Origin of the sequence: Antrihabitans cavernicola, assembly GCF_008297975.1 — a bacterium.
Classification (GTDB): domain Bacteria; phylum Actinomycetota; class Actinomycetes; order Mycobacteriales; family Mycobacteriaceae; genus Antrihabitans; species Antrihabitans cavernicola.
Genome location: NZ_VLNY01000026.1, coordinates 1 through 42,290 on the forward strand (window position 1 = coordinate 1; position 42,290 = coordinate 42,290).

General features: G+C 64.0%; 43 protein-coding genes and 3 pseudogenes. 20 read left to right on the forward strand and 26 right to left on the reverse strand.

Annotation, left to right across the window (positions count from 1 at the left end; translation table 11 throughout):
- Positions 1–406: 406 nt before the first annotated feature.
- Positions 407–796 (reverse strand): PE family protein, encoded by a 390-nt coding sequence (locus FOY51_RS25955; protein ID WP_149433167.1) that lies wholly within the window; start codon positions 794–796, stop codon positions 407–409.
- Positions 797–1,143: 347 nt separating this feature from the next.
- Between FOY51_RS25955 and FOY51_RS25960 the strand changes: the two genes are divergently transcribed.
- Positions 1,144–1,827, forward strand: coding sequence for a type 1 glutamine amidotransferase domain-containing protein (locus FOY51_RS25960; protein WP_149433168.1), 684 nt, complete (start codon positions 1,144–1,146; stop codon positions 1,825–1,827).
- A 64-nt stretch (positions 1,828–1,891) separates the two neighbouring features.
- Here the strand turns inward: FOY51_RS25960 and FOY51_RS27885 are convergent, their stop codons facing one another.
- The 3 genes from FOY51_RS27885 to FOY51_RS25970 form a co-directional block, all read right to left on the reverse strand.
- Positions 1,892–2,014, reverse strand: coding sequence for a hypothetical protein (locus FOY51_RS27885; protein ID WP_290367925.1), 123 nt, complete (start codon positions 2,012–2,014; stop codon positions 1,892–1,894).
- A 1,015-nt stretch (positions 2,015–3,029) separates the two neighbouring features.
- Positions 3,030–3,251, reverse strand: coding sequence for an antibiotic biosynthesis monooxygenase (locus FOY51_RS25965; RefSeq protein WP_149433169.1), 222 nt, complete (start codon positions 3,249–3,251; stop codon positions 3,030–3,032).
- A 182-nt stretch (positions 3,252–3,433) separates the two neighbouring features.
- Positions 3,434–3,811, reverse strand: coding sequence for a globin family protein (locus FOY51_RS25970; RefSeq protein ID WP_214633158.1), 378 nt, complete (start codon positions 3,809–3,811; stop codon positions 3,434–3,436).
- A 115-nt stretch (positions 3,812–3,926) separates the two neighbouring features.
- Between FOY51_RS25970 and FOY51_RS25975 the strand changes: the two genes are divergently transcribed.
- A complete protein-coding gene (locus FOY51_RS25975) occupies positions 3,927–4,250 on the forward strand; it encodes an ArsR/SmtB family transcription factor (RefSeq protein ID WP_149433170.1) in 324 nt (107 codons plus the stop codon).
- Positions 4,247–4,729, forward strand: a complete 483-nt coding sequence (locus FOY51_RS25980; RefSeq protein ID WP_149433171.1) for an SRPBCC family protein — start codon at positions 4,247–4,249, stop codon at positions 4,727–4,729. Before FOY51_RS25975 ends, FOY51_RS25980 begins: the two co-directional genes overlap by 4 nt.
- Positions 4,730–4,778: 49 nt before the next feature.
- On the opposite strand, the gene FOY51_RS25985 is transcribed toward FOY51_RS25980, so the two are convergent.
- The 11 genes from FOY51_RS25985 to FOY51_RS26035 form a co-directional block, all read right to left on the reverse strand.
- Complete coding sequence (locus FOY51_RS25985; protein ID WP_149433172.1) at positions 4,779–4,982, reverse strand: hypothetical protein; 204 nt, start codon at positions 4,980–4,982, stop codon at positions 4,779–4,781.
- A 364-nt stretch (positions 4,983–5,346) separates the two neighbouring features.
- Complete coding sequence (locus FOY51_RS28065; protein ID WP_187776480.1) at positions 5,347–5,574, reverse strand: PAS domain-containing protein; 228 nt, start codon at positions 5,572–5,574, stop codon at positions 5,347–5,349.
- 678 nt (positions 5,575–6,252) lie between these two features.
- The gene (locus FOY51_RS25995; RefSeq protein WP_149433200.1) at positions 6,253–6,717 is read right to left on the reverse strand and encodes an FHA domain-containing protein; all 465 of its coding nucleotides are present in this window, start codon (positions 6,715–6,717) and stop codon (positions 6,253–6,255) included.
- A 170-nt stretch (positions 6,718–6,887) separates the two neighbouring features.
- Entirely contained in the window at positions 6,888–7,535 is a 648-nt protein-coding gene (locus FOY51_RS26000; RefSeq protein WP_371830492.1) for an ANTAR domain-containing protein, read from the reverse strand.
- A gap of 11 nt (positions 7,536–7,546) precedes the next feature.
- The gene (locus FOY51_RS26005; RefSeq protein ID WP_149433174.1) at positions 7,547–7,870 is read right to left on the reverse strand and encodes a hypothetical protein; all 324 of its coding nucleotides are present in this window, start codon (positions 7,868–7,870) and stop codon (positions 7,547–7,549) included.
- Between the two features lie 4 nt (positions 7,871–7,874).
- Positions 7,875–8,384, reverse strand: a complete 510-nt coding sequence (locus tag FOY51_RS26010) for a PAS domain S-box protein (protein ID WP_149433175.1) — start codon at positions 8,382–8,384, stop codon at positions 7,875–7,877.
- Positions 8,385–8,522: 138 nt separating this feature from the next.
- Positions 8,523–9,344, reverse strand: coding sequence for a BPL-N domain-containing protein (locus FOY51_RS26015; protein WP_235916773.1), 822 nt, complete (start codon positions 9,342–9,344; stop codon positions 8,523–8,525).
- Positions 9,341–10,207 carry a sensor domain-containing diguanylate cyclase gene (locus FOY51_RS26020; RefSeq protein ID WP_149433176.1) on the reverse strand — a complete coding sequence of 289 codons (867 nt, stop codon included), beginning with the start codon at positions 10,205–10,207 and terminating at the stop codon, positions 9,341–9,343. Before FOY51_RS26020 ends, FOY51_RS26015 begins: the two co-directional genes overlap by 4 nt.
- Positions 10,204–11,514 (reverse strand): heparan-alpha-glucosaminide N-acetyltransferase domain-containing protein, encoded by a 1,311-nt coding sequence (locus FOY51_RS26025; protein WP_149433177.1) that lies wholly within the window; start codon positions 11,512–11,514, stop codon positions 10,204–10,206. The genes FOY51_RS26020 and FOY51_RS26025 overlap by 4 nt, the downstream gene beginning before the upstream one ends.
- Positions 11,514–12,233, reverse strand: coding sequence for a BPL-N domain-containing protein (locus FOY51_RS26030; RefSeq protein WP_235916775.1), 720 nt, complete (start codon positions 12,231–12,233; stop codon positions 11,514–11,516). The genes FOY51_RS26025 and FOY51_RS26030 overlap by 1 nt, the downstream gene beginning before the upstream one ends.
- Positions 12,233–16,132, reverse strand: coding sequence for a Pls/PosA family non-ribosomal peptide synthetase (locus FOY51_RS26035; protein WP_290367927.1), 3,900 nt, complete (start codon positions 16,130–16,132; stop codon positions 12,233–12,235). The genes FOY51_RS26030 and FOY51_RS26035 overlap by 1 nt, the downstream gene beginning before the upstream one ends.
- Before the next feature lie 1,707 nt (positions 16,133–17,839).
- On the opposite strand from FOY51_RS26035, the pseudogene FOY51_RS28070 reads away from it, so the two are divergent.
- Positions 17,840–18,166, forward strand: a pseudogene (locus tag FOY51_RS28070) (globin domain-containing protein); the annotation flags it as partial.
- Between the two features lie 157 nt (positions 18,167–18,323).
- Positions 18,324–18,446 (forward strand): annotated as a pseudogene (locus tag FOY51_RS28075) (FAD-binding oxidoreductase); the annotation flags it as partial.
- Here FOY51_RS28075 and FOY51_RS26045 read toward each other — a convergent pair.
- Together FOY51_RS26045 and FOY51_RS26050 are read right to left on the reverse strand one after the other, a co-directional pair.
- Complete coding sequence (locus tag FOY51_RS26045; RefSeq protein WP_149433180.1) at positions 18,423–18,692, reverse strand: hypothetical protein; 270 nt, start codon at positions 18,690–18,692, stop codon at positions 18,423–18,425. The pseudogene FOY51_RS28075 and the gene FOY51_RS26045 overlap by 24 nt on opposite strands.
- Positions 18,683–18,934, reverse strand: coding sequence for a hypothetical protein (locus FOY51_RS26050; protein ID WP_353961392.1), 252 nt, complete (start codon positions 18,932–18,934; stop codon positions 18,683–18,685). Before FOY51_RS26050 ends, FOY51_RS26045 begins: the two co-directional genes overlap by 10 nt.
- 138 nt (positions 18,935–19,072) lie before the next feature.
- On the opposite strand from FOY51_RS26050, the gene FOY51_RS26055 reads away from it, so the two are divergent.
- Entirely contained in the window at positions 19,073–20,287 is a 1,215-nt protein-coding gene (locus FOY51_RS26055; protein WP_353961391.1) for an IS481 family transposase, read from the forward strand.
- Here the strand turns inward: FOY51_RS26055 and FOY51_RS26060 are convergent.
- The 6 genes from FOY51_RS26060 to FOY51_RS26085 form a co-directional block, all read right to left on the reverse strand.
- Positions 20,268–20,768 carry a helix-turn-helix domain-containing protein gene (locus FOY51_RS26060; protein ID WP_149433181.1) on the reverse strand — a complete coding sequence of 167 codons (501 nt, stop codon included), beginning with the start codon at positions 20,766–20,768 and terminating at the stop codon, positions 20,268–20,270. The two genes, FOY51_RS26055 and FOY51_RS26060, sit on opposite strands and share 20 nt — an antisense overlap.
- Before the next feature lie 807 nt (positions 20,769–21,575).
- On the reverse strand, positions 21,576–21,986 hold the full coding sequence (locus FOY51_RS26065) for a hypothetical protein (protein WP_149433182.1): 411 nt from the start codon (positions 21,984–21,986) through the stop codon (positions 21,576–21,578).
- Positions 21,987–22,055: 69 nt separating this feature from the next.
- Positions 22,056–23,435 (reverse strand): DUF4331 domain-containing protein, encoded by a 1,380-nt coding sequence (locus FOY51_RS26070; RefSeq protein ID WP_149433183.1) that lies wholly within the window; start codon positions 23,433–23,435, stop codon positions 22,056–22,058.
- A gap of 116 nt (positions 23,436–23,551) precedes the next feature.
- Positions 23,552–23,848, reverse strand: coding sequence for a hypothetical protein (locus tag FOY51_RS26075; RefSeq protein WP_149433184.1), 297 nt, complete (start codon positions 23,846–23,848; stop codon positions 23,552–23,554).
- A 382-nt stretch (positions 23,849–24,230) separates the two neighbouring features.
- A complete protein-coding gene (locus tag FOY51_RS26080) occupies positions 24,231–24,632 on the reverse strand; it encodes a hypothetical protein (RefSeq protein ID WP_149433185.1) in 402 nt (133 codons plus the stop codon).
- 440 nt (positions 24,633–25,072) lie between these two features.
- Positions 25,073–26,269, reverse strand: coding sequence for a phosphatidylserine decarboxylase (locus FOY51_RS26085; protein ID WP_235916780.1), 1,197 nt, complete (start codon positions 26,267–26,269; stop codon positions 25,073–25,075).
- 338 nt (positions 26,270–26,607) lie between these two features.
- Between FOY51_RS26085 and FOY51_RS26090 the strand changes: the two genes are divergently transcribed.
- The 3 genes and pseudogenes from FOY51_RS26090 to FOY51_RS26100 form a co-directional block, all read left to right on the forward strand.
- On the forward strand, positions 26,608–27,483 hold the full coding sequence (locus FOY51_RS26090; protein WP_149433186.1) for a cyclopropane mycolic acid synthase family methyltransferase: 876 nt from the start codon (positions 26,608–26,610) through the stop codon (positions 27,481–27,483).
- Positions 27,480–28,490, forward strand: coding sequence for a fused (3R)-hydroxyacyl-ACP dehydratase subunits HadA/HadB (locus FOY51_RS26095; protein WP_149433187.1), 1,011 nt, complete (start codon positions 27,480–27,482; stop codon positions 28,488–28,490). Before FOY51_RS26090 ends, FOY51_RS26095 begins: the two co-directional genes overlap by 4 nt.
- Positions 28,491–29,940: 1,450 nt before the next feature.
- Positions 29,941–30,150: pseudogene (locus FOY51_RS26100) on the forward strand (permease); the annotation flags it as partial.
- A gap of 553 nt (positions 30,151–30,703) precedes the next feature.
- Here FOY51_RS26100 and FOY51_RS26105 read toward each other — a convergent pair.
- Positions 30,704–31,162 carry an SRPBCC family protein gene (locus tag FOY51_RS26105; protein ID WP_149433188.1) on the reverse strand — a complete coding sequence of 153 codons (459 nt, stop codon included), beginning with the start codon at positions 31,160–31,162 and terminating at the stop codon, positions 30,704–30,706.
- A gap of 169 nt (positions 31,163–31,331) precedes the next feature.
- On the opposite strand from FOY51_RS26105, the gene FOY51_RS26110 reads away from it, so the two are divergent.
- Both FOY51_RS26110 and FOY51_RS26115 read left to right on the forward strand, forming a co-directional pair.
- Positions 31,332–32,540: an NAD(P)/FAD-dependent oxidoreductase gene (locus FOY51_RS26110; protein WP_235916782.1), complete on the forward strand. Its 1,209-nt coding sequence runs from the start codon at positions 31,332–31,334 to the stop codon at positions 32,538–32,540.
- 423 nt (positions 32,541–32,963) lie between these two features.
- Positions 32,964–33,203 carry a hypothetical protein gene (locus FOY51_RS26115; protein ID WP_149433190.1) on the forward strand — a complete coding sequence of 80 codons (240 nt, stop codon included), beginning with the start codon at positions 32,964–32,966 and terminating at the stop codon, positions 33,201–33,203.
- A 267-nt stretch (positions 33,204–33,470) separates the two neighbouring features.
- Here the strand turns inward: FOY51_RS26115 and FOY51_RS26120 are convergent, their stop codons facing one another.
- Positions 33,471–33,911, reverse strand: a complete 441-nt coding sequence (locus tag FOY51_RS26120; RefSeq protein ID WP_371830493.1) for an FHA domain-containing protein — start codon at positions 33,909–33,911, stop codon at positions 33,471–33,473.
- 364 nt (positions 33,912–34,275) lie between these two features.
- Between FOY51_RS26120 and FOY51_RS26125 the strand changes: the two genes are divergently transcribed.
- Positions 34,276–34,533: a hypothetical protein gene (locus FOY51_RS26125; protein ID WP_149433191.1), complete on the forward strand. Its 258-nt coding sequence runs from the start codon at positions 34,276–34,278 to the stop codon at positions 34,531–34,533.
- A 23-nt stretch (positions 34,534–34,556) separates the two neighbouring features.
- Here FOY51_RS26125 and FOY51_RS26130 read toward each other — a convergent pair whose 3' ends face one another.
- Positions 34,557–35,054: a MarR family winged helix-turn-helix transcriptional regulator gene (locus tag FOY51_RS26130; protein ID WP_149433192.1), complete on the reverse strand. Its 498-nt coding sequence runs from the start codon at positions 35,052–35,054 to the stop codon at positions 34,557–34,559.
- A 125-nt stretch (positions 35,055–35,179) separates the two neighbouring features.
- Here FOY51_RS26130 and FOY51_RS26135 point away from each other — a divergent pair, with 125 nt between their 5' ends.
- From FOY51_RS26135 to FOY51_RS26170, 8 genes are all read left to right on the forward strand, one after another.
- Complete coding sequence (locus tag FOY51_RS26135; RefSeq protein WP_149433193.1) at positions 35,180–36,985, forward strand: glycoside hydrolase family 15 protein; 1,806 nt, start codon at positions 35,180–35,182, stop codon at positions 36,983–36,985.
- A 44-nt stretch (positions 36,986–37,029) separates the two neighbouring features.
- On the forward strand, positions 37,030–38,046 hold the full coding sequence (locus FOY51_RS26140) for an SDR family oxidoreductase (RefSeq protein ID WP_187776482.1): 1,017 nt from the start codon (positions 37,030–37,032) through the stop codon (positions 38,044–38,046).
- Positions 38,043–38,429: a hypothetical protein gene (locus FOY51_RS26145; RefSeq protein ID WP_149433195.1), complete on the forward strand. Its 387-nt coding sequence runs from the start codon at positions 38,043–38,045 to the stop codon at positions 38,427–38,429. Before FOY51_RS26140 ends, FOY51_RS26145 begins: the two co-directional genes overlap by 4 nt.
- Positions 38,426–39,001, forward strand: coding sequence for a copper chaperone PCu(A)C domain-containing protein (locus FOY51_RS26150; protein WP_149433196.1), 576 nt, complete (start codon positions 38,426–38,428; stop codon positions 38,999–39,001). Before FOY51_RS26145 ends, FOY51_RS26150 begins: the two co-directional genes overlap by 4 nt.
- Positions 39,002–39,125: 124 nt before the next feature.
- Entirely contained in the window at positions 39,126–39,536 is a 411-nt protein-coding gene (locus tag FOY51_RS26155) for a hypothetical protein (protein ID WP_149433205.1), read from the forward strand.
- Positions 39,533–40,144, forward strand: coding sequence for a gluconate 2-dehydrogenase subunit 3 family protein (locus FOY51_RS26160; protein ID WP_149433197.1), 612 nt, complete (start codon positions 39,533–39,535; stop codon positions 40,142–40,144). Before FOY51_RS26155 ends, FOY51_RS26160 begins: the two co-directional genes overlap by 4 nt.
- Positions 40,141–41,775 carry a GMC family oxidoreductase gene (locus FOY51_RS26165; protein WP_149433198.1) on the forward strand — a complete coding sequence of 545 codons (1,635 nt, stop codon included), beginning with the start codon at positions 40,141–40,143 and terminating at the stop codon, positions 41,773–41,775. Before FOY51_RS26160 ends, FOY51_RS26165 begins: the two co-directional genes overlap by 4 nt.
- Positions 41,775–42,290, forward strand: a 516-nt coding sequence (locus tag FOY51_RS26170; RefSeq protein ID WP_253072998.1) for a thiamine pyrophosphate-binding protein, incomplete at its 3' end; no start/stop codon positions are given. The genes FOY51_RS26165 and FOY51_RS26170, both read left to right, overlap by 1 nt.

Here is a 42,290-nt window from a genome sequence, read left to right on the forward strand (position 1 = left end):
ACCAGTGAAGGTGCACTGAGAACCAGATCGAAGTCGCCGGCGAGTGCCGCGGTAACCACCGCTGAAGGGGCACTCTCTGCCACGAGAAGTGTCTGGGGTGTGGATCTAACCCTCGCACGGGGAATCATGCTCGGCGTAACCCGCCCGGGCCACACTCTAACCGCGACATCGACCGGAGCTTCCATACCGTGTGCCGTGACAGTCATCGGTCATGGCCACCGTGGACCACTCGCACGCCAGCCCGCCGGAGTTGGCCAAGTAAGTCGAGCTGAGGCTCGGCATCAACCGTTTCAGATCCTACCGCCCATACATAGATCTACTTGTCAAACAAGCGTGACCGTCAGAATACGTGTTCACTTCTGGGCCCGGGGTTCAGCCTTGCCACCGAACCGTGAGAGTCGTGGTCCTAATGGTTGTTGCCTTCCTCCGTGCCCGGGATATGCCGGCGGGGCTCATCTACGGCACCAATCCGGTCGATATGTGACGCGTGCCGACGAAACTGATGCATACCGGCTCTGAATTTCGTGAGAAAGTCCTCCGCAGTTGCGTTCATCTGCGCTGCGGCCCGCACACTTACTTCATCAGCACCGGCAGGAACGATGCCCGTAATAGCTGGTTGCGCATGATCGGCCATAGCATCGCCATCGTTTGCAACAAGGTAAAACAACCAAGACGCGATCGCCGACCTCAGTCTGACGAATTCTTCCTCCGGTAGCAGCCCCTCCACACGTAACTGCTCCAGACTGTCCTCGACACTCTTCAAAACCGAAAGCGATGTAGTTCCTGCCGCGTCCACTGCTAACCGATGAACCTGAGCCCTCGCGCGATCTCGGCGATTTCGTTCCCGTTCTCTGACAGCCTCTTGCCTGTCACGACGCCGTGTGAGTACCGGCCAAGCCACAGCCCATCCAAGCGCGACCGACGGCAGTCCTACTCCAAGAATGCTGCTGATCACGCTCACCTCGCGCACCACCTCGGTGCGCGCTCAACTGTCCGGTTCTCTGAACTTCTCGAACATATGCTCATGACAGGATCCTTCCCGGGTTTATCTGTAACGGATTGCGGGACGTGTCGAGACCGTGGTTGCGATCGACGCACTGAAGACGGCTCTGCAGTAGCCCACCTACGAGAAAGAGGCCAGGAATGAGCAAACGCATCCTGAACGTGGTCACCAATGTGGGGCACTACGACGATCCCGGACACCCCACGGGCCTGTGGCTGTCCGAACTCACTCATGCCTGGCACGTCTTCGACGAACACGGCTTCGAGCAGACACTCGTCAGCCCCGCCGGTGGCGCGGTGCCCTTGGAGCCGCGGGCACTGAAGTTCCCCAACTACGACAAGACGGCCAAGGCTTGGCGCAACGATCCCGCCAGGATGGCGCTCCTGGAGAGCACCCTCAGCCCCGAACAGGTCGACTCCGCCGACTACGACGCCATCTTCTTCACCGGTGGCCACGCCGTCATGTACGACTTCCCCGACAGCGCAGGCCTCCAGCGCATCACGCGCGAGATCTACGAGCGCGGCGACATCGTCTCCTCCGTATGTCACGGCTACTGCGGTCTTCTCAACACCAAGCTCTCCGACGGTTCCTACCTAATAGCCGGCAAGAAGATGACCGGGTTTGCGTGGCAGGAAGAGGTGCTCGCCAGAGTGGACAAGCTCGTGCCGTACAACGCCGAAAAGATGGCCAAGGAGCGCGGCGCCCTCTACGAGAAGGCCAAGCTCCCGTTCGTCTCCTACGCAGTCGTCGACGGCAACCTCGTCACCGGTCAAAACCCAGGATCAGCCAAGGAGACCGCCAGGAAGGTCGCCGCTCGCCTTTGACTCGGCTCGGCCCAGCAACAAAGTGACCGACCCGGCGTGCCGTCGTTGAGCGGGCAGGCCGGGTTCAGAAGGGTGGTTCGGCGGCCATGGCCGCCCATGGCCCGGAGATCTCCGGCAGAGCGGCGTCGGGTAGCGGCAGGTTCGTGACGAGGTAGAGGTTGAGGATGTCGTCCCGGTCGAGGAACATGATCTGGCTGTCGCCCAGTGGTCAGGACGGACTATGGGCATTTCGCCATAAGCGCCGATAGATTCCCATAGCGATCCAGCAAGATTGTGCTCTCGGATGAAGGTCTGATCGGCCTTCGGGACGCTCAGTCATGCGTCTTTCAAACATTGTTCAGTCACCAAATCGGACCGAAATGCGGGCCGGTGGGGAGCGAAATATCGGCCCTGTACTGGCAATATTCACTTGCTCCCCACGCTCCCCACTCCTTCGGCGCAATACCTTCATTTGAGCCTGCTAGGTCTGTGCGGTTGTCGAGGACCGGGATAGTCCAGTGGTCCGGTAGCAGCCGTTGACCCTGCATTACATGGTCGGTCCACGACGTTGGACAGTCGAATTGCGCATCCGGTCGGCATACGTGCAGTACGCGCCGAAGCATGTCCAATTCACACCTTCGATCCAGCGCCCATTCCCGCTCTACGCCGGCCGTGAAGTATCGATACAGGTCGGCGAGCGGGGCGCAGCGGGAGTTGCGCCGCATGTATTTGGGGATCTCGTCACGGCCGGCGAGCACTGTTTCGAGCCAGTCGCGGCTCTGTCGCATCGTCAGAGTCGGCGGAACGTGAAAGTTGAGCACTGCGTAGGTAACGACTTGTGTTGTGCCGGGATACGGAAATCGGCGCTTGGGACTGCCCCCGGTTTGGTTGACGTCTGATCTGTGAGGATTCGTTCCTCCAAAGTGGGGGCAGTCCCAACCTACAAGATCTGTAGGAATTCATCGAAGATGTCGGTAGAGCGATTGGTCGGCCTGCGGCTTCTCAGCTTCGTGTCGGCGACTGATTCTCAATATCTTGTCGGGATCCTCAGATCCCGTCGTAGACAGACTTGCGTTCACGCGCAGAATAAACGCAGAATAAAACAGCGGCGCGGTTTCAAGGGCAAGACGCCAACCAGCCGAGTGCCCTTGCGACCCTGGCACCAACCTCACGAGATAGCTCAACTTGCGCGACGCAAGGCCTGCCAGCAGGATTCGAGCCTCTCACGAGTCATCTTCTATCCGAGCGGCATTGGCCACATGGACGACCTCACACTGGCGCGGGTCGAACTCGATGAGGCCGGCGAAGCCGCGCGCGATCTGCTGGAATTCCGGCGATCGCTGCAACGCGGCGAGTTGTTCAGCCGATTCCCATCGCAGGCAGTTGATGACCCGCGTCCCATCGACGCTGCCATGCACCGTTGCCGAGACTAATCCCGGGAACATACAGCGACTCGCTCGACGATGTCGATGTTCAGGCGAACAATCTCGTCCTGGTCGGCCGGATCGCATCGGAAGTTGTTGACAAATGTCGCGTATGGCGCACCGAAAGCCAATCTGAGGCATTGGGATCGGTTCCTGCACACGCTGTATCGGGATCGTCGCCGGGCCAGGTCCAGCGTGGCACCTCATGCAACGGATGTAGCTCGTCGTCGGTGGTGGCGTTCGAGTTCTGCATCGCGACTCTGGTCCCGAACTCGACGTGCTCGCGGACCGACTCGCGAAATTGCGGGTAGGTCGCTGTCGTCCAATGCGGCCATGTAGAACTCGAGAACCGTCGTCGTTGCTGCTCGGTGATGCACACTCCACGATGCACGTCGATCAGGTGCGCGAAACCCAACTCGCGGGTGAACCGGTCGGGGCCGCCGAAGGACATCGACGTGCTCGGGTTTTCCCGCACCGAAGAGCGGTTGCAGCAACGGATCCTCCAGCACCCGGGCAAAGAAGGTGTCTTCGAGCCGGTGGATCGGTTCCTCACCGCCGGCGAACTCGAACAGAGTGGGCATAAGAACAACTCCTCATCAACGTCAGTGCACCGAGTCGTATCGGTCTGCAAGTAGCCCCGATGAGCCAAGCATCGTCTATTGACCTGAACGCAGCTTAAGCGATAACTTACCGTTCGTGGAGACTTACCAAACCGACGACGAGTGGAGCATCATCGGTGATCGCACCAGACGGGCGATCGTGATGGAGCTCGCGGCGGGGCCACTCGCCGTCAGCGAGTTGGCCGGCCGGCTTCCCGTGAGCCGGCCTGCCGTATCCCAGCACCTCAAGATGTTGAAGGACGCTGGAGTCGTCGTCGAGCGCGCCGCGGGAACGAAACGGATCTACCGACTCGACCCGGCGGGCGTGGCCGCGCTGCGCGATCAACTCGACACCTTCTGGCGCAGGACCCTGACCGGCTATGGCGAAGCAATCGATCGATCTACCGAGGAGAGCACATGACGAATCCAACCGCTACCGAGGTGCACCAGCAGATCGTGGTTCCGGCGTCCATCGAGAAAGCGTTCGCCGTCTTCACGCAACGATTCGGCGACTTCAAACCCGCCGAGCACAACCTGCTCCCGGTGGCGATCGCCGAGACACGCTTCGAACCGCGCGTCGGCGGCCACATCTACGATCGGGGCATCGACGGCAGCGAGTGCAGGTGGGCGAGGATCCTCGCGTACGAGCCGCCGACCCGTGTGGTGTTCAGCTGGGATATCGGCCCGACCTGGCAGATCGTCACCGACCCGGGCAACGCCAGCGAGGTCGAAGTGACCTTCGTGGCCGACGGCACCGAGCGCACTCGAGTCGACCTCGTCCACCGCAATATCGACCGACACGGTCCAGGATGGGAATCCGTCACCGACGGCATCGGCGGCGACGCCGGCTGGCCGCTCTACCTCGACCGATACGCGGCCCTGTTCGCAGAGAGCAGCTGAATACCCGCGATCAGCCCTCCATCGAAGCCGATCGCCGTGCTCCAGCGAGCTACACCGCCAAGCCGGAAGCCGCCGCGCGCTGACGTCGACGGCCTCGGCGAGCGTCCTCGATCGCTACCCCTGCTACCACAGGATCCGTGCCGACCTGCTGCGGACCTTGGACCGCGCGAATGACGCACGCGCAACTGACCGGCGTGCCCTTGACCTCACTGCCAAACCCGCCGAGCAAGCTGTGCTCAGCCAACGGATCCATCGGAACGACGATGCAACCTGAAGACAACAAGCGATCCATCCACCGAGATCTTGTGAATCGCATTCTGCGTGGACTCGGCAGTGTTCTGGAGGAGCAACGGGGCTAGGACTTCGACAACTCATAACTTCCCGAAGCGCTTCACCCGTTGCTCGACAAAGTGGCTAACCAACCCTGCGCAGGTGACGCGGACTTCGCGACGGCAAAGAAGGCTGGCATCACCGATGACCAACTCTTCGAACTGATCGTCTGCGCCGCAGTAGGGCAGTCGACAGCTCGAACGCCGTGTGGGCCCAGAGTTGTTCGGTCACATCGTGAACTGCGACCAACGCCACCGGGTAGTCGGCACGCACCAACGCTGACGTGCTCACCAGCGTGTGTACCGTCCATCCGTCGTGATGGCGGAGATCGACCACCGGCGCGGACTGTCCCCGCAAGCATGCACCCGGGAGTGTGCACTGACAGGACCCGGGTCAGTCAGGAGCCGATCGGCACAGATATCGGTCAGATCCACGCACCGGTATCCGAGCATGTCCGCGAATGCGGCGTTGGCGTAGACGACGAACCCCTCGCGGTGGATTGCGAGGACCGGCACCGGAACCGATCCAGAACCAACGTGGTCGGCAATCCGTCAAGGGAGACTGGGTGGAAACCCTTACGCCGCTGGCCATCAGTGCGGCGAAGTACTCCTCGAAACGGACATAGCTCGATTTGGGAACGTCCGATACCGTGTGAGCTGCAGTTTCCGTTCGCTGATGAGTGAGATCTGACGAAATCGGATGGCTACCGGGAACGTACAGGTGCTGATACATATTTCGGCACGTCACCCACCAGAGTTCAAGCATTGGTCGCGTTGGACAGCGGTGATCTGCGAACCGTCCGATGACATGGTCGAGAGCAGCCGTGGGGTGAGTCTTGTCAAGTTTGTCTGGGGCCATCGAGATCAGTGCACGGCGATCTGGCCGCCGTTGCGTGGTTTGATTCTCCGCAGGACACACGCCCAGTACAGTGCTCGATCGTGGACGAACCCAACTTTCTGCGCACCACTCGGGCGGCTTAGGACGCGACAGCCACCGACTACGCCGAATGGATCTCGGCGGAGAGGTCGAGTCCAAGCCGCTGGATCGGGCAAGTCGGCGGACCAGGTGTAGCGGATCGGGACGGGCGGATCTGTAAACGGCGAAGAGAACGTCGAAGGTCACGTGTAGTACGAGGGTGACCCACTCGGCAGGAGAGAGGCGATCGCTGGCAAACCGGTGCGATTGGCTACCGGCTATGCATTCGGTATTCCGGTGGTGATGCAGAAGGGGTGGCCGAGGAAGGTGAGCCGGAATTTCCCGATCAGGATCTCGTCGCCGTCCGTCAGGGGTGCGGTGTCGATGGATTCCCCGTTGCGGTAGGTGCCGTTGAGGCTGCCGACATCGGCGATGAGGAACTGGTGCCCGTCGCGGCGGAATTCGGCATGGCGGCGGCTGACGGTCACGTCGTCGAGGTAGATGTCGCTGTCGACATGCCTGCCGACGCTGGTGACCGGCCGGTCGAGCAGGAACTTCGCGCCGCGGTTCGGTCCGCGGTTGACGACAACGAGCCCCGCACCGCGCGGGAGCGAACCGGTCGCGATTGGTGACGCCTCTTCGGGGGCCGAGTCGGGATATTCGTCGGGGACGTCGGTGAGAAGCTGATCCGTGGCCTGTCTCGAGTCTTCGTGGTCGGGCAACGGCTCGTCTTTGTCGATCATATTCTTGTCGATCAAGATGGTCTCCTCCGGCGCGATGCCGGGTCGGGTAAAGACTGACGCCCCAGGCGTGCGCGTTGCGTGCAGCGTGTAATGACCAGCCGATCTCGGGTGGTGAAGTTGCCTATCGGCACAACGGGGCAGACGGGGCCCGCCAGAGCGTGTGCCGCGTTCTAGGGTGGCTCCGGGTTCCTGAGCAGGACGAGGTCCATCGCCGACCGTGCGTCGGCCGCGATGTCGACCTCAGTCATGTCGTGAAGGATTCGTTGTGCGAGGTCGCGGACCTTGAGGTTCGTCTGCTGCGAGCGCCATGCGAGGACATCGAATGCCCGGTCGGCAGAGATGTTGTAGGTCAGCATCAACGCACCCTTGGCCTGCTCGATTGCGGCGCGGGACTCGGTGATCTCTGCGATCGCCTCGTCGATGGCTACCTGCAGGTCGGCCTGGACCCCGTCGGTGATGTCGACGTAGAACCCGGCGGTGCCGAGCAGTTCCCCGGCCGCGGAGAGCATCCGGTCCGCGACCACGACCACAAGGTGCGTGTGGCCGGCGGTGTCGATGATGCGGTGCCGGCTACTGAACGGTGCACCGTCGCGCACCTTGTCGAGTAGGGCAGGGACCGCTGGCCTGTCGTCGGGATGTTTGTGCGAGAGCAACAGTTTTGGGCTCGGGTGCGCGGCACCGGGCCGGGAGCCGTGTTTGCCTGCCACGGCGTCGGACCACTCCCACCGCTGGCCGTCGAGGTAGAACCGGAAAACACCGACCCGCTGCGGGATTCCGGCGCCGATGATTCGGTCGAGCCCGGCTTCGTCTATGTTCACGTGCTCTGTCTTCATCTGCTCGGCCGACCGTATTCGGCGCGCACATGCCGCTCATCGACCGCGTCGTACCCGTCGTGCCGGGGGCCGGTGAACCGGCTGATCTGGTGCAGGGGTGCGGGCTGACGCAGCGGTTCACCACCGGAGAGCAGTTGTCGCTGACCGGTCAGGATGTCGTCGTAAAGCGTCTTGTAGGCCGCGTCGTCGCCCAGGACCCATGTCGTGTTACGACCGTTGGCGAGGAACGCGACGAGTTGCCGGTCCAGGGGCCAGTGGGCGTAATGGCCGCTCTGATAGGTGGAGCCGACGAACTCGGCTACAAGGTGCGCGGTACCCATGTGCTCACCCGTCCTCGCCCGGCCCGGCTGGTCGGCGACAGCCTTCCGACCAGCCGGGATGCAGTTCGAACGTCGTTCGCGCCCATAGTTGTTCGGTGACGTCGTGAACGGCGACCAATGCCACCGGGTCGTCGGCCCGTACCAGCGCCGAGCTGCTCACCAGAGCGTGGACCGTCCAGCCGTCGTGGTGGCGCAGATCGACGACCGCACTCGACGAGCGGCCTCGCAAGCCCGCGATGCCAGCATCCGCATGTGCGGGGTCGGCGAGAATCCGCCCGGCAGGGCGGTCGATCAACTCGACACACCGGTAGCCGAGCATGTCGGCGAACGCGGCGTTGACGTAGACGACGAGTCCGTCCTTCTGTACCGCGAGAATCGGCACCGGGAACCGATCGAGAATCAAGGTGGTCGGTAAACCTTCGAGGTAGCCGAGCGGGGTCTGCGGTGGTGCCGCCCGACGCTCCGCTGCGGCATCGACGCCCGCGTATCTGCTGCTGCCGGTTGTGCTGATCATTTCTCTTCCCTTCCAACGGCACAAGACAGGACCGTTTCTCTGACGTGACGGTCGGCGTCGTGCACGGTCCGACTTCGGTGATGCGGGTGGGGCGAGGCTGTGGGCGTCGCGGGGGGCGTGGTGACGATGACGGGGTCGTCATGACGGTGTGGCTGCGGGGCGGTGAATCGTTGCTGCGATGAGGTCGTGGCCGAGGTCGTAGCGGATGCCGTCCGGGTTGGTGAGGCCGATACCGGTGTACCAGGTCAGGTCGGCCTCCGGGTGTGGTCCGACTACCCCGACGCGACCCGCCCCGTAGGTGGCGACGAGTGCGGCGGGAAGGTCGTTGTCGTAGCGGGCCAGCACCGTCGTCGCGGTGTGGGTGGCGTCCGGGAAGGTCGGGCCATCCTGGAAGAACATGTGCCGCTGCTGGTGTCGCCACCGGATGGGGATGACGGTGTCATCGGTGTTGTGCACGGTGGCCTCGTCGGAGTCGATGTAGCGTCCGATGCCGCCGGGCACGAGTCCGAAGCCGGGCGACGAGCCGGCCAGATAGCCGCCAAGGCAGAAGCCGAGATAGTGTCCACCGCCGTGCACCCAGGTGCGTAGGTCGTGCGCGTGGGCACGCATTTTGCGCCAGGCCGGGGAGAGGGTTCCGCCGCCGGGTTGGGCGTAGACAACTGCCTTCGCGAGGCTCGCCGCCGTCAGCGGGGTGTCTTCGTCCGGCCCGCAGAACACGGCCCGAAACGGGGTCGGGTGCGTCTGCAGCAGGTGGGCGACGGCCTCCGAACATCCAGCACAGGATGCCGGGCCGCGGTAGACCAGCGCCACAGGACGGTTGTCGAGCCGGTCGAGGTAATGCTCCGTGGTGATGCCGATGACAGCACCGGCCCCGACGATGCCAGCACCGCCGATCAGGAACCGGCGCCGCGTCAGCTTTCGAGGCTGCCGGGCGTGCCGTTGCGCGGGCTGGTGTTTCATTGCAGACTCGTGGAGGGGTGGTCGAGGGTGTCACGGATCATCGCCGCGAGCAGGGTGGCAGGATCGTCGTTGTCGGTGATTGTGGAGACCACGACGGACGTCGCGCATTGCAGCGGCCGGCGGGTGAGGTGGATGGGTCGGGCGGTTTCTCGTCGCAGCCGCTCTGCCACGAGGACGGCCTTCGCCAACGTGGTGTTCTCCGACACCACCGCGAATGTGCCCGCCGCGACGCACGCCGTCGTGCCGGTGTCGCCGGAGGCGACCCTATGGAAGGTTCCGGTCACTCGTCGTGCCATTTCGATGGCGACGGCCTCGGCGACGAGGCGACCGAAGCGGGTCTCGATCGTGGTGAAGTCCTGCACGGCGACGACCGTCACCGCCGTTTGGGTGCCGATGAGGTTGCCCTCGCCCGTTGTCCGTCGGCAGCGGTCGAGGAAGGTGCGGCGATCGGGCAGACCGGTCGCAGGATGGTTCGGTGATGATGTCGGCGCCGCCTCGCGCACGGGGCCTGTGCTGGCGTCGTCGAGGCGCAAGATGCAACCGACCGCGACACCCGCCTCGGTCGTGATCGACGCGGTCACCGTGACCGGGTGTTCGCTACCGTCCGGATGCACGATCCGCACCCGCCGTTCGGCGCCCGCCGCCGCGATGTCGGTGTTCGCACAGACGCCATGCAATATCTGTCGATCACCGGGGTGCACACACGCCGGCAGCTCGGTATCGGCGAGGTCGCCGACGGTGCGTCCGAGCAGCTGCGCGAACGCCGAGTTGGCCTCGACGATGACCTCGCCGCGGGTGCACACGGCCAGTGCGGTGGGGGCGTCGCGGAAGATGGCACGAAACTCCGGAACTGCTGCCGTCATCGGCGAATACCGGGTTGTTCGGGCCCGGTGTCTCGTGCGGGCCCGGTGTCTCGTGCGGGCACGGTGTCTCGTTGGCCCGATGCCCGGGAGTGTGCCTGATGGTTGACGTGTCGCCCGACGCGTTTGGTGATCGCGGCGACAAGGCCTTCGAGGGGGCCGCGGCCGGCGGTGGCCCGCCAAGCCAGCGCGAACGCGAAGATGCAGACCAGTTGCCGGATGTAGCCCGACGTCGGACCGTACATGTCGAAGTCGGAGTTGATGAACATGATGTGCGCCGTGTACACGGTCAACGACATGCTCCCGACGGCGGCGAGCGGTGCCAGCACCCGGCCGACTGCTCGGTCGATGTGGTGCCAGGTGAGGTGCCCGAGCAGCAGGATCACGCCGAGGACGGCGAGGGAGCTGCCGATGGTGGCCATCACATCCAGGGGTGTACCGGTATGTGGACCGTTGACCGCCAGCCACCACCACGAGGACGTGGGCACGACGCCGTCGCCGCCGAAGAGCAACAGATCCTGCGCGGTGTCGGTATCGACGCTCGCGGTAAGGTGCGCCATCCCGCCGAGTGGGTGCAGCAACAGCCAGCTCAGCGTGGACGATCCGATCGCGAGGATCAGCCCGAGTCCGGCCAGCCCGCCGGCCACCCGCACCGAGGTCAGGGGCAGGCGCCCCACCACGATCCCGGCACAGACGTAGCTCATCCACACCAGCGCCGGATATTCGCCGGTGACGGTGAGATCGATCAACAGCCCGAGCGGATTGTGCAGCAGCACACCGAACGATGCCTGGGTGCCCAACGGATCCGGCAGGTGCGGACGCACCCACTGACTCGCCACCGGCAGCGCGACGGCCAACACGGCGGTCAGCGGAACGAGTACCCGGGTCCGTAGACGGGTCAACGGGATCGCCAGCACAAACATGATCGCGTAATACGGGAGGATCACGGTGCCGTAGTCGGCGTCGGTGTACCCGAGTGCCAGCCCGATGATACCGATCGATGCCGCGCGGGCGATTAGGGCGGCGACCTTCCCGCGGGCGTGCGGTCCGTCGACGAGCTGTTTTCGGCCCACGATGAACGAGATGCTGACCCCGGCCAGCACCGCGAACATCGCCGCGGCCCGACCCGCGAAGAGAGTGAAGCTCAGCGTCGGCTGACCGCTGTCGTCGAATTCGTCGAGCGAGTGGATCGCGATCATCCCGACGACGGCAAGGCCGCGGGTGATGTCAATACCGCTCAGCCGCGCCGGCTTCGCGGTAGCGGGCGTGAGCACCGTCCCGGTCACCTTGGACGTGGTGGTGGCTCCCATCAGCGCATCACCGCGTCGATCAGGTCGAATCCGACGCGCATCGCGGGGTCGGTGTGATCACGCAGCCCGGAGTCGGCGAACCAGTCGGAGGTCGCCTCCGGGTGCGGCCCGACCACGGCGACCCGGCCGGAACCGAATCGGTGTGCCAACGCGGCGATCTCGCCGTTGCGGTAGCGAGCGAGCACATCCACGTCCTCATTCTCGCCCGGTTCGTCGAGGACGACGGTGGCACCGTCCTGGAAGTACAGTGTCTCAGGGGTGCCACGCCAGCTCACGTCGACGATCGCCGGCCGGGTGGAGTCGACGGTGGCGCCCGGGGTGCGGATGTACTGATCGGTGTCGCCTGGCAGCAACCCGAACCCTGGGGTGCGCCCGGCCAGGTAGGCGCCGAGGCAGAAGCCGAGGTAGCGACCACCGGAGTGCACGTACTCGCGCAGGTCCTCCCGATGGGAGGCCATCGCCCGCCATGCCCGACGCAGCGTCGAGCCACCGGGCTGTGCGTAGAGTGTCGCGGTACGCAGCGTGTCGGCGGTCAAGTCACGCTCTTCGGAGGGGCCGACGAACCCGACGTCGAAGTTCCGGTGGCTCGCCAGCAGTAACTCCGCAACCGATTCCGGGCAACCAGGCAGGGCGGCCGGGCCGCGGTAGACCAACGCCAGACCGCCGGACTCGGTCCGTACCCTCGGCTCGGTCCGTGCCATCACCTCGGTCCCCGCCATCACCGCACCGCCTGCGCGGGGATGCCGCACCAGTGGGTGTCGGGGGGTAGCTGTTCGCCCTTCATCAACAGCGACAACGAATCCAGTGTGGCGTCGTCGCCGACGGAGGCGTCGTAGAGCACGATCGACCGGGATCCGACGGTGGCACCGTTGTCGATGGTGACCTGCGACATCTTCATCACCCGGTCTTCGAAGAGGTGCGTCTGCAGCGACACCTCGGTGCCGATCGCCACGTCGTCGCCGATGCGGACGAGGTCGAACTCGGTCAGATAGGTGGTGCCGATCCAGGTGCGTTTGCCGATGTCGGCGCCGAATCCACGCAGCAGCGGCGCCAGGTACGGGGTCCCCAACAGCTGGTTGAGCAGCACTGGAACCGCGGCCGCCTCGTAGAGTCCGGTGGCAAACTCGGAGCGACGCACGAACGTAGCCCACAGCGGCTCGACCCGCGGCCGGTAGACGCCGGCGACATTGCGTTTGACCGCCGACACGTAGAGCACCACGCCGAGGGCGGTGCCGATCGCGAGCAGCGGTGCGACCACGATCGTGGTCACCAGGTCGGTGGTGCGCGCGAACTGCGAGAGACCGAGCAGATAGAAATACATGCTCACCCCGATCACGGTGGCGGGCAGGGTGATTCGGAAATATTCGATGATCAGCCGGTGCCCGATCACCCGACGGCCGGGGTGGAACGTCTGCGCTTCGGCGTAGTCGCCGCTGTCCTGCCGCGCCGGGAGGAACATCGCCGGCGAGCCGAGCCACGAGGTGTCCGCCGGGACACCACCGGCCGGGGGCACGGTCAACACGCCGACCAGCGACCCGTCCCCGGTTCGGGTGCCGGCGGGCACGAACGCGGCGTTGCCGACGAAGGATCGGACCCCGACCTCGGTGGCCTCGAACGCCATCCGTCCGTTGGCGAAGGTGGATCCGCCGACGGACGCCATGTCCGCCACGAAGCTCTCGTCGCCGATGTGCAGCAGCGACGGATCGATGTGCGCGGCGGTCGACACTTCGGCACCACGACCGACCCTCGCCCCCAACAGCCGTAGCCACGGTGCGGTATAGAGGGTGGCGTATAGCGAATTGGTGTAGGTCAGGCTCATCTCGAACAACTTGTCGGCCATCCACTTTCGGATACCGAGCCTGGAGTGCGCGTCGAAGACACCCGACGGCAACGCCGGTAGAACGAGATGCTTGCCCGCCGCGACCACACCGCAGACGGTGAGGACGTACACCGTTCCGGACGGCAGCGTTGCGAGCAGGGCTGCGATCATCCCGTACTCGAGCAACACCGCCCACACCAGCACCAGCGCGGGCACGATGGTCGCGATCGCCACCACCTCCAACACCGCCACCGCTGCGGCCGAGGACACCAACAGTGCGGGTGACCATTGCCGCGCCGCTCCCGCAGCCATCATCTGCTCGACCGAGGCGGTGAGCGTGGCCACCGGACGCGACGGTGACCCGGCCCACCGGGTGCCGCCCGGAATCCGCCGACCGGCCGAGACCACCGATTGCTCGGCCAGCATCGCACCGGCCCCCACACTCGCACCCGGTTCGAGCACACAGCTCGACCCAACGAAGGCATGGTCGTCGATGATCACCGGCGCGACGACGACCCAGCCGTGCTCGACCCGCCACGCCCGCAGGTCCGCGTGATAGCCGACCGACACACCGTCACCGATCCGGATCAACGCCGGCAGCGAGATCGCGCTGGTGCCGATGTCGGTGTCGCGGCCGATGCGCGCGCCGAGCGCCCGCAGGAACGGGGCCTGCATCGGCGAGCCGCTCAACACCGGTAACGGCGAGAGCATCAGGAGATGGTCGATCATCCACAATCGCAGATACGTCGAACCCCACAACGGGTACCGGCCCGCACCGATACCCCGCGAGAGCGGTCGCACCAGCAGGATCGGCAGCAGCCACCGCACCCCGAGATATGTGGGAATCGTGGCGATCAGCAGTTCGGCCAGCACCCGAACCGATGGTTGCCCGTGGTGGCGGCTGTAGACGATCGACACCGGCAGCGTCACCACCAGCAGCACCAGCAGCAGAAACACCGCCTGCACGGTTCCGGCCCGGGCAACCCGACCGTCGTTGTGCCGCAACGGTTCCGGACGATCCGAGACCGGCACCTCGGCATAGGCGGAGGACCCGTCCGCTCCGGTGTACGAGTGCGCCAGCGAGCGGATCGTGGGGTGTTCGTAGAGATCACGGATACCGGCGGATGGCTGCAGTTCGGATTCGCGAAGCGCCGAGATCAGGCGCGCCGCCGCCAGCGAATGACCGCCGAGATCGGTGAAGAAGTCCGCCTCGACCGACACCCGCTCCGGTTCGAGTCCGAGCACCCGTGACCACACCGTCCGGAGTTCGCGTTCGAGCTTTCCCTCGACCGCCACGATCGGGGCGGTCGAGGCAGGCAGGCGACGACCGGTCGGTGCCGGCAGTTGTTTGCGGTCGACCTTGCCGCTGGGCATGGTGGGTAATGCGTCGAGGACGTCGAGGAAGGCCGGGACCATATAGCCCGGTAGTCGGGCACGCAGCTCGTCCTGGACGCGGGCGATCACCGCCTCGTCGTCGACGTGGCGGGCCGTTCCGGCACGCAGTTCGAGATAACTGGCCAGTTCCTCGCCGCCGACCGCACCGACGCGCGCGACCACGCAGACGGCCACGTCGTCGTCTTCGAGGATGACGCTTTCGATCTCGCCCAGGTCGATCCGGTGTCCGCGGATCTTGACCTCGCTGTCGGCGCGGCCCAAATATTCGATCTCGCCGTCGGCGGTGATCCTGCCGAGGTCGCCGGTGCGATAGAGCTTGCCGCCATTGGGTGCGAGGAGGTGCTCGATAAAGCGGTCGGCGGTCAGATCCGGGCGCCCGACGTAGCCGCGGGCCACCCCAGGACCGCCGATGCAGATCTCACCCACCTCACCGTCGGGAACTGGTGTGCGCCGCTCGTCGAGCAACACCACCGAATATGTCGGCAGCGGTTCGCCGATGGTGACCGGTCGGCCCGGCAACAGTTCGCACCAGGTTGCGGTGACCGTCGCCTCGGTGGGACCGTATGTGTTGAGGATGCGGCGCCCCGGCCGACTCCAGCGATCGACCAGTTCCCGAGGACATGCCTCACCGCCGACCAGGATGCTGCGTAGCCCTGACAGGTCGCGCGGAATTGTCGCCAAAAGTGTAGGTACGCAATAGAGCACGGTGATCGCAGCGCCATCGAGGAAGTTCGCCAGGTCGGCGCCGAGGCGCCCGTGATCCGTGGGACCCGCGACCAGGGTGGCGCCGCGCGCCCAGGTCGGCCAGATCTCCTCGATCGAGAAGTCGAACGAGATGGTCATCCCCTGATACACCCGATCGGTCGGGCGCACGTCGTAGATTTCCGGTACGACTTCGAGGAAGTTGCAGATGCTCGACTGCGACACTTCGACACCCTTCGGCCTCCCCGTCGAGCCGGATGTGTAGATCACGTAACAGGCTGGGTCGGTCGCCGCCGCACCGCCGGTCAGTATCGGCCGTTCATCGGGATAGTCGTCGAACGCTTCGGTGTCGATCTCGAGCCAGGCTCGGCCCAACGTCGCCAGCGGGCCGCGGAACGACACCGATGTCACCACCAGATCGACATCCGAGTCCGAGGTGATGTAGTCGATACGTTCGATCGGACTCTCCGGATCGATCGGTACGAACGCAGCGCCCGCTTTCAGGACGCCGAGGATCGCAACATAGGTATCGACGGACCTGCGCAACAGCACAGCGACCCGAGTGCCGACACCGATCCCGCGGTCGATCAGGTGATGAGCCAACCGATTGGCCCGCTCGTCGAGCTCGCGGTAGGTCAACCGCACCGACCCACACTCGAGCGCCACCGACCCGGGCGACCGATCACACGACCCCTCGAACACATGATTGAGCAGACGGGACGCACCATCGATGGCACGAGCCCCGGTGCCGTTATCGACACTTCCACCCCGGTCAATCCCCCATACGACTTCTGACGAATCCCCCATTGCAAGCCCCCATATCCTCGATCCTTTGCTCAAAGCACTCGATGTGCAGTTCAACGACGCGAGCCCGTCTGGGCATTCGTCCAGTTAACGGCTGAGGCTCGCCAACAACGTGCAGCCGCATCATGTTGTCCACGAAACGGTGAAAAGCGTTGCCGTGGAGACGCATGGCTCCTGCGCAAGCAACATGCGCAAGACCTGGCGAGCGACCCCCCCGATCCGCGATCGGTCATCCGCGCAGAATCCCCCTTCGCCTCCCAAACGAAATCAAATCGTTACCGTCGTAATTCGCACGTTATGAAGGTGCCCCCTATCCCGTCAACCCCGAGTGCGTAGCAAAACTAGTCAGTGCATTGCCCGCTACAGCGAATTAACCGGACGTTCGCCGGGAATCGGCGAGCTAAACAAACCTCAGGTTCGCAATCCGGCGCGCGTGTGCACTAGCCAATACGGTCGCACCAGACCAAACCGCACAGTACGCATTTCGAAACAACTTGATGTCCGGCCGAATGGACGTCGGCAGCGCCAACGTCAGTAGACAGCAAAATTCGCTGAGGAAATATCCAGCAAACCAGAACATTGCGCGAAAATCGGCGCAGTTCTGGACCCGACAGTCGGATACAGAGGCACCCGCACACGAGCAATTTACGGTCGATGGCCCTCGAAGCACGCTTTCGCTCGTTGGCTGTGCGGTACCTGGTTCGATCGGCTGCGCGTGCACATCCGCGCACCATCACCATGTCCGGATGCGTGCTGTGTGGGAAAGAACAGTGGCATCCCACCGTTCCACGACAACGACTGGACCTTCAATCTCGGTGGTCCGAGCCTGACGTTGCTCGCACCGACGATCGGTTGACTCGACGTCCAGGAGATCCGCACCCGGGACGCACTGGGCGGTGGACCTGCCGAGACCACCGTGGACTCGGACACCGGCCAGCCCAACCCGCACCGCGAAATCGGATCGCGGATCGCGCGATTACTCGGCTGTGCGCAGCGCCGTCCTGGCCACCTTCGGCATCGGTGCAGCGCTCTGTCTGCTGATTGTGGCCGTCGCGATCCTGCTCGTTGCCGCAGGTGGTGGTGGCCGGAACCGCGATCGGCGGTGTCATCGGTGCGATCGTCGATGCCGTGTCGGCCTTCGACGAGCGGGGCCAGGCCATCTCAAAAGGCTGTGTCATGAGCCTCACCGGACGCTGGGTTACCGATTCGAGCCACCAGCACAACGATATTATCGAGATTCCCTTGTCCGCCTCGATCGCGCGCAGTGCGGCCCCGGGAACCTGGAACGCGAGGGTGACGACATCCGTGAGATGTCGATATTCACGATATCGAGAGCGCCCAGCTGATCGAATGCAACGACTGCCACAACACCGGCAGTGGCAGCACGGCGACCGGTCTGATCGCCGCGGTCGGCATCGGTCGCCATCCGACCGGGCGCGATCCGGAGGGACGCGACTCGGCCAGGCCGTACTCGCGGTGCACGATGCGGGTCGACCGATGTCGGCGTTGTGACCTTGTCGAGCTCGCCCACACCGTATGCTGTCGGGCACAGCAGGTCGGGGGTGAGTGGTGGATAGCGCACGGTTGCAATCGAGTTGGCGCGATGTGGAGAAGGTCGGCGACGACGCCGTCCAGTACTTCTACTCGCATCTGTTCCTGACCCACCCCGAGGTGCGGGAGATGTTCCCGATCTCGATGACCGCTCAACGTGACCGGTTCTTCACCGCGTTGGGCGCGATCGTCGCCGACGTCGACCGGATCGGGACCGACACCGCGTTCCTGCGCCAACTCGGCCATGATCATCGCCGCTTCGACGTGATCGCCGCCCACTACCCGGCGGCCGGGGCGTCGCTGTTGGCGACGCTGCAGTACTTTCTCGGCGCCGCCTGGACCGACGATCTGGCCGAGGACTGGGCTGACGCTTACGGCGTCATCGCGAAGATCATGGTCGTCGCCGCCGAAGACGCCGACGAGTGCACGCCACCGTGGTGGGAGGCGCAGGTGCTGTTCACCGAGCGTCGCACCCTCGATGTCGGCGTTCTCGAAATACGACCGGGCGAGCCCTATCCGTTTCGTGCCCGGGCAATCGATGGCGCTCCAGATACCGCAGCGGTCGCGGCTGTGGCGCTCCTACTCGCCGGCCAACGCGCCCCGCCCCGACGGGTCGATGCAGCTGAACGTGCGGATCCTAGCCGGTGGGCAGGTCAGCCCCGCGCTGGCGCGCACCGTCGCCGTCGGAGACACCGTCCGCATCGGGGCCCCCATCGGTGACAGCCTCACCCTGCACGACCAAGGCCTCGACCAGGACGGTGAGCTGCTGCTGGTGGCCGGCGGCACCGGGTACGCGCCGCTGCGCGCGGTCCTCGACCACCTCGACCAGCGGTGGGCCACCCGCTCTGTCGGCCCGCGGGTGCATCTCTTCCACGGGGTGCGGATGCCGTTCAACCGCTACGACCACCCGTATCTATGCTCGTCGTCGACATCCGGAAGGCCGAACGTGCCGTCAAGCGGTTCCCCATGCTCAACAATGGCGTCGTCGAACGCCTCCCGCATCACGTTCAGCAGTCGTGCAGCGTCGATCGCTGCCTGCTCGGGATCTGCGCCGCGATCGACAAGCTTGCTCGCCTCGTGGTATTCCAGCTCGTCGAGAATGGCGTCCGACCAGAGCGGCCGGTACAGATTCTCGACCGCCAGCGACAAAAGGAAATCGCGTTGGAGACTGGGCCAAAGCACAAATGTTCTGTTTCGGGACATCGCTGACAGGTGATGTCTCACGTCATGGCTGACACCTGAGTCGTTGCTGTGGATCGTTGATCCATGGTGCAGAAGGTGACAGCGATGGATCTTCGGGCAGCGACCGCGATGGCCGGTCAGATTCCGAACGTGGCAGCGTTTTGTCGCGAGCAGGGAATCAGCCGGGAAACGTTCAACAAATGGCGGCGACGATTCAAGGCCGACGGAATCGAGGGGTTGGCCGATAGATCGCGGCGCCCACGCTCGGCACCCGGGCAGACCCCGGCAGCGGTCGAGGAGGTAGTGCTGCGGCGACGCAAAGAGCTCGCCGACGGCGGCGCGGATTGCGGACCACAGTCGATCCAGTGGTCGCTGCAGCGCGGTACCGAGCTGTCGACCGATCAGATTCCGTCTCGCACGACGATCTGGCGGATCCTCAAACGCCACGGGATGATCGTCGACCAACCACGCAAACGACCGAAAAGCTCACTGCGCCGCTTCGTCTACGCCCGACCCAACGAGTGCTGGCAATCGGACTGGACATCGTGGCATCTACGCGACGGGACGAAGGTCGCGATCGCCGGCACGCTCGACGATCATTCCCGGTATGTGCCGGGCCTACTCGCCGACGCCGGTGATGGCACCGCCGAACTGACCTGGGCGACAATGACTTCCGCTATCGGGGAGTGTGGCATTCCGGCGATGTCGTTGACCGACAACGGCTACGTCTACACCGGTCGGCGGCACCGTTTCGTGGCCGCGTTCGAAGCGAACCTGCGCGCTCTCGGTGTGCGGACGATCAATTCGAGCCCGTATCACCCGCAGACCTGCGGCAAGATCGAACGATTCTGGCAAACCCTCAAACGCTGGCTCGATGCCCGCGAGGACCCGCCGCAGACGGTGCAGGAACTCAATGAGCTTCTCGACGAGTTTCGCCACTACTACAACCATCAACGGCCGCACCGCAGCCTCGGTGGTCACACCCCCGCCGAAGCATTCGCCGCGACCCCGAAAGCCCGCCCCGCAGCGCGGCCGATACCCGCACCCGTCGAACACCTCCGTAAGAGCGTCGACACGACCGGCAGAGTCTTGGTGTCGCCGTTCAACGTCCACGTCGGGCGGCAATGGTGCGGGCACGTCGTCGACATCATCAAGGACGGCAACCACATCGCGATCTTCAGTGGAAACCGCCTCGTCCGCGAACTCACCGCCGACCCAAGCCGGATCGACCAACCCGCCGCCCACCCGTACGGGCCCCGAAAACCTGCCGAACCCAACCCGGGCAGACACACTAGAAGTGTCAGCGATGACACCAGCTAAATGTGTCAGCCATGACGTGGGACATCACATTCTCGTCGAGGAGGTCGATCGATGTTTCAGCCAGTGCCTCGTACTGCCGGGTGCGTCGCTTCTTGCGGTAATCGAGGACATCGGTCAGCAGCAGTTTGTGCCGAGTGCCGACCCGCTCCGCGGGTAGATCACCGATGTCGATAAGCCGCTTCACAGTCGGCCGGCTCACACCCAGCAGATCGGCCGCTTGCTGAGTCGTCAGCGTTGTGCTCTGCGGCGCGACAGTGACAGCACGCCCCGCCTCCATCGCATCCACGACTTGCTTGAGTATCCGGTGCACGGATGCTGGGACAACGACCTGATCATGCTCGTCGGCACCAACCAGCACGTATCGAGGCTCAATCGTGTTGCCGTGCTTTGCTTCATGAATCGCGAGGAAGCTGACGACCTGTGCCAATTCGTCGGACTTTTCTGGCAAGAATGTCTGCTGTTCCAGTGCCTGGGCAGTCATGGCAACCTCCTTATTCGAACGAATAGTAACACGCTTTCGAAACTTTCGAACCAAGGTTTAGTTGTCGGAGGCGGGCTCGATCAGCTCGTCACTGTTGTTGCGCACGTTTTTCACCAGCGTCGCGACGACGGACCAGCCGACCGACGTCATACCCGGTCACGGACCATCGAAACACTCGAAATGCACCGAGGTTTCACCGTTGAGGGAACAGCCAGTACGACTGGCCGTAGTCGGCGACAGACACCGTGGGAACGGCGGGCGCGGCTGGCGTTGCGTGCGCCATGGCAAGTCCGAAATTGTTGCACCGGGTGATGATTCCGGCAATCGCATGCGTAATTCTGTTGTGAACCTGACACTGTGCTTGATAGTGAGCAGAAGCGGTCCGAACGCGACAGACCGGTTTCGAAGACCCGCTACCGGAGCCCGCAACGGTCGAGCGGGTCGAGCGGACAACAATGATCTGTCGTCGAGGACGGCGGAGCCGGGATTCACGGTGCACCTGGTAAAAACGCGCTCCTGTCGGGGCGGCAGACATTCGTATCGGGTTATTACGGGCCGCGAAACTCGATACGTCGTAGTGTCGTAAGTGCACGCGGAGAGCAAGGAGAACGCAATGGGTTTGACTGAGTTCGGCGGCCTCTTGGTCGTCATCGGTGCCCTGTTCGGTAATTTCGGTGGGCTGTCGATTACGGGCGTACCTGCTATCTGACTCATCTGTGAGTCCTGTACTGCGCCGCCGGTGAACGGGTTCCCCATCGCTGCCGTTCGAGCGATCATGGGTAGCGCGTCTTGGGGTTTGCCGCGCATTCAGTGGTGGGTGTGGACGTGATGCTCAGGGTCGCCGGTATGTGCACGTTCGGCTACCACGTGTGAGAGGTCGAGCTGGGTGACGTGATCGCCGACGACGTGCGCGGTGGCGAGGAGAGTGTCATCGTGGGGGTGCCAGAGTTGGTAGTCCCCGCAGTGCAGAGCTGGGAACAGGGCCACCAGTCGGGATCCGGTCCGGAACTCGCGCGGATGCACCCCGGTATGGGTGCGTGACTGGGCGGCGTCGATCGGGCTGATCTCGATCTCGGTACCGGCCAGCTCGTCGGGCACGATCACGACCAATGCACCGATATCGCCGCCGATGTCGAGGACGGCCGGCCCTCCTCGCGGGGTGGTGTTTTCCGAGAGTGGCGTGGCGACGCCGCGACTGGTGGTGTCTGTGGTGTTCATCTCGCGAACCTCGTTTCGGGGCGGTCGGATGACCGGGCTACGGCCGTCGGGGTGGACTTGATCTCTCGGCTAGCCGGTCAGTGTTGGGCTCGGGATCGAGCCGAAACCACTGTTCGGGAGTCCGAGGTAAGGGAAGGTGCCCAGCAGCGGCGAGTTCGACATCGGTGCGAAGTCCTGCAGTACCGGCACGGCCAGGTCGGGGATGAAGCTCTTGTCGACAAGCGGGATCGTCAGTCCGGCGACGGCACGCAAGATGACGGTGGTGACGTTGTCGAGTGGTCGGCGCCCGTTCGGATAGCCCTGCAGATCGGGGGGTCCGAGCAGTCCGGCCGAATTCGGCTTCGGATTGACCGGGATCGCCATGTTCAACCGCACCAGATCGGCCTGGACCGGGCCGGTGAAGTTCTGGAAACCGGGGATCACCCCCTCCGGGAGCCCGGTCAGCAAGATCGCAACCAGGTCGGCGCGGGCCTTGCCGTACCCGGCGAGGCTGTTGAAAACATTCGGGTACAACCCGGGCAGCAGCTTCGCGACCTCCGGGTGTTCGACCCGGTCGAGGAACTGGTGATCATCCTTGGGCTTCTTCGCGTTCCAGTAGTCCTTGCGGGTGATCGGGATCAACAACTCGTTGAACAACGGGTTCGCCAGCCGCGAGACCTGCACCCACGGACCCGAGTTGATCACCCCACCGTTCTTGCTGTCGTAGACGCGTGAGGCTTGCCGACTCGCCGAGGAATACACCCCGATCACCGAGCTCGGGGAGCGCCAGTCCACCGGATCCGATCCGTCCGCGGTGAGCATGGTCTTCGGGACCTGGATGGCGATGGAATGAACATTGACACCCTGCAACGTGTTGTAGGCCAGTCCGGGTCCGAGCGGGCCGGTATGCAACAGCTGGAGCGGGCGGATATCGAGCAGGTCGAAGATCGCACCGAGATCGATATAGAAGGCGTCCGCCCGCTGACCGGCGAAAACCGTCTCCCCCGAGGGGAAGTGATAGACCGCCTGCCCGGCGAGTCCGGCGTAGTCCGGGGTCGAGTGCGGGCCGATGTTGTTCGGTGGGCAGATCCCGGAGCCCAGCACCGTGGCCTGCCCGTCCTTGACCCTGGTCACGGTGTATACCTGGCGCCGGTTGTAGGTCGCATCGGTCAGCGAGGTGATGGCACCGGTGTTGTAGAGGAACGTTGCGTCGTTCTGGAATTCGGTGGAAAACCGAAACTGGTAAGTAATGTCGGAGTCCGCGGTGCCCTTGTTGGCGATGTGGATCTCGTAGAGCACATCATCGCCGAACGCGAAGAAATTGGGTCCACCATCTGGATCCTGCAACGGCACATAATTCGCGATCAGCGTCACCGTGTCCGGTCGATCCGGGCTGACGAACGCGTAGACGTCGGTGCTGTCGGCGACAGGATCCATCGAAATTTCGGGGGCCTCGCGGTGTGACGACATCGAATTTCCTCGTATTCTTTCGTGGGTTCTATTGAGTGGCGGGTCGACCGGGGAGATGGCCGCGCCACGCGCACCCAGGTACGCGAGTGCGCAGGCAACAGGGGTGCAGGTGCGGGTCAGGACGCTTGTGAGCCGGCCACAGCGTGGGTCAACGCCGCAGCGAGACGCTTGTTGGTGAAGACGACTTCACGGTCGGCGACCATGACGGTGAATTCGCCTGTCTTTGCGTCGCGGAGCAGCGCGACCAGCGGGGCACCCAGCTCGACCGGATGCGCGGGCTGGGTCGCAGGATCGGCCGGGTCGGCCTCCGCGATTGTGGATCCCCATAGTTGACTGCTCGTTGCTGCGACGGTGGCGGCCGAGGCCGCGAGTGTTGCGCGGCGCAGAAACAGGCGGCGACTGGTTTTCGACATGTCTTCCCTCTCAGTGGACTACACGCCGGGGTCTGGGGCGCATCACGCGGCCGACCAACCGCACCCCACGAAGTGGTCGGCGACGCCCTGCGAACAACCGTGACAATGATTCGTGTCAAGAATCACACAACGACGCCGTTCCCGGCAATCGATCGGGAAAAGTCGATGCCATACCTCCCCCGACTACGCGCAGGATCGACGAGCCGATCCGGAAGAGCCGAGCCCGCGCACGTACGTCTGGTCCAGCGACATCCGTGCGGCGGCGGTTACGGTGCCCGGGCGGTGGCGTCGTCGAAGAGTTCGCGGCTTCCGATACAAGAGCGAGAGCATCTGACCGGGTTCCTTCGTCGTCTGTTCCCGCCCGCACAAAGGGTGTGCCCGGCTACCGAGCGTCGAGAAGTGTCACCAACTCCGCCGGCTCGGCCACCGTCATCGTGAGATTCGGATGCCGCACAAGACCGAACGGGTCGATTCCACGGATCGGGTCGACGAACTCGACGAAAACGCCTCGGGTGTTGTTGCTGGCGAACGTCAACCCGCGATCGCCGAAAGACAGGTGCGCAGGACCCACCGTCTTGACGAACGCATACGGCCCGGTCAGTGATACCGCTGCGATATTGCGCAATGGGGTCCGCACGGTCCACGGACCGAAACGGGCGCACAGTTCGCCCGCACCGACGCGGACCACCGCCGAATCGTCGCGGATCCCGAACAGCCGCGCGGCCAAACGGTACGAAGGATCGAAACGAAACCGGAACTCACGACCGCAAGCATCAACGATCACCGAGCCCTCCGATACCGATCACCGCACAACTGTGGATGCCAGCGAGTTACCCGACCTGTCTCTGCCCCACACACAAACTCGAAGAATGCATTTCGTGTGGGCCAGAGATAGCGACACGCGATCACCTGACGCTCCGGTCGCGCATCGTTGACTCCTTCTCGGCTCGCAATGATTACCGAATACCCCGACAGGTCCCACCGAACCTCGTCCCAGGCAAAGGATGGGTGCACCGACAGGCGCTGCCGCACTCGCCCGGCGCTGCACCGCTGCTGCATCGATTCGCCCGAGACTGTGGCTGAGTCGGAGCGGCGTGGTGACGTTCTGGCTCGACGAGAAACTCCAAGTCCACACGCGGCGGCACGACCTGCGCACGATTCCCCGTTTTCTCCCACTGGGTATGCGCGCTGCCGGCGCGAGTAATCGACCCTCAACCACGGAGTTCAGGGGTTGAGGGATCGGCAGCGGATGGCGGGCGAGCCGACGTGGCGGGGGGTGGGATCGGTGTCGACCTGCGCATCGACGTCGGCTTGGAGCAGCATGATGATGTCGGACCCGCCGAACTGGAAGTAGCCGAACTCGTCCCCCTTGCTCATCGGAGTGCCCTCTTCTGCGGTGAGTACCACCGAGCCGACATGCGCCATTCCCACCGGGACGACGGCGACGATTCCGATGTCGCCAGCGGGTGAGTCTGTGGTGTCGACGATGACGATGCCGCGGGTCTGGGAAAACTCGAAGCCTGTCGTCGTGGCGTCACTGGAGACCAGCTCGTGCTCGATGAGGTCGACTTCCATGACAACTGTTCCCTGAACGACGAAGGACTCCTCGACGCGACCCGAGACCGGGATGTGGAAACGGTGATATGCCCACGGCGGAAGCATGTAATGCGCGAAGGTCCCTCCGGCGAACGAGTCCGCGTACCGGCTGCCGCGGAGTAGCTGATCGATCGTGCCGTAGGTGTGTGTGCCCTTGATAGTGGTTGCAGGAATCTCCGATCGGTCGCCGATACCGTAGCTGTGTTGAAATGTGCAGTCCGCTGGCGACGTGACGACGAGGTTGCTGGCCGGGGCGGAGATCGGCCGCAGGCCCGGATTGAGCTCACGGGCGAAGAACTGGTTGAAGCTCAACCAGCCGCTGGGAGCGTTGGGCCGACCGCCCACGAGCGACTCGCCGACGGTGAATTCGGGCGAGTTCGTGATGAAGGAGTCGAGGATGTCCTGGCTGAAGGATTCGGGGCTGTCCAGGAAATGGCCCCACTCCCGCGCATAGGTGGTACACCACTCACGGAAAGCGATTGCGCTCTCGCCGATGGCCTCTCCGCCGTCGTCGTTCTGGTCGATGAGCCAGAAGAAGTGAGCGAGTCGGTCGCTGATCTCTCGCGAGGACGACGTTCCACCCGCCTGCTTCTTCCATGCCCGGGCACCGGACTCCTGCGGGATCCACGCTAGGAACCTGCGCAGGTACTGCTCGTATTCACCGAGATCAGCGGGCCAGTCCAAGGCTTCGAAGAGGTCGGGGTCGAGGTCGGCTACTGCGCGCTCCCGCGCCCGCCGCAACGACTTCTCGAGCATCATCGACAGCCCGGCGTCCGCAGCCAGAATCATCCTGAGCTGCTCGATACTGTCTACGGACGCAACCACGATTGCCCCCTTCCCTGGGTCGGATGGGAGCGCGATGTGGCCACGCGGGGCCAGGTGAGGATCTGCACGCTCGATCCAGGATGAGATACCCATTCCTATCTCCCGGAAACGTCTGGCGGCGGCCCTCTCCCCGTCGACCCGGACGGGAAAGGGATCGGTCGGTCGATCGGTGCGGTAACGACACTGGTTCGGCCTCCTCGGCAACTCCGATGGTCGAAGCTCCGAAAGGGCGAATTCCAATCTGAACCATCATCGGCGCTTTCTCGTGTTCGATGTAGGGGGTGCAGTCAAGAAGCGGCGCACCAAGGTTTCTGTGCCGAATCCAAGGGGAGTCACCTATGGCGAAATTGCAGCCCTTCTTTCACGATGTCCAAGCCCACTACGACCTGTCCGACGATTTCTTCGCACTGTTTCTCGACCCCACCCGCACCTATAGCTGTGCGTATTTCGAGCGCGACGACATGAGTTTGGAGCAGGCACAACGTGCCAAGGTCGACTTGGCGTTGGGCAAATGCGATCTCCAACCCGGCATGACGTTGCTGGACGTCGGGTGTGGATGGGGTTCGACCTTGCTGCGCGCCGCGGACGCGTACGACGTCAACGTCATCGGATTGACGTTGAGCCGCAACCAGTTCGACCATGTGACGGATCTGATCGCGGCACGGCCCGACAACGGCCGCACCGCGCGGGTGCTCCTGCACGGGTGGGAGGAGTTCGACGAACCGGTCGATCGGATCGTCAGTATCGGCGCGTTCGAGCACTTCCGGCGCGAACGCTACGACGCGTTCTTCGACAAATGCCGCGCGGTGCTGCCCGGTGACGGGAAGATGCTGCTGCACACCATCGTGCAGTACAATCGGCACGATATCCGGGCCAGAGGTCTCCCGATCGATCGGAAGATTCTGGAATTCGGACGGTTCATGCAACACGAAATCTTTCCCGGCGGACAGCTTCCCGAGCCGGAATGGGTATTCGCCGGTGCGGAGGCGGCGGGCTTTCGTGTGGATCGGGTGCACCCGTTGCAGCAACACTATGCGCGCACACTCGACTGTTGGGCTGTGGCGTTGGAAAGTCGACGAGCCGAAGCGGTTCGGCTGACATCAGTCGAGGTGTACAACACTTACATCAAGTACCTCACCGGGTGTGCAGAACTCTTCCGTAACGGATATATCGACATCATGCAGTTCACGCTCGCGCTGGAGTCCACCCGATGACCGTTGCCGCAGTCGACGTCGCGAGTCTGCTCGGTCGTGTGTACCGAATTTCTGACCACTACGAGGTGGGGCGGGAGAAGATTCGCGAGTTCTCTCGCGCGGTGCAGGCTACTCTTCCGGCGCATTACGACGAGGGTGCCGCGAATGCGTTGGGGCACAGCGGGCTGATCGCTCCGACGACGTTCACCGCCATCCTCGGTGGCGTCGCGCAGCGGTGCGTGTTCGCCGAGTTTCTTCCCGACTACGACCTGAGCCAGGTCCTGCATACCGAACAACACATCACCGCCTACCGGCCGATCATGACAGGCGATCGATTGAGCAGCCGAATCACTTTGGAGTCGTACCGGGCCGTGCACGGCCAGGACTCGTTCGTTTTCACGACCTACATCACCGATTCATCGGATGTCGTCGTCCAGGGGAGTAAGACCACCGTGATCGCACGCGCGGGTGGTGTGATCGACGCGCACATCGCCGACGCTGCCGAGCACGTGTTGATGGCTGAATTGGAGGGCCGCCCGTCGGCGGTGCGGCTGATCGACGACGCCGACTTCACCGCGACCGAGCCGCAGCGGAGAACGTCGTATCCGCGAATCGATTTCTCCGACATTGCCGTCGGCGACGAGCTGCCTACCCATACCGCCTATCTCCGACGCGGCGATTTGGTGAACTACGCCGGTGTCGCCGGGGATCCGAACCCCATTCATTGGAACGAGAACATCGTGGACCTGGTGGGCCTGGACAACGTGGTGGCCCATGGAATGCTCACGATGGGGTTGGGCGCCGAATACGTCACCACCTGGCTCGGCGACCCGGGTGCGCTGATCGACTACGGTGTGCGATTCACCCGCCCGGTCTACGTCGGCGTCGAGGCGCCCGCGTCTGTGCAGTTCACCGGCAAGGTGCGCACACTCGACCCGGCAACTCGAACCGCGACGATCGCCCTCACCGCCACCGCCGGTGGCAGCAAAATCTTCGGACGATCGACAGCGACCGTGCAACTGGGTTAGCTGCCCGCAGCAGGTCATTGCTGCACGTCGTTACCGGTTCAGTTACGTCCGGTGTGCGATCGATGCCCGTGAACGCCGCCGGCACCATCGGGGCTGACGAACTCGACGCCAGGCCCTGAGTTGGTTCGGCACCGTGCGAAGTTCACCTGAATGAGTGGCGACCGTTGATGGCAATGCTTGCCCTCGCCGCAGCATCCGCGTAGCGCAGGTTTCGGGCGGAATCGAACGGGGATACCAGATGCATGGAACGGGATGGTATTCCGCCGCACGAGCGGGAAGTCATGTTGGTATTCGCGCTGCGGTGGGCACCATTCGGCCGTGGCCGCGTCGAGGACATCTGGCTGCAATTCGGCATGAGCGAGCGCGACTTCTTCCTCCGGCTGCACGATCTCGTCCACCACGGCCTGCGGGCGTCTCGATGTGTGACCACTCGCCAAGATATGCGACGAACGTCTCGCGCTCTGCCGCAGGTCTGCGATATGCCGCCCGTCGCTACCTCACTCCGGAATGTAAATAGCCAGTTAGCGACGCACTCACCCGCGCAGCGCCGTAGATTCATCCGGATCGCCTTCACAGGCACCCCCTTACTCGAACGAGCCCCAAAAGGGACGCAAGGGTGCGCCGGCAACGACTCTGCCGGTTTCGGTCGGAAAGAGTTTTACAACGCTGGCGTGGGGGCACTCACTGCTCCACAGCTGTCGAGTGGATGCTGCGCATGGCGGTCACCGAAGACACCGCGGTGCGTGCATTCCTGCTCGCGCACGAGGTTACTGCTGGGCTTTCTCCTCGACTACACCAACGACGGCTCAGACCCCGATCGGTGGCTAATCCGGCTCAACGCTCTCGGTGAGAACTACCGCACCATATTGGACGAGGTCCGTCGCACCGGGTACGATATCCGGCTCGCCCAAGACGCGGACGGCGTGCAAGTCCAGATCAGTGTCAAAGAGACCTGAACGAACACCGAGTCCGACCGGGCACCTCACGACGGACGAAATCACCGGCGGCGGGCCCCAACCGTGTTATCGCTCGATCTCAGCCCGTCACCGGCCTGCCGCGCAGGCAGAGTCGAACTCGCTCCGACTACGACCGACGTTCCTTGTCATCTGCTACCGCCGCACGAGGGGCACGTACTAGCAGTGGTAGACCCGCACCAACTTATCGGGTGCCGAAGAAGCGTTAATGCGAGGACCTTGACTAGGACCGATGTAGGCCGGAACGTCGACTCTGCACGGTGGATCGAAATTGATCGGCCTGTGCTCGAACATGACGGCCCTAGCAGCCCCGCGCGCGTCTGTGAATTTGCGTGCGGGGCATGCGATCCGATGAGGTGAGGTGAGCACGGCCCCGGCATTGCGGACGCGCCGAACAATGGCACCCCGGATCACCGACGGGACGGATCGTTGCGGTAGGCGGGTGAGAGCGATAGGCACCGGCCCCGGATGTGCCCGGGCCTGTTGCCGCACGTTCGTCAGTTCTGGTTGAGGATGGTGTGCAACTCATCCTCGCGGCGGTGCTGTAGAACGGCAGCATCAGCTTCGGCGGCGCGGTCGCGTTCATCTTCGCCGACCTGCTGATCCTCAACATCTACCGGCGCTACTACGGCACTAAGATGATGCTCGCCCTGCTGTGGACGTTCTACCTGCCCAGTGCAGCAGCCGAATGAACCACGAATGTCGGGGCACGCAGGTCGGCGAGGCTGGAGCCGGGCCGGCGGAAATGTCGGCGACCGCGCCGAAGGTTTGCGTGTGGAGCAGCAGGACGATCGTCGCGACCACGTTCAGCACGAGTTTGAACAGCACCCGATGTAGTGGCGGATCAAACCCCATGATGTGCCCAACGATTGGACTATCCCGGTGACCAGCGACGCGACTGCGAACGGCAGCACCGCGAAACCAGGCCGCGGCTCCGCGTCCAGTCCACCGCCCGCACCGCCGTCACGTCACAACTGCTCACATGATCATGGCGAGCACCGATCGATGTCGGGTACGTCGTCGTTGTCGTTATCCCGCGTCTTGAGTTCGTGGATGAGGGGTACGCGCGATACGCAGGCGCAGCACCACCGATGCGAGCACTGCGCCCCATCAAGTGCAAATATCGAACTCGCGTTCTAATCTTTGCGGTTGACCCCTGGGGTGGCGCGGTCCAGTTCGGCGAGGTGACAGAGTTTCGATACGGCGTTCTTGTGTTCGGCGGAACTACCGGCGGCGACGTCAGGGGTTGGGTCGGTCCACATCTCCGCGCCATTCGCCGGTTTCGCTGCTGCGACTTTCGATGTACTCGCGAAAACGCTTCATATCGCCCTTGACGCTCCGATCGACCAGGCCCAGCTTGTCGGCGACGTTCTCGACGAAACCTGTTGGGTCGATGTCGATCTGCGCGGTCACCCGCGTGGTCGCGTCGTCGAGCCGGTGGAACGTGATCACGCCGGCATGCTCCGGGCCGTCGTCGGATTTCCAGGCAACGCGTTCCTCGGGGTGTTGCTCGGTGATCGTTGCGTCGAACTCGCGAGTGATCCCTCCGATACTGATCGTCCACCGGGTATGGGTGTCGTCGAGTTGCTCGATCTTGTCGACCCCCTCCATGAACTCGGGAAACGATTCGAACTGGGTCCACTGGTTGTAGGCGACAGATATCGGTACCGCCACGTCGACGGCTTCGGTCACGGTCATCGTTTCTTCCCCTTCGATCGGAATGTGTATCTACCCACCAGGGATACCCAGACACTGGTCGGCAACACCTGAATCGATGCATCAACGATGCGCGTTGGGAACGCCAGGTGGGATCTCTATCGGGATGGCTAATGGATTGACGCCCGCACGGACGGGGTATCGCCCCAGGGTGAATCCCCACACCTACGGCAAGTACGTTTTTGTCGACGTCTTGATCATCGGCGGCGGTAACGCAGGCCTCAGTGCGGCAGGGCGACTGCTCCGTCGCGGCGTCACCGGTGTCGCTGTCATAGAACCCCACCGTGTGCATACCTACCGCCCGCAACTCTCGTATGTGGGTGCAGGCCAGTCGTCGATGAACAGCGCCGAACGCACCCAGCGGTCGGTGACCCCACGCGGGTGCACCTGGATCGCAGACTCCGCGGTGTCTGTCGATACTGCGACGCGCACGGTGCGCTGCGCCTCGGGTGTGAGTTTCCGCTACCGGGACCTGGTGTTGGGGCCTGGTCTGGTGCCGGACACCAAGGCGCTGCCCGGCATCTTCGAGGCCCTCGAATCACCCACGGTAGCGAGCAATTACCTCGACAGGGCCGAACAGACATGGAAACTGGTGCAGTCCATGCCGATCCGAGGACGTGCAGTGTTCACGGTGCCCAGAGCACCAGTCAGCTGCACCGGAACCACCATCAAACCGCTCTTTCTCGCTGCCGACCACTGGCGGCGAACCAGACGTCTGCCGGGTGTGGACATCACCCTCGTCATCGACCGCGCAGCATTGTTGCCCTCGGCGGATCTGACCACCGAACTCCTGCGCCACCTCGATGATCTCGGTGTTCAAGTCTTGCACCGAACCAGGGTGAGCAAACTGAACCCGGACGAATCCACGATCACCGTCACCGGCGACGAGGGGTGCACGACTTTGCCCTACGACATGCTCCATCTCGTCCCACGATTTCGGGGCCCACGCTGGGTGCACGACTCGGGTCTGACCGGAGACGATCCGCACGGCCTCGTCGACATCGACCCACACACGTTCCGACACCGCACCCACCCGAACGTCTGGGCGGCCGGAGACGGAGCCACCGTCGACACCGACCCCTCCGGTGGTGCGTTGCGCAAACAGATCTCGATCCTGGTGGACAACCTGCTAGCAGCCAGACGCAACGAAGCCGTCAGCCGCTACGACGGTTACACCGTCGCCCCGATCGCCACCGATGCTCGACGCCTCATCGTAGGCGAATTCGACCGCTCGGGATCGCTCGCATCGTCGCTACCCTCTTTAATCGACCCGCTCAAGCCACGTCGCACGGCGTGGGCGTTCGACCGCTACGTGCTGCCGCGGATCTACTGGAACCTGCTCCTCAACGGGCACCTCTGATCAGCCCGGTCCGCCCGTTGTGTTCTTCTCGAGTCGGACACGGTTTCACCGCGCGAGGATGGGTACACCAGCAGAGTCGAGAAAGGAACATCGGGTACCAACCACATGCTCGTAGGTAGACGTCGGTTCGATACCGACACCAGGGCGCGGCCGCCCAGGCGGAAACCCCAACCATGTCGCGTAACTGCGCCGCTCAAACGAAACGAGGTCGAACATATTGAGTCGGAAAACGTCGAGATTCCTCAAACTCTTCGACGAAGCCACAGCCCAGGACCGGATCCGGCCGCAGTCCGTCCCGTCGCCGACAACTCGGTCCAAGCATCCATCCGGCGCCGATCTGTCCAGGCCTGCGTCCGATACCGCGAGTCAGCGCTGGGACCTGCACCATCGCGCATCGTCGCGGCCCCAATCCACCGGCAGCCCGTGAACAGCTCCGGCACCGAGTTCGACTGCACCGCAATCCTCGCCGAATTTCTGGCATCGATCTACAACACCGACTCGACCCACTGGACACTGCATCGCCAGCTCGGTGCGTTCCTACACGCATCCCCGGGCCGGGTCGACGTCTTCGACGACGACTCCGCCTACAACACCATTCACCTCGCGATCCTCAATGCACACCGACGAGCGGTCCATGCGGTCGCGCACCCAGGCAGGACCTGAAACGCCCTAAAAGGTGTCAGGCACCAACCTTGATCAGCTCGGCGCACCGAACCTGGACGACCCCTCGCATCCATTCGACACCGACTCCTGCGGCGGCTTTCGAATCTGTCCTGCCCTGCTCGGCGCCGTCGCCCAATCATCTGATGTGCAGATCCGGATTAAGGCTCTCCCCGGTCGCCACGATTGACCGAGGCCGCACTCGATTCGCAGCGCATTGTGCCGGATCGAGTTGTTCGGTGCGGCCGGTGACCGAGAAGAACACACGGTTCAGCGAGCCGCGGCAGCCGTGATATACGTGAGCCGGAACTTTCCGATACGAATCTCGTCGCCGTCGCTGAGTGAGGCGGTATCGACGGATTCCCCGTTGCGGTAGGTGCCGTTGAGGCTCCCGACATCAGCGACCTGCAAACCGTCCTCGTCGCGCCGGAACTCGGCATGACGGCGGCTGACGGTGACGTCATCGAGAAAGATGTCGCTGTCTATATGCCTACCGACTGTGATGATCGCAGCGTCGAGCAAGAACTGCGCGCCGCGATTGGGCCCCCGGGTCACGACGAGCAGCCCGGCACCGCGCGGGGGTGGACCAACCGCGACCGGCCGTGCGGGGTCGGGAGTCGGATCGTTGTGCTCATCAGCGAGTTCTGCGCGGAAATGCTCCGTGTGCTGCGCCGGTCGCCCATGCTCGTCCGGCCGCTCGTTCTTGTCGATCACAGCCATCTCCTCCCGGCGCTGCGGGTCCAGCTCAGCGTACGCCACTGGATGTTGGTGGCCTGCGGCGTCGATGAGCTCCTCGAACGCCAGCCCTTGGCGACACCGTCGTGCGGCGATGAGAATGCCTTCCGCCTGATCGAGTGCGACTCGCACGGTGCCGCAATGCAACGCGATCGATTTCCGATTCTGTCGATGACGACCTCACCGAGCGAACTGCGAGCCGGCGGCCTCCACCTTCCCGCGCCTCGTGACCAACTCGACCGTAAACACTACGCAATCATTGCGTACACGCAATCGATGGCGGAAGATGAGGGGAGAACGTGTGAATCGAATGCTAAGTGAAGACGGAAGGGACGAGTCGATGCGAAACGACGTTGTCGGATACATCGGATACGTTTTGGTCTTGATCGGCGCCGCGGCGGGCGGTCTCTGGCTTATTGCGTTGGGTTATGGCTCGACAACCCGCGCAACCATTGCCGGGGTGGTGGCTGTCGTGCTGCTGGTCGCTGGGATCGGCACCTTGACGCTGATTCACCTGCGCCGACAGGTCATCGATCCGGTGGAACCGGAGCCCACCGCCAACGAAGTGTCAAAGTATCGAAACCAGCATCCGCGCTGACATTCTCGCCGCTGGGTGCGAATTCAATTGGGCCAGCCGAGCTTCCACGCGTTGTCGGTGAACGACTCGCCGGCACCGTTGGCGAACGCTGTCATCGCCGTTTCCAGTCCGCGCCTGCGACGCTCGGGTACGCGTGTGAGCACGTCTGCGACTGCCGCGCGGCGATGCGAGATAACCGAGTCCACCAAATCGCGACCGCGATCGGTGAGCTCGAGCACCAAGTTGCGCCGGTCGGTCGTCGACTCGCGGCGCAGCAGCAACCCAGTGGCGACCAGGCGGTCACAGGCCCGGGTGGCGTTGGAGGGATGAATTCCCATGGCTTCGGCCAGCCTGTTGAGGTTGAGGGTTCCGCGGCTCTCGATGAGCACCAACACCCGTAGCTGGGGCAGCGTGACCTGATCCTCTACCTCTGCGACCGACTGTGCGGCGATACCGATCAGGGCTCGTGCGGCCCGCATCATCGCATCGATCTGCGCTTCGGTGGCGAGAGCAGTTGCGGTGCCGGGTTCCTGAGAAATCATTGTGTGATTATCGCCGAGCCCTTGCTGTATCGCAATAGTTGCGCATACGGTTGCGGTAGCGCAATTATTGCGAAGGCGCTCAGCGGATGCGACCACTCACTCTCGAGGATGGGATCGACAATCACATGACAATCGGACAAGCGGCCGCCGCAGCCTCGCGGGTCGATGCCGCCACCCAATACCTCTCGGCAGCAACACAGTTCGCGCCACATGCACTTCGGGAGTACGCGCTGCTCGCGGACGGCGAGCGCGGCATTCTTGTCGGTCCGCGCGGCGATTTCGTGTGGATGTGCGCGCCGCGGTGGGATTCCGAGGCGGTGTTCTCCGCCCTGATCGGTGGGAGCGGGGGATATGCCGTTACCCCGACACATACCCGCTTCGTCTGGGGCGGCTACTACGAGGATCGGTCACTGATCTGGCGTTCGCGGTGGGTGAGGGACACCGGAATCATCGAATGCCGGGAAGCACTCGCCTTCCCGGGGGATCCGAATAGAGCCGTTGTTCTGCGCCGCATCGTTGCGGTCGACGGTGACGTTCAGGTTCGGGTCGCCCTCGATGCCCGCGCCGGGTTCGGTGACCTCCCGATGCATGAATTATCCAGCCGGGACGGAGTTTTCACCGCGAGGACAGGGCCACTGCGGTTGCGGTGGTCCGGCGCCGCAACTGCGCATACCTTGGCGGACGGCACACTCGAGACACTGATCGAGGTCCGCGAGGGCGCCCACCACGACTTGGTGCTGGAGCTGTCGGACCGGCCACTGTCCCACGACGGCGTCGACCCACAGATCGCGTGGCGAGCAACCGAACGGGCGTGGGCCGACGCAGTCCCCGCATTCGCCGATACCTTGGCCGACCGCGATGCCCAGCACTCGTACGCCGTACTGCGCGGCATGACAAGCGCGGGCGGCGGCATGGTTGCCGCAGCGACCATGTCGCTGCCCGAACGCGCTGAACAGGGCCGCAACTACGACTATCGGTACTCGTGGATTCGTGACCAGTGTTATGCCGGGCAAGCGATCGCGGCGGCTGGAGCGCTTCCGCTGCTCGACGACGCTGTCGGTTTCGTCGCCGCACGCATCCTCGACGACGGCCCGGACCTGAAGCCCGCGTACACCATCACCGGTAGCGCGGTCCCTGACGAACGCACCCTCGATCTACCCGGATATCCCGGCGGCAGTGCCAAGACTGGGAACTGGGTCAACAACCAGTTCCAACTCGACGCGTTCGGTGAGGCGCTGTTGCTGTTCGGTGCGGCCGGGCGACTGGACTGCCTCGACTCGGTCCACTGGCGAGCCGTCGTAGCCGCGGTCAGCGCGATCGAAAAACGGTGGGGCGAGCCGGATGCCGGCATCTGGGAGCTCGACAACAGCCGCTGGGCGCATTCCCGACTCGCCTGTGCTGCCGGACTTCGCGCGATCGCGCCGCTTTCCCCGGCGTCGCAGAGCGCGAAATGGAGTCAGTTGGCCGACATGCTCGTCGCGGACACCACGCGGGACTGCCGACACCCCTCGGGGCGGTGGCAACGAAGTCCCGAGGACGCCCGTATCGACGTGGCCTTGTTGATGCCTGCGATCCGGGGCGCAGTTCCGGCAGAGGATCCGCGGAGCCGAGCAACGCTCGAGGCGGTTCGCGTCGAGCTCGCCGATCAGGGCTACGTGTACCGGTTCCGGCAAGACGATCGGCCGCTGGCCGAATCCGAGGGTGCATTTTCGTTGTGCGGCTTCTTGATTGCACTCGCCGACCACCAGCAAGGCAACGAGCTCGCAGCTGTTCGCTGGTTCGAACGCAACCGCGCGGCGTGCGGGCCTCCGGGGTTGTTCACCGAGGAATACGACATCGGCCAGCGCCAGCTACGCGGCAACCTCCCACAGGCTTTCGTCCACGCAGTCTTCTTCGAGACCGCACACCGACTCACCCAACCCTGGTCGTAGCCATGAGCTTTCGACCAGCACACCGCCACACCGAGGAGTACAGCATGCCGCACAAACCAGGCCAGGTCGTCGTCGTCACCGGCGCGAGCGGGGGCATCGGCCGTGCCACCGCGAAGGCGTTCGGTGCCCGCGGAGCACGCGTTGCGCTGCTCGCCCGAGGCGAATCAGGTCTGGCAGGCGCTGCAGCCGATGTACGTGCGGGCGGGGGTGTCGCACTCGAGATACCGACCGATGTCGCCGACCCCGATCAGGTGGAGGCGGCTGCCGCCCTGACGGAGGAGACCTTCGGACCGATCGACGTGTGGGTGAACGTCGCATTCACCTCCGTGTTCTCGCCGTTTGCCGAGATCACCGCGGCGGAATACAAACGGGTCACCGAGGTCAGCTACCTGGGTTACGTGTACGCCACCATGACGGCACTGCGCAGGATGCGCCCGCGCGACACCGGAACCATCGTGCAGGTCGGCTCCGCACTCGCCTACCGCGGCATCCCCTTGCAGAGCGCGTACTGCGGGGCCAAGCACGCCATCCAGGGCTTCCATGAGTCGCTGCGCTGCGAACTGCTGCACGACAACAGCAATGTGCACGTGACGATGGTGCAGATGCCGGCCGTCAACACCCCGCAGTTCTCCTGGGTGTTGTCCCGGCTGCCCAACCAAGCGCAGCCCGTTCCGCCGATCTATCAGCCCGAGGTGGCCGCCCGCGGGGTGCTCTACGCGGCGGATCATCCTGCGCGACGCGAGTATTGGGTGGGTGCGAGCACTGCGGGAACGCTGATCGCCAATGCGATTGCACCGGGCCTGCTCGATCGTTACCTGGCTCGGACCGGGTTTGCGTCGCAGCAGACGAACCGACCGCGACCGCCGGACGCACCGGTCAACCTGTGGGAACCGGCCGACGGCACCGGCGGCCGCGACTTCGGATCTCATGGCATCTTCGACAAGAAGTCGCTCCGTGTCAGCCCACAATTGTGGGCCTCGCAACACCACGGATTGCTCGGCGCAACCACAGGCGTTCTCGCCGGCGCAACTGCCATGGCCGTCGCACGGGTCCGTCGATGACTACGTTGACATTGCTCCGAACTGGTTGGGGTGCAGTCCTTCTCGTCGCACCGCGCAGCGTGGCGCGAGGGCCTGTCGGGTCGCTCGACGCTCGCGACATCCTGGTCGCGCGCATCCTCGGCGCACGCCAGCTTGTGCAAGCTGCGGCGACGGGATCCGGCTCGTCGCACCGTCTTCGGGTTGCGAGCACGGGGGTCGACATCGTGCATGCGGCCAGCATGGCAGGCCTGGCCTTGATCGACGAACCGCACCGCAGGCCCGCCATCGTCGACGCCGTCGTTGCCTCCGGCTTTGCTGCAGCTGGTTGGGTCGCAGCGACTCGATCCCAGCGCGGTCACGCCGAAACCAGAACTGAATCAACATGTTTGGAGGACGTCCGATGATCTCACGATGGAGCGCTACGCTCAGGACGTGGGTCACGATCGCTCCAGTCGTAGCGGTTGCCACGATTGCGCTGTCCGGTTGTTCGGCCGGGCAGATCAGTCAGACAGCGAATCACGTTGCCGCGATCAACGGAAGTTCCGTTGACGTCGGTGACATTTCACTCCGCAACGTCTACCTGATCCCGGCCACTGCCGCAGGTACCTGTATCGAGCAACAGAACGGGTCGGCGCGACTCTCGTTCACTGCCGTCAACAACAGTTCATTCAGGCCGGACCGATTGATCGGGATCGAGAGCGACGCCGCCACCTCCGTAGACATCAACGCACCGGCGGCGGCCTTGACGCTGCAACCGAAAACCGCACTCGCTGCAGGCCAGCCGATCGAACAGGTGAAGGGCGCGACGGCGCCGGACGCGCCGATCGAGGTCGTCGTGAACAACCCGAACGAATTCACACGGCCCGGACTGACTGTTCCACTGACCTTTCGTTTCGAAAAGGCCGGCGCGGCAACCGTCGAGGTCCCGCTCGACGCATGCCCGACACCGCCACCATTGCCGTCGGCCGGCGCCTGAGCACACCGCTGCGAAGTCCGGCGCTGACGTGCGGACTTCCGAGGAAGGAATTGTGATGAACTTATTTACACGCTCCCGACACACATCGACGGTGATCGATCACCGAGTACACGGCATCGACCGGATGATCCGCAACGTCGAAACCGGACGTTTCGAGCGAAGCCTGGCCGGGCTCACCGCAGTGGGGTCGGTGGTGACGGCGGTCGAGATCTACTTCGAACACGACAGCGCAAGCTTCGGCAACAAGATGATGTGGTGGCCGGTGGTCCTCGGTCCTGTAGGCGCCGTCGCCGGAATCGCCGGATTCTTCGACAGGCGGATGGCGAAAACAGCGTTGCCACTTGCGTCGGCGGTGATTGTCGCGAACGGCCTGCAGGGCACCTACCTGCACGGCCGCGGCATCGCTCAGAAACCGGGCGGCTGGTCGAACTTCCGCTACAACATGGAGATGGGGCCACCGTTGATGGCGCCACTGTTGGTGACGATGGTCGGCGGAATGGGTCTACTCGCAGCACTACTCCGGCGCGAACAGTGACGGATCGGTTTCCCGGCTTCGACGTCCTTGCACAGTCCGGCCGGTGGGATCCGGTCACGGCAGGCGTGGTGCTCGCCCGAACCGCGAAAGCGCCCGACATCCGCTTCTTCACCCCGTCAGAGGAGGCCATCGCCACCGCTCTGGTAGACCAGCTCCTCGGTCAGCAGGACAGGCCGCTGGTTCCGGTCGCGCCACAGATCGATGCCCGGCTGGCCGAGACACAAACCGACGGTTGGCATTACGACGACATGCCGGCCGACGCGCAGGCCTGGCGCGACACCCTCGCCGACCTCGACGCAGACACCACTGCCCGCTTCGGTACGGGCTTCGCCACCTGCTCCCCCGCCCTGCAGGCCGAGATCCTCCAAGCCGTCCAAGACCTCGGCAGTAACGACTGGCGCGGGCGATCGGCGGCCCACGCATGGAGCCTGTGGACGCGCTACGCGTGCACAGCGTTCTACTCGCATCCGTTGGCGTGGAACGAGATCGGATTCGCAGGTCCGGCCTACCCACGCGGCTACAAAAATCTCGGAGTCGACAGCCTCGAACGCCACGAAGTCCGCGACCGACTCCCCACCGCCGACCCGATTCGACGGAGCCAGCGATGACCGACGTCCGCAGGCGCAACGAATCTGCCTGGCTGCTACCCAACGACGGCACCCGCACCAATCACCAGCTGCGCCAAGACATGCGGCGATTCTGCGACGACGACGAAGTCGACATGGTGATCGTCGGTTGCGGGGCGGGCGGTTCCACCATGCTGCAGCGCCTGGCCCGCGCCGGATGGAACGTGGTGGCGCTCGATGCTGGTCCGTTTTGGGATCCGGATGCGGACTGGGTCAGTGACGAGGCCGGCTCGCATCAGCTGTACTGGACCGATCCTCGTGTGATCGGCGGTGAGAATCCGGTTCCGTTGGGATCCAACAACTCCGGTCGGGGTGTCGGTGGGTCGATGGTGCACTACGCGGGTTACACGCCGCGGTTTCATCCGAGCGACTTCGAGACGTACAGCCGTGACGGTGTCGGTGCGGACTGGCCGATCGGTTACGACGACCTGCGTCCGTACTACGCCGACATGGAGGGCGAACTGCCGGTTGCCGGCGAGAAGTGGCCTTGGGGTGATCCGCACAGCTATCCGCACCGCCCACACCCGGTGGGAGGAAACGGAGAGATATTTCTTCGTGGCGCGCAGCGAATGGGCATCACCGCGAAGGTCGGACCGGTAGCAATTGTGAACGGGCGCTTCGGGAATCGTCCGCACTGCATCTATCGCGGATTCTGTCTGCAGGGATGCAAGGTCAACGCCAAGGCGTCCCCGCTGATCACCCACATCCCCGACGCACTCGCTCACGGTGCCGAAGTCCGCGCGAACGCGATGGTCACCCGCATCGCCATCGATCTGCGAACCGGTGCGGCCACGGGCGTGCATTACGTTGTCGGTGGGGTCGAGCATTTCCAGCGAGCCCGCGCGGTGGCGATCGCGGGGTATTCGATCGAAACCCCTCGGCTGCTGCTCAATTCGGCGTCCGCGCGTTTCCCCGACGGCCTGTGCAACGATTTCGACCAGGTCGGCCGGTACCTGATGGTGCAGGGCGCACCCCAGACGGCGGGCCGCTTCGACGCCGAGGTGCGCATGTACAAGGCGCCGCCGCCGGAGGTCAGTTCCGAGGAGTTCTACGAAACCGATCCGACAAAACCCTACAAACGTGGGTTCTCCATCCAGACTGTGTCGCCCCTCCCGATCACCTGGGCAGAACATGTTGCTGCGCAGGGGTACTGGGGTGCGAGGCTGCGGGAGTACATGAGCGACTACGTGCACTGGTCCTGCCTGGGCGCACTGTGCGAATTCTTGCCGCAGCCAGAGAATCGGGTCACTCTCGCCGAGGAGACCGACCGTCACGGTCTTCCCATCGCACGGTTTTCGTACAGCCAATGCGACAACGACAAAGCGCTGATGGCGGCCGCGCAAACGGTGATGGAAGATCTCCTACGCGCAGCAGGCGCGGACGAGGTCATCACCATCGACCGCGCGGCCCATCTGGTCGGTGGCGCGCGCATGGCAGCAGACGAACAGCACGGCGTCGTCGACGCATTTTGTCGTAGCTTCGCCGTCCCCAACCTCTACATCACCGACGGCAGCGTCTTGCCCACTCAAGGCAGCGCCAACCCGGCCCTGACCATCATGGCCGTCGCCGCCCGCGCCGCCGATCGACTCGTCAACCGAAGGAGCACACCCTGATGACCAGCACAAAAGTATCCGACTACCTGCTGGAGCGATTGCGGGAGTGGGGCGTCGACAACGTGTTCGCCTTTCCCGGCGACGGCATCAACGGCATCCTCGCCGCCTGGGGCCGTGCCGACAACGAACCCAAGTTCATCCAGTCGCGGCACGAGGAGATGAGCGCGTTCGAGGCAGTCGGGTACGCCAAGTTCACCGGCCGTCTCGGCGTCTGCATGGCCACCTCCGGGCCAGGAGCGATCCATCTGCTCAACGGCCTCTACGACGCGAAACTCGATCACGTACCGGTCGTCGCCATCGTCGGACAAACCAACCGCAGCGCCATGGGCGGCTCCTATCAACAAGAAGTCGACCTGATGAGCCTCTACAAGGACGTCGCCAGCAACTACCTACAGATGGTGACCGTGCCCGAGCAGCTGCCGAACGTGCTCGACCGCGCCATCCGCACCGCACTCGGTCGTCGCGCGCCAACGGCGATCATCATCCCCTCCGATGTACAGGAGCTCGACTACTCC

Bases quoted from the DNA above. Each gene is read 5' to 3' on its own strand.
- FOY51_RS25960 (WP_149433168.1), top strand. From the start codon at position 1,144: ATGAGCAAACGCATCCTGAACGTGGTCACCAATGTGGGGCACTACGAC.
- FOY51_RS27885 (WP_290367925.1), bottom strand. From the start codon at position 2,014: ATGTTCCTCGACCGGGACGACATCCTCAACCTCTACCTCGTCACGAAC.
- FOY51_RS25965 (WP_149433169.1), bottom strand. From the start codon at position 3,251: ATGTTCCCGGGATTAGTCTCGGCAACGGTGCATGGCAGCGTCGATGGG.
- FOY51_RS25970 (WP_214633158.1), bottom strand. From the start codon at position 3,811: ATGCCCACTCTGTTCGAGTTCGCCGGCGGTGAGGAACCGATCCACCGG.
- FOY51_RS25980 (WP_149433171.1), top strand. From the start codon at position 4,247: ATGACGAATCCAACCGCTACCGAGGTGCACCAGCAGATCGTGGTTCCG.
- FOY51_RS25985 (WP_149433172.1), bottom strand. From the start codon at position 4,982: ATGGATCCGTTGGCTGAGCACAGCTTGCTCGGCGGGTTTGGCAGTGAG.
- FOY51_RS25995 (WP_149433200.1), bottom strand. From the start codon at position 6,717: ATGATCGACAAAGACGAGCCGTTGCCCGACCACGAAGACTCGAGACAG.
- FOY51_RS26005 (WP_149433174.1), bottom strand. From the start codon at position 7,870: ATGGGTACCGCGCACCTTGTAGCCGAGTTCGTCGGCTCCACCTATCAG.
- FOY51_RS26010 (WP_149433175.1), bottom strand. From the start codon at position 8,384: ATGATCAGCACAACCGGCAGCAGCAGATACGCGGGCGTCGATGCCGCA.
- FOY51_RS26015 (WP_235916773.1), bottom strand. From the start codon at position 9,344: ATGAAACACCAGCCCGCGCAACGGCACGCCCGGCAGCCTCGAAAGCTG.
- FOY51_RS26020 (WP_149433176.1), bottom strand. From the start codon at position 10,207: ATGACGGCAGCAGTTCCGGAGTTTCGTGCCATCTTCCGCGACGCCCCC.
- FOY51_RS26025 (WP_149433177.1), bottom strand. From the start codon at position 11,514: ATGGGAGCCACCACCACGTCCAAGGTGACCGGGACGGTGCTCACGCCC.
- FOY51_RS26030 (WP_235916775.1), bottom strand. From the start codon at position 12,233: ATGGCGGGGACCGAGGTGATGGCACGGACCGAGCCGAGGGTACGGACC.
- FOY51_RS26055 (WP_353961391.1), top strand. From the start codon at position 19,073: ATGGATCTTCGGGCAGCGACCGCGATGGCCGGTCAGATTCCGAACGTG.
- FOY51_RS26060 (WP_149433181.1), bottom strand. From the start codon at position 20,768: ATGACTGCCCAGGCACTGGAACAGCAGACATTCTTGCCAGAAAAGTCC.
- FOY51_RS26065 (WP_149433182.1), bottom strand. From the start codon at position 21,986: ATGAACACCACAGACACCACCAGTCGCGGCGTCGCCACGCCACTCTCG.
- FOY51_RS26070 (WP_149433183.1), bottom strand. From the start codon at position 23,435: ATGTCGTCACACCGCGAGGCCCCCGAAATTTCGATGGATCCTGTCGCC.
- FOY51_RS26075 (WP_149433184.1), bottom strand. From the start codon at position 23,848: ATGTCGAAAACCAGTCGCCGCCTGTTTCTGCGCCGCGCAACACTCGCG.
- FOY51_RS26090 (WP_149433186.1), top strand. From the start codon at position 26,608: ATGGCGAAATTGCAGCCCTTCTTTCACGATGTCCAAGCCCACTACGAC.
- FOY51_RS26095 (WP_149433187.1), top strand. From the start codon at position 27,480: ATGACCGTTGCCGCAGTCGACGTCGCGAGTCTGCTCGGTCGTGTGTAC.
- FOY51_RS26105 (WP_149433188.1), bottom strand. From the start codon at position 31,162: ATGACCGTGACCGAAGCCGTCGACGTGGCGGTACCGATATCTGTCGCC.
- FOY51_RS26125 (WP_149433191.1), top strand. From the start codon at position 34,276: ATGCGAAACGACGTTGTCGGATACATCGGATACGTTTTGGTCTTGATC.
- FOY51_RS26130 (WP_149433192.1), bottom strand. From the start codon at position 35,054: ATGATTTCTCAGGAACCCGGCACCGCAACTGCTCTCGCCACCGAAGCG.
- FOY51_RS26135 (WP_149433193.1), top strand. From the start codon at position 35,180: ATGACAATCGGACAAGCGGCCGCCGCAGCCTCGCGGGTCGATGCCGCC.
- FOY51_RS26140 (WP_187776482.1), top strand. From the start codon at position 37,030: ATGCCGCACAAACCAGGCCAGGTCGTCGTCGTCACCGGCGCGAGCGGG.
- FOY51_RS26145 (WP_149433195.1), top strand. From the start codon at position 38,043: ATGACTACGTTGACATTGCTCCGAACTGGTTGGGGTGCAGTCCTTCTC.
- FOY51_RS26150 (WP_149433196.1), top strand. From the start codon at position 38,426: ATGATCTCACGATGGAGCGCTACGCTCAGGACGTGGGTCACGATCGCT.
- FOY51_RS26155 (WP_149433205.1), top strand. From the start codon at position 39,126: ATGATCCGCAACGTCGAAACCGGACGTTTCGAGCGAAGCCTGGCCGGG.
- FOY51_RS26165 (WP_149433198.1), top strand. From the start codon at position 40,141: ATGACCGACGTCCGCAGGCGCAACGAATCTGCCTGGCTGCTACCCAAC.